Below are 55,173 nucleotides of genomic sequence, written 5' to 3'. Positions count from 1 at the left end.
AGCGCACGGTGCTGGAGAACATGCGCTCCGCCGCCCCGGACCTCGATCTGGTCGAGGTCCGCAAGACGCTCGGTTCGTTCCTGTTCTCCGGCGACGACGTCGACAAGCCCGCCGGGGTCCTCTCCGGCGGCGAGAAGACCCGTCTCGCGCTCGCGACCCTGGTGGTCTCCGCCGCGAACGTCCTCCTCCTCGACGAGCCGACGAACAACCTCGACCCGGCCAGCCGCGAGGAGATCCTCGGCGCGCTGCGCACCTACAAGGGCGCCGTCGTCCTCGTCACCCACGACGAGGGTGCCGTCGAGGCGCTCCAGCCGGAGCGGATCATCCTGCTGCCGGACGGCGTCGAGGACCTGTGGGGCGCCGACTACGCGGACCTCGTCGCCCTCGCCTGAGCCCTCGTACAGCCCCCGGGGACCTGATGGGCAGCCCCGGGACGGCCGTCAGCACGACGTGATCGAATGCCTGATCCACTGCGTATGGATCATTCGGCCGATCCGTGATCCATCATCTGTGTGAGATCTCCTCGTACCGAGGTGTGTCGTACATCGATTTCTCGGCCGAGTCCCTTGTTCTCAAGGGCTCGGCCGTTGTGCGTCGCTGACCTGGCACTTTGCCGAAGAACCCGTTCGGCCGCACGAAGGGCCAGGGGCGGAACCTGTGATTCCACTCGTGGGGACGGGCTCCTGTCGTCAAAACCTTGTCTCACGGACCTTGCCGAATGGCTGGCCATGAAGCCCTTGAGGGGTGATCATGAGAAGTCCAGAGCGCACTTCCCATGAGGAGGCACGGGTGGCCGAGACTCTGAAGAAGGGCAGCCGGGTGACCGGCGCCGCGCGCGACAAGCTCGCGGCAGACCTGAAGAAGAAGTACGACTCCGGTGCGAGCATTCGAGCGCTGGCCGAAGAGACCGGCCGTTCGTATGGCTTCGTGCACCGGATGCTCAGCGAGTCGGGCGTCACGCTTCGTGGGCGTGGCGGAGCGACGAGGGGCAAGAAGGCCGCCTCGGCCTGAGGCCGGGCGTCCCCATCGGCTTCGGTGGTGGCCACCCGGTCGGTCGGGTGATCGACCGGGTGGTTACTGTGCAGTCACTTAGGTGTGTCCCCCCTGTACGGGTGCGCGCCTGATCCGACCGCACCCATCGGAGGCAGCCCATGGCTTCGCTCGACAAGGATCTCGACCCCGTACTCGACAAGGACGGCGTACGGCTCACCGTCGACGACGCGATCGCCACGGTGACGCTGACCAACGCGGCCAAGCGCAACGCCCAGAGTCCCGCTCTGTGGCGGGCGTTGACGGAGGCCGGACGGTCACTGCCGGGCACCGTCCGGGTGGTCGTCCTGCGCGCCGAGGGCAAGTCGTTCTCGGCCGGGCTCGACCGGCAGGCGTTCACGCCCGAGGGCTTCGACGGCGAACCGTCGTTCATCGACCTCGCGCGCGGCACGGATGCCGACCTCGACGCGACCATCGCCGAGTACCAGGAGGCGTTCACCTGGTGGCGGCGCAGCGACGTCGTGTCCATCGCCGCCGTGCAGGGGCACGCCATCGGAGCCGGGTTCCAGCTCGCCCTCGCCTGTGACCTGCGCGTCGTCGCCGACGACGTGCAGTTCGCCATGCGCGAGACCAGCCTCGGGCTCGTGCCCGACCTCACGGGGACGCACCCGCTGGTCGGTCTGGTGGGTTACGCCCGCGCGCTCGAGATCTGCGCGACGGGTCGCTTCGTGGCGGCCGAGGAGGCCGAGCGCACCGGTCTCGCCAACCTCGCGGTCGCGGCCGGAGAGCTCGACGACGCGGTACGCGACCTCGCCGCGGCCCTGCTCGCTGCGCCGCGCGACGCCGTCATCGAGACCAAGGCGCTGCTGCGGGGGGCGCGGGAGCGCACGTACGAGGAGCAGCGCCGCGCCGAGCGTGCGGCCCAGGCCCGGCGACTGCGGGACCTCGCCGGCGTGGGGGACTGAGACCGTCCTCCGGCGGCGGGGTATGGGGGACGCCCGCGCGGTCCTCGCGTCCCCGCCCACCACGCGCCGCTAACGCACGGCGGTCACCAGTACGGCCACCGACGGCAGGTCCGGCAGGACCTCGGCGACGCGGGCCCTGACCGCCCGAGCCACGTCGGCCGTCCGTTCGGCGGCCGAGACCGCCAGTTCGACCCGCACATGGCGGCGCGGCAGGGCCGGGTCCGTACCGCGGACCTCGGTGAAGTGGACCGGACGGCCCAGCGCGCCGGTCAGACGGTCCACCCCCGGGACGGACAGAACGGCAGCCACCACGCGCGCCTCCTCGGCCGCAGCCGACTCGCCGACCGGACCGGGCCCGACGACTGGACGTGATCCGTGGACCCGAGCCGTCTCGTCAACCGGGCCCGGCCCGTCGAGCGGAGTCGGTCCAGTGGCCGGGGCTGGGGTGTCCCGGTTCACGGGGGTGGGCGGCGTGTCCGTGTCCAGTAGTCCCGTCACCCGCAGGTCCACCTCCGTCACCATGAGCCCCAGACGTTCCGTCGCCGCCGTGGCCAGGGCCGAGCGCAACCGGGCCGCCGCCGTGGGGAGCGGTTCGCCGCCCGGCGCCGAAGGGTCCGCCGAGGCGGCGAACTCCCCGGTGACGCGGAGCGGACCGGGCGGCAGCGCGCCGGGCGGCGGCGGCACGGCGGGCTCGTACGTCCGCTCCGGGTCCGTGAGGGAGACCCGCAGCGCGCCGAGGCGCACACCGGGGACGGCGGCCGCCGCGCGCCGCAGGACCGTGCCGGCCGCCTCCTCGGTGATCCACGCGCCGTCGCGGGAGTGGCCGAGAGGGAGGAGCCGCCCCAGCCCGAGCCGCTGTCTTACCGCCCGCGTCCATCGGTCCGACGTCATTCCTCCAGCCTGCCGTATCCCTGGCGCGCAATCGCGGGGGCGCACTTAGTGTGGGCGGAGGAGGACGACCGAAAGGGACGTGCGGCGATGACCGACATGACGGAGCGGAACCGGACGGAGAACCCCGAGGGCGAGACGCCCCAGACCCGTAAGCCCACCCGGCGCGGAGGCGGTGATCCCGCCACCCGGGGCCGGACCACGATCGCCGACGGCGTCGTGGAGAAGATCGCCGGACTCGCGGCCAGGGACGTGCTCGGCGTGCACGCGATGGGCAGTGGGCTGAGCCGTACCTTCGGTGCGGTGCGCGACCGGGTGCCGGGCGGCTCGAAGTCCGTCGCCAGGGGCGTCAAGGCCGAGGTCGGCGAGGTGCAGACCGCGCTCGACCTGGAGATCGTCGTCGAGTACGGGGTGTCGATCGCGGACGTGGCCCGCGCGGTCCGGGAGAACGTGATCACGGCCGTGGAGCGCATGACGGGTCTCGAGGTCGTCGAGGTCAACATCGCCGTGAGTGACGTGAAGCTTCCCGATGAAGAGGACGAGGAGCCGGAGTCGCGGCTCCAGTGACCGGACCGGCCACCGAACTGCTGAGGAGCGCACATGAGCTTGGCCGTGATCGGCATGATCGCCGGAATGGCGCTGGGCTTCGCCGGATACTTCGGGGGATTCGGGGCCTTCCTGCTCGTGGCCGCCCTGGGAGCCGTCGGCTTCGTCGTCGGACGGTTCCTCGAGGGGGACCTGGACCTCGGTGCCCTCTTCCGCCCGCGTGACGACCGGCGGCGGTGACACCCGTGACCGGCGCGCCCGGTGACACCCGGCGGCCGTCGGCGGTCGTCGTGGCCGCCGAGCGCGGCGCGACCCGGATCGCCGACCGCGTCGTGGCCAAGACCGCCGCACAGGCGGCCCGCGAGGTCCTCGGGCCGCTGCCCCCGGACGCCGCGCCGCCGCACGCGACGGTCCTCGTGCGCCACGACACCGCCCGCGTCCACGTCCACCTCGAACTCGCCTACCCCACCGACATCGGCGCCCGTTGCAAAGCGGTGCGTTGTCATGTCGTAGAGCGGGTAAGCGCGTTGACGGGGATGGAAGTGCCGGAGGTGACCGTCCAGGTGGAACGGCTGCACCTGGTACCGGTACCCGGCGTGGCACAGGGGAGGACGCAATGAGCGAGCCCCAGGGCTCCGACAGCACGACCCGACGCTTGCCCGTGATGGAGAAGCCGCCCGAGGACGAGTTCGACCGGTCCGCGTCGGCGGACGCCCACGACCCCGCGCGCACCGCCGGCGAGCAGGACGGTGCCCAGGGACGGTTCTGGTCGATGCGCCGCGTCCCCGCGGGGATCGTCGCACTGCTCCTCCTGCTCGGCGCGGGCGTCTTCCTGTACGACGTCACGGCGGTCCGCGCGCACCGGCCCGCGTTGCACTGGCGCAGGTCTCTCGCCCGGCAACTGGCCGAACGCCCCCTCGACGACACCTGGGTGCTCGTCGGCGCCGGGATCGCCGCGGCCCTCGGGCTCTGGCTGATCGTCCTCGCGGTGACCCCCGGACTGCGCGACGTCCTGCCGATGCGGCGCACCCACCACGACGTACGGGCCGGGCTGCACCGGGACGCCGCCGCCATGGCCCTGCGTGACCGGGCCATGGAGGTCTCCGGGGTGCAGTCGGCCAGGGTCCGTACGGGGCGGCGCACCGTGGACGTCCACGCGGTCTCGCACTTCCGTGAACTCGACGACGTACGTGCCGACCTGGACGCCACACTCGCCGACGGCATCAGGGGGCTGGGGCTCTCCCGGCCCCCCGCGCTCTCGGTGCACGTGAGGCGTCCCGGACGGAAGGGGTGAGTACGGTGCTCAGGATCGTCAACCGGGTGCTGCTGGGAGTCGTCGGGCTCGCCCTGGTCGTCCTCGGCGGCTCCGTGCTCGCCATCGGACTGGGTGTGCGGCCGCCCTCGTGGTGGATCCACGACGGGCCGCACGACGTGCTGCTGAGCGACGCCGAACGGACCCGCTGGCGGGACCAGGGCTGGTGGTGGCCGGCCGTCATCGCCGGGCTCGCGGTGCTCGTCCTGCTCGCCCTGTGGTGGCTGGCGGCCGTGCTGCGCCGGCGCCGGCTCGCCGAGGTGCTGGTCGACGTCGGTGACGGCGAGGGCGCGCTGCTGCGCGGCCGGGCCCTGGAGGGCGTACTCGCCGAGGACGCCGGGCGTCTGGACGGTGTCACGCACGCCCAGGCGCAGTTGACCGGGAGGCGGGGCGCTCCGGGCGCACGGGTGCAGCTCCTGCTGGAACCGCATGTGGACCCCGGACACACGCTGCATCTGCTCACGACGGAGGCGCTCGCGCACGCGCGTGACTCGGCGGGCCTCGCCGCGCTCCCCGCGGAGGTGCGCCTCCGCGCGGTCAAGCACCGTGCGGAACGCGTGAGCTGAGCCGCACGGCGGCGGACCGGGGCTCCCCCGGCCCGCCTGCCGCCGGAGGGGATGGACAAGCCCTCGCCGGCAGACCCGGCCGCGGGAGCCGACGGGAGTCGCTGGGTGCGGCGGAAGTCACCGGCACGCGTACAGCCAGAAACCCGGGCCGCGCCACCGCCAGAACCGGACCGGCCGACGCCCGTACCGCCGACGCCCGTACCGCCGACGCCCGTACCGCCGGAACCCGTGCGGCCGGAACCTGTGCCGCCGGAACCCCGGTGTCGCCGGCGCCCGTGCCGCCGGCCGGAACCGGTACCGCCGGCACCCCCGTGCCCGCGGTACCGGCGACCGCTGCCGCTAGAACCCGTGTCGCATACCGCCGTCCACCGGCAGCATGATGCCGGTCAGATAGGACGCCGCGGGGGAGAGCAGGAAGGCCGCGGTGCGGCCGAACTCCTCCGGGGCGCCGTACCGGCGCAGCGGGATGCGGGACTCGTTGGCCGCCCGGGTGGCCTCCGGGTCGGCGGAGAGACCGTCGAGCTCGCGGACGCGGTCCGTGTCGATGCGGGCCGGGAGCAGACCGACCACGCGGATGCCCCGCGGGCCCAGCTCGTCGGCGAGGGACTTGGCGAAGCCGGCGAGCCCCGGGCGCAGACCGTTGGAGATGGTCAGGCCCGGGATCGGCTCGTGCACCGAACCCGACAGGACGAAGCCGACGACACCGCCGTCGCCCAGCTCGGCGACGGCCGCGCGGGCCAGCCGGACCGCGCCCAGGAAGACGGACTCGTACGCGGCCGTCCACTGCTCGTCCGTGGTGTCCGCGACGAACCCGGGCGGCGGCCCGCCGACGCTGATGAGGATGCCGTCGAACCCGCCGAAGTGCTCGCGCGCCGCCGCGATCAGCCGGGCCGGGGTCCGCGGGTCGGCGTTGTCGGCGGCCACCCCGACCGCGTTCGGGCCGAGCGCGGACGCGGCGTCGGCGGCGCTCTTCTCGTCGCGTCCCGAGACGATCACCTTCGCGCCGTCGGCGGTGAGCTCGCGCGCGGCGGCGTTGCCCAGACCACGGGTGGCTCCCGTGACGACGTACACACGGTCCTTCAGTCCAAGATCCATGGCACCCATCCTCCCTCACCCCGTCATTCCGACTGTTCGGCCCCTCCCATCGTCTTCGGGCTCTCGTCCCCGAACAGGTTGAACGCGGTGCCCACCAGGCCGAGATGGCTGAAGGCCTGCGGGAAGTTGCCGAGCTGACGGCGCCCCACGGGGTCGTACTCCTCGGCGAGCAGCCCCACGTCGTTGGCGAGCCCGATCAGCCGCTCGAACAGGTCGCGGGCCTCCTGCGTACGGCCCGTCATCTGCAGCGCGTCGGCGAGCCAGAACGAACAGACGAGGAAGGCGCCCTCGCCGCCCGGCAGGCCGTCGACGTCCGTGCCCTCCTCGCTGTAGCGGCGCAGCAGGAAGTTGTCGCGTTCGAGTTCCGCGCGGACCGCGTCGATGGTGCCGACGACCCTCGGATCGTCCGGCGGCAGGAAACCGGCGCGCGGGATGAGCAGCAACGACGCGTCCAGCTCACGTGAACCGTAGGACTGCGTGAAGGTGTTCCGCTCGGCGTCGAACCCGCGCTCGCACACCTCCTTGTGCACCTCGTCGCGCATCTCGCGCCAGCCTTCCAGGTCGCCGGTGAGCCCCGGTTCCGCCTCCAGGGTGCGCACGGCGCGGTCGGCGGCCACCCACGCCATCACCTTCGAGTACACGAAGTGCCGACGGGGACCGCGCACTTCCCAGATCCCCTCGTCGGGCTGCCGCCAGGCGGTCCGCAGGAAGTCCATCAGCGAGCACTGCAGCCGCCACATGTGCGGCTCGGACGGCAGGCCGGAACGCCGGGCCAGTTCGAGCGAGTCGATGACCTCGCCGTACACGTCCAGCTGCAGCTGCTTCACCGCCTCGTTGCCGATCCGGACCGGGTACGAACCGGCGAAGCCGCGCAGCCACGGCAGCTCGAACTCGGGCAGCCGGCGCTCACCGGAGAGCCCGTACATGATCTGCAGGTCGGCCGGGTCGCCCGCGACCGCGCGCAGCAGCCAGTCGCGCCAGGCCTCGGCCTCCTCGTGGTACCCGGCCGCGAGGAGCGCGCCGAGGGTGAGCGTGGAGTCGCGCAGCCAGCAGTAGCGGTAGTCCCAGTTGCGGACGCCGCCCAGCTCCTCCGGGAGCGAGGTGGTGGGGGCCGCCACGATGCCGCCCGTCGGCGCGTAGGTGAGGGCCTTGAGGGTGATCAGGGAGCGGACCACGATGTCCCGGTAGGGGCCCTGGTAGCGGCAGCGCGCCGCCCACGCCTGCCAGTCGGCGACGCTGCACCGCAGCGCCTCGAACGGGTCGATCAGCGGTGGGCGCGACCAGTGGGAGGGATGCCAGGTCAGTACGAAGGCGACCTTCTCGCCCGCCTCCACGGTGAACTCCGAGAGCGTACGGAAGTCCTTGCCCCAGGTCCGTACCTCGGGCTCGCTGCGCAGCCACACCGAGTCCGGGCCCGCGACCGCCACCCGGTGACCGTCCGACTTGCGCATCCACGGCACGACCGAGCCGTAGTCGAAGCGCAGCCGCAGGGTGCTCTGCACCGTGACGCGGCCGCTGAGGCCTTCCACGATGCGGATGAGATCGGGCGCCTTGTCGCGCTGTGGCATGAAGTCGGTCACCCGGACCGCGCCGTCGTCCGTCTCCCATTCCGAGTCGAGCACCAGGGTGTCCGGCCGGTACGCGCGCCGGGTGCAGGGGCCCGCTCCCTTGGGCGCGATCCGCCAGTGGCCGTTGTTCTCGTCGCCGAGCATCGCGGCGAAACAGGCGGCCGAGTCGAACCGTGGCACGCATAGCCAGTCGATCGACCCGTCCCGGCCCACCAGTGCGGCCGTCTGTTCGTCCCCGATGAGCGCGTAGTCCTCGATACGTGGGTGCACGTGGGGCGGGTTCCCGGCGGGGGCCGGGGCCAATCGGGTCGGGGGCCGACCGGGTGACGCGAGGGTACGTTCGAGCGTGGACCGCGCACGGCGCCGGTCGGGGAGAATCGCTTCCGCGGGCGGTGGCGCACGGACCGGGGCGGTTCCCGCGTGGTCCGCGTGGGTGACGGCCGGGACAGGTCCCGGGTGGTCTACACGGCGGCCGGGGCCGGTTCCGGGGCCGTCTCGGCGGTGGCGGCCGTCGCGCGGTCCCGACGCTCGCGGCGGACCAGGACCACCCAGCCCACGGGAACGCCCGCCGAGAAGAGCCACCACTGGATCGCGTACGCCATGTGCGGGCCGATGTCGTTGTGCTCGGGGTCGGGGAGCAGCTCGGGCGAGTCGCCCCTGGGAGCGGGCGCGGTCTGCTCGATGTAGCCGCCCAGGACCTGCTTGCCGAGACTCTTCGCCTGCTGCCCGCTGCTGATCAGCATGACCTGGCGGTCGGGCAGCCCCGCGACGTTCTTGATACCGCTGGCGCCGGTCGTCTCGTCCGGCATCAGCCGCCCGGTGACGGTGACCTCGCCCTTCGCGGGCGCCGGGATCCTCGGGAACGCGGTCTGCACGCCGTTCGCCGGGATCCAGCCCCGGTTGACCATCAGCACCCGGCCGTCGTCCAGGTCGAAGGGGGTCAGGACGTGGAAGCCGACCTCGCCGTCCGCGTTGGTGCGGCGCCGTACGACGACCTCGTGCGCGGTGTCGTAGGTCCCCTTGGCGGTCACCCGGCGGTACAGGTCGTCGTGCGGGACGCGCTGCCCCGGCGCGGTGAGCGACTCGGCGGGCACCGGCTTCGCCGACAGCGAGGCGGAGATCACCGCGTTCAGCGCGACCTTGTGCTCATGCCGGTGCAGCTGCCAGAAGCCCAGCTTGATCATCGTCGGGATGAGGGCGAGGGCCACGAGGGTGAGAATCACCCACTGCCGGGACAACAGGAAGCGGTACACCCCATTGACGGTACTCGGCACGATTCGGCCCTCGACGGGAGGGTCCCGCCGAGGGCCGCGCCCCGGCTCACACCTTGTCGACGATCCCCACCCTCCCCTCGGCGCGGGCGCAGTGGGCTCCGCAGAACCAGTGGCCCTCGACCTCGACCCCCTGGCCGATGATCTGGACACGGCAGTGCTCGCAGATCGGGGCCATCCGGTGGATCGCGCAGGAGAAGCAGTCGAAGACGTGCACCGCGCCCTGCGCGTGCACCTCGAACGTCATGCCGTAGTCATTGCCGCATACTTCGCAATTCGCCATGCGCCACAGGGTGCGGGGCCGACGCGGCACCGGCGAGCGGGCGCCGGGCGAGTCGCGCGCCAATCACCCGTACGTCGGTCAATCACCCGTACGCCGGTCGGTCGGCCGTGTGTCCGTCAGTCACCCGTACGCCGGTCGGTCACCGGCGCACCGGGCACCCGAGGGCGCGCCGGCCGTGCCCGCTCACTTCCCCGGCGCCGGTTCCACGTCCCGCAGCAACTGGCCGAACGCCGCCTCGTCGATCACCGGCGTGCCGAACTGTCGGGCCTTGACCACCTTGGACGTGCTGGAGTCCGGATCGTTCGTGACGAGCAGACTGGTCAGCCGGGACAGGCTCGTCGCGACATGCAGGCCGGCCTCGACGGCACGGTCCTCCAACAGCTCGCGGTCGACGGACGTGTCCCCGGAGAACGCCACCCGCATGCCCTGCTTGAGTGGTTCACCCGGTTCGTAACGTCCTGGGTTGGGATAGGGGCATGCGGGGCGTTTGCGCGAGGGGCGCCAACTCCCCGACGGATAGCCGCCCCCGGACCCGTACCCGCCCCCGTAACCGCCTCCGGAAGGCCCGCCGGACTGCCGCCCGATGCGCGGCGCCGCCGGGCTCTCCGACCACTCCTTGAGCGGCCGGCACTCCAGCAACGGCAGCCGGATCCCCTCGCGCGCGGCCGCCCGCAGGCTCGGCCGGAACGCCTCCGCCAGCACCCGCGCGTCGTCCAGCGCGTGGTGCGCGCGCTGCTGCACGACGCCGAAGTGCGCGGCCAGCGACTCCAGCTTGTGGTTGGGCAGCGGAAGGCCCAGCTCCTTGGAGAGCGCGATGGTGCACAGCCGCTGACGCACCGGCGCCTCGCGCTCGGCGCGCGCGTACTCCCGCGCGATCATCGACCAGTCGAAGACGGCGTTGTGCGCGACGAGGACGCGGCCGTCGAGCCGGGCGGCGAACTCCTCGGCGACGTCCTGGAAGAGCGGGGCGCCTTCGAGCACGTCGCTCGTCAGACCGTGGATCCACACCGGGCCCGGGTCCCGCTCCGGGTTCACCGTCGTGTACCAGTGGTCCTCGACCTCGCCGCGCGCGTCCAGCCGGTAGACGGCGGCCGAGATGATCCGGTCGTCCCGGGCCAGGCCGGTGGTCTCCACGTCGACGACCGCGTACCCCTGCGGATACGCGGCCGGCCAGGGGGCTGGGGACGCTGCGGTCGTCAGGTCTTCGAGCATGGTCAATGAGGATACGGGCCACGACCGACAGCCCTGTCCCCGGACTCCGCGCGCCCGCCGGGGCCGGGCCGCCCCCTACGGCGTCAACAACCCGGCCACCAGCGCCTTGACGGACGCCGTGAACAGCCGCTCGGTGTCGACCGGTCCCGCCAGCGCCCGCGCGAGCGCCGGGTCGCGCTCGGCGGTGCGCGCCCCCCACAGCTCCTCCTCGCCGGGACGCTGCGCCGGAGCGCGCTCGCGGTTGCGCTCGACCAGGACGTGCCCGACGACCTGGAACTGCACGGCCCGGACGACCCGGGCGGCGCGCGCGCCCCGCAGCCCCGCCGCGTGCACCTCGCGCACCAGCGCCCGCTGCGCGGGCATGAACATCCGTTCCGTCAGCCCGCGTTCGTGCACCATCGCGATGAGGTGCGGATGCTCACGCAGCTGCCGGCGCAGGACGCGGGCCACCGACACGACACGCGCCGCCGGGGTGCGCCCGGTGGGCCGGATCTCGCCGAGGTCGGCGACGGTCCGCTCGACCAGCGCGTCGAGCAGGGACTCGCGGTTGCCGACGTGCCAGTAGATCGAGGTGACCGCCGTGCCCAGCTCGGCGGCGAGCCTGCGCATCGTCAGCGCGTCCGGGCCGTGCTGCCTCACCAGGGCCCCGGCGGCGTCGAGGACCGTCTCGCGGCTGACCGGTCTCGTCATGACGCCCCCAAGTCCGTTGCGTGCACGTGTATTTACCCTTCGCGAGGTCTGCTGTAACTGTGTTACAGCTGACGGCCCATCAGAGAAGGGCGGTACGACATGGCACGAGTGAGGTACGGCGCGCGCAGCGAGGCGGAGATCGCCGCCGCGCGTACCGCGAGCGCCAGGCTCCCCGACATCTGGTCCACCGGTGTGGTGGCCGTCTGGGAGAGCGATCCGGACGCGGTCGCGGCGGTCCTGCCACCCCCGCTCAAACCCACCGCGCGGCCCTTGGTACGGGTGAACATCAGCAAGGTCGACCTGCCCGGATACCCGCTGGGTGCCGGCTCGTTCGCCGTCGCCGCGGCGCACGACGGGGTCGAGGGCTGGTATCCGCTCGTGATGCCCATGACCCACGAACGCGCCCTGACCGGCGGCCGGGAGGTCTTCGGTGAGCCCAAGAAGCTCGGCGAGGTGACCGTCGAGCGGGACGGTCTCGTGGTGCGGGCCGCGCTCGCCCGGCACGGCATCGCGTTCGTCGAGGTGCGCGGCGCGGTCAGCGGGGACCTGCCGCTGCCCGAGCCCGCCCGGAAGACCGACTTCTACTTCAAGTTCCTTCCCGCGGTGGACGGTTCGGGCTTCGACGCCGACCCCGTCCTGGTGCACTGCGTGCGCGAGGAGAGGGTGCGCCGGCTGGAGCGCGTCACCGGGGACGTCGTCCTGCGCGAGTCGATGTACGACCCGGTGGCCGACCTCCCCGTCCGTGAGCTCGTCGGGATCACCCTCGCCGAGAAGACCACCGACCAGCGGGGCAGGGTCGTCGAGCGCGTCGACGCGCGGGCCCTGCTTCCCTACGTCCACCAACGCTACGACGATCCGCGGCAGCTCCTCGACGGTCCGCCCGAGGGGAGCGTCTGATGCGCCTGCGGGCGGGACAGGTCGCCGTCGTCACCGGCGCCGCGAGCGGCATCGGACTGGCCATGGCGCGGCGGTTCGCGGCCGACGGTCTGAAGGTGGTCCTCGCGGACGTCGAGGAGGGTGCCCTGGGGAAGGCGGCGAGCGGGCTGCGCCAGGACGGGGCCGACGTGCACGCGCGCGTGGTCGACGTCGGGGAGCGCGCGGACGTCGTCGCACTCGCCGAGGACGTCTACGGGAGGTACGGCGCCGTACACGTCCTGTGCAACAACGCCGGGGTCGGCTCCGGCGCCGAGGGCCGTATGTGGGAGCACGACCCGAACGACTGGAAGTGGGCCTTCGCCGTCAACGTCTGGGGTGTCTTCCACGGCATCCAGGCGTTCGTGCCGAGGATGATCGCCGGCGGAGAGCCGGGTCACGTCGTCAACACCTCGTCCGGCGACGGCGGGATCGCCCCGCTGCCCACGGCCTCCGTCTACGCCGTCACCAAGGCCGCCGTCGTGACGATGACCGAGTCCCTCTACGCGCACCTGAAGGCGGAGCACGCGCGGGTGGGGGCGTCCGTGCTCTTCCCCGGGCCGCACATGCTCCGCACCGGGCTGTGGGAGTCGCACCGCAACCGGCCGTCGCGATACGCGAAGCAGCGGCCGCGCAGGACCCCGTACCGCGGGCTCGACCAGTGGGAGGCCGCGATGCGGGAGGCGGGGCGGGAGGTGCGGTTCACGCCGGTCGAGGAGGTCGCCGACCTGGTGGCGGAAGGCATCGGCGCGGACCGATTCTGGCTGCTTCCGGAGAGCGAGCACAGCGACCGCCAGATCCGAGCACGCGCGCGGTCGATGCTCGACCGCGCGGACCCCTCGTACCTCGAACACTTCATCCTGGACTGAGGAGGCGGCCGATGACCGACCTGGATCCCTACCTGATCATCTCCTCCGACTGCCATGCCGGGCTCCCCACCGAGGAGTACCGGCCCTACCTCGACTCCCGTTTCCACCGGGACTTCGACGAGTTCCTTGCAGGGCGGGACCGGCGCCGTGAGGAGATGACACGGCTCGGCGTCCGCAACGAGGCGTTCGCGGACCAGTGGTTCCGGGACAACGAGGAGGGTCTGCGCGGCGGTTGGGACACCGGGCAGCGCCTGAAGGAGCTGGACGGCGACGGAGTGGCCGGGGAGGTGGTCTTCCCGGACGCCGACGCCGTGGACAGCCGGACGGCCGCCCCCTTCGGTGTGGGCCTGGGCCTCTCCGGCGACCAGGACCCGGCGCTCGGCATGGCGGGCGCGCGGGCGCACAACCGCTGGCTCGCGGAATTCGTGGGCGAGAACCCCGAACGGCACCGCGGGGTCGCGCTGCTGCCCGTCACGGCGGAGAGCGACCTGGTCGTCGCGGAGGTGTACCGCGCCAAGGAGTCGGGGCTCGGCGCCCTGATGATCCCCGCCATGTGGGTGGACAAGGAGCCCTACCACGACCGCCGTTACGACCCCGTGTGGGCGGCGGCCGCCGAGTGCGGGCTCCCGGTGGTCACCCATTCCGGGGCGGCGCCGCGCCACGAGTACGGCGACCACCTCGGCATCTACGTGAGCGAGGTGACGTGGTGGCCGGCGCGTCCGCTGTGGTTCCTGCTCTGGTCGGGAGTCTTCGAGCGCCACCCGGGCCTCAGGTTCGGCGTCGCGGAGTCGGGCTGCTGGTGGCTGCCGAACCTCCTCTGGTTCATGGACCGCCTCTACCTCGGCGCGCACGGCGGCAAGAAGCTGTCGCCCTTCGCGGAGCTGAAGCGGCCCCCGCACGAGTACCTGGACCGCCAGGTGTTCGTCTGCGCCACCAACACCAAGCGGCGCGAACTCGCCCAGCGCTACGAGATCGGCGTCGACAACATCCTGTGGGGCAGCGACTTCCCGCATCCCGAGGGCACCTGGCCCGACACGCGCGCGTGGCTGTCGAGGACGTTCCACGACATCCCGGTGGCGGAGACCCGCCGCATGCTCGGTCTGGCGGCCGCCGAGGTCTTCGGCTTCGACACCGGGAAACTGGCCCCGCTCGCCCGGCGCATCGGCCCGACCCCGGCCGACCTCGGCCAGTCCGAGGACCAGGCGGCCGTGACAGCGTCCTGGGCACGCTCGCGCGAGGTGGGCCGCCACTGGCTCACGGACCACGACTTCCCGGTACTGGGGGCCACACCATGACTCCGTCGCCCCCGTCGCCCCCGTCGACCCCGGACGACGACCGGTACACGGTGATCTCGGCCGACTGCCACGCGGGCGCCGATCTCCTCGACTACAGGCCCTACTTGGCGAAGGAGCACCACGACGAGTTCGACGCGTGGGCGGCCACGTACGTCAACCCGTACCAGGACCTGCTCGCCGACACGGCGGACAGGAACTGGAACTCCGAGCGGCGCCTCGCGGAACTGGAGCGGGACGGGATCGTCGCCGAGGTCGTCTTCCCGAACACCATCCCGCCCTTCTTCCCGTCGGCGTCCCTGACGGCACCGGCGCCGACGGCACGGGAGTTCGCCCGGCGGTGGGCCGGGCTGCGCGCCCACAACCGCTGGCTGGCGGACTTCTGCGCGGCCGCGCCGGGCCGCCGGGCGGGCGTGTTCCAGATCCTCCTGAACGACGTCGACGAAGCGGTGCGGGAGATCCACCGGGCGGTCGGCGCGGGGCTCGGAGGCGGTCTCCTGCTGCCCGGCACGCCCCCGGGGTCGGGCCTGCCCGAGCTGTACTCGACGGCGTACGACCCGATCTGGGCGGCCTGCGCCGAACTGGGCGTGCCCGTGAACCACCACGCGGGTTCCGCGTCCCCACCGCTGGGCGACGAGCCGGCCGCACGGGCGGTCTTCATGGTGGAGACGACATGGTTCTCGCACCGGGCGCTGTGGCACCTGGTGTTCGGCGGCGCGTTCCGCAGGCATCCCGGACTGAGACTGGTGCTGACCGAGCAGGGTTCGGGCTGGATCCCCGGGGTGCTCGACATGCTGGACTACTACCACGGACGACTGGTCGCCGCCGGGACGAAGGCGTCCACCGCCGAAGCCAAGTTCGGCGCGGGGCTCGGGGCCTCGATGGGCAAGCGGCCCTCCCAGGTCTGGCACGAGAACTGCTGGGTCGGCGCGAGCTTCATGCGCCCGCACGAGGTGCCACTGCGCGACCGCATCGGCCTCGACAAGATCATGTGGGGCAGCGACTACCCGCACGACGAGGGCACCCACCCCTACTCGCGCGAGGGGCTGCGGATCGCCTACGCGGGTCTGCCGCGGGAGGAGGTCGCGGCCATGGTCGGCGGCAACGCGGCCCGGGTGTACGGCTTCGACCTGGAGCGTCTCGCCCCGCTCGCGGCCAAGGTGGGACCGACGGTGGCGGAACTCGCCGAACCGCTCGGCGAACCGCCCGCCGACGCGACGAGCCCGGCGTTCGCGAAGGGAGGGTCGGTGCGCGTGTGGTGACGCACCGGGTGCGATCCTCGCCGTGTGACCGAAGCGACGCACGACGAGGCCCACGAAGGAACCCTCGGATCGCGGCTGAACTGGCTGCGGGCCGGGGTCCTGGGCGCCAACGACGGGATCGTCTCCACCGCGGGTCTCGTCGTCGGGGTCGCGGGGGCCACGGACGACCGCGGCGCACTGCTGACGGCGGGCCTCGCGGGCCTGCTGGCCGGCTCGATGTCCATGGCGGCGGGGGAGTACGTCTCGGTCTCCACCCAACTGGACTCCGAGAAGGCCGCGCTGGCGACGGAACGACGCGAACTCAGTGAGCAGCCCGAGGCCGAACTCGAGGAGCTGACCGAACTCCTGGAGCAGCGCGGCCTGTCGCGTGAGGTGGCCCGGGAGGCGGCACAGCAGCTCACCGAACGGGACGCGCTCAGGGCCCACGCGCGCGTGGAGCTCGGTATCGACCCCGACGATCTCACCAACCCGTGGCACGCGGCCGGGGCGAGTTTCGTGTCCTTCACGGTGGGCGCCCTGCTGCCGTTGCTGGCGATCGTCCTCCCGCCGGGCGGCTGGCGCCTGCCCGTCACCGTGGTCTCCGTCCTCGCCTCCCTGCTCGTCACCGGCTGGGTGAGCGCCCGCCTGGGCGCGGCGGACCCGCGCCACGCGGTCCTGCGGAACGTGGCGGGCGGGGCGCTGGCGATGGGGGTGACGTACCTGGCGGGGGTGCTGCTGGGAGCGGCCGGGACATGAGGGGCCGCGGCGGTGGACGACCGGTGAAGGTGCCCTGCGTGTCCCGCCCACATCCGCGGGCGCCGGCCGCCCATTGGCGGAGATCACCAAGAAGCAAGCGCGTACCGCCGGTAATACTTGTCGGTAACAACGTCTAGCCGCGGCCGGTCCGCCGTCCTACGGTGCATCCATGCCGAACCTGCCCGATGTCGTGCTGTGGTCGATACCCGCCTTCGTGCTGCTCACCGTGATCGAGATCGTGAGTGTCAGGATCCATCCGGACGAGGAGGACGAGGGGTACGAGGCGAAGGACGCCGCCACCAGTGTCGGCATGGGCCTGGGCAGTCTCGTCTTCGACTTCCTGTGGAAGATCCCGATCGTCGCGCTCTACACCGCGATCTACGAACTGACACCGCTGCGGGTGCCGGTGCTGTGGTGGACCGTCCCGCTCATGCTGCTGGGGCAGGACTTCTTCTACTACTGGTCGCACCGCGGACACCACGTCATCCGCATCCTGTGGGCCTGCCACGTCGTCCACCACTCCAGCCGGAAGTTCAACCTCACCACCGCGCTGCGCCAGCCCTGGACCACCTGGACCGTGTGGCCCTTCTACGTGCCGCTGATCGCCCTCGGCGTGCACCCGGCGGCGCTCGCGTTCTGCTCGTCCGCGAACCTCGTCTACCAGTTCTGGATCCACACCGAGCGGATCGACCGGATGCCCCGCTGGTTCGAGTTCGTCTTCAACACGCCGTCGCACCACCGGGTGCACCACGCCTCCCAGGGCGGCTACCTGGACCGCAACTTCGGCGGGATCCTCATCGTGTGGGACCGGCTCTTCGGGTCCTTCGTCCCGGAGACCGAGCGGCCCGTCTACGGGCTCACCAAGAACATCGCCACATACAACCCACTGCGCGTCGCCACCCATGAGTACGCCGCCATCGCCCGGGACCTGAAGGCGGCGGCGAGCTGGCGCGAGCGCGCGGGACGGGTCTTCCGCGGCCCCGGCTGGCAGCCGGCCCCGGGTCGCGCCGAGCGCGCGCCGGTCACGGAGTCCGCCGCGTGAGCACACGGCACGCGCGCGTGCTGCTCGTCTCCTTCGGCGCGGCGGCCCTCGTGGACCTCGTCTCGCTGGCCGCCGGGTTCACACCGGGGCACCTCGTCGCCAAGCCCCTCCTGATGCCGCTGCTCGCCGCCCACACGGTCACCCGCGGCGGACCGCGCCTCCTGGTCGCCGCGCTGCTCTGCGGCTGGGGCGGCGACCTCCTGCTGCTGTCCGACGCCGACCCGGCCTTCCTGGTGGGGATGGCCTCCTTCGCGGCCGGACACGTCTGCTATCTCGTCCTTTTCCGGAGAGCCGCCGCGCTCCGGCCGGCCACCCGCGCGCGGGGAGCACTGCTCACCGGCTACGCCCTCGCCGTGACCGCCACGGTCATCCTGCTCTGGCCCGGCCTGCCCGCGGGTCTGCGGATCCCCGTGGCGGGCTACAGCCTGCTGCTGACCGCGATGGCGTACGGCGCCACCGGACTCGGACGCCTCGCGGCCGCCGGCGGGGCGCTGTTCATGCTCTCGGACACGCTCATCGCCACCGGGGTCGCCGACTGGCCGCAGCTCCCGAGACCGGACTTCTGGATCATGTCGACCTATGCCGCCGCCCAGTTCTTGCTGGTCAGCGGAGTACTGAGCACCCTCGGCGCGCGGCCCGCGCCGCGGGCGGCGTACGGTGAGATGCGCTCAACCACCCCCTGAGCGCATCTCACCCCAGCCGATCAGCCGAGAAGGATCCTCGTCATGCGCGCCACCACCATCCACGCCCCTTACGACATGCGCGTGGAGGACGTGCCCGAGCCCGTGGTGCAGTTGCCGACCGACGCGGTCGTCCGGGTGCTGCGGTCCTGCATCTGCGGGAGCGACCTGTGGGCCTACCGGGGTGAGGCGGCGCGCAAGGCGGGGCAGCGGATCGGGCACGAGTTCCTCGGCATCGTCGAGGAGGCCGGCTCCGACGTGACCGGGGTGCGGCGCGGGGACCTCGTCGTCGCGCCGTTCATGTGGTCCGACGGCGTCTGCGACTACTGCCGCGAGGGGCTCACCACCTCGTGCGAGCACGGCGGCTTCTGGGGCGCCGTGGGCTACGACGGCGGGCAGGGCGAGGCCGTGCGGGTCCCCTTCGCCGACGGCACCCTCGTCCAACTGCCCAAGGAGGCGGCCTCGGACGACCGTCTGCTGTCGGCCCTCCTGACGCTGTCCGACGTCATGGGCACCGGCCACCACGCGGCCCTCGGCGCGGGGGCCCGCAAGGGCGCCACCGTCGCGGTCGTCGGGGACGGCGCCGTGGGCCTGTGCGCCGTCCTGGCCGCCAAGCGGCTCGGCGCCGAGCGGATCATCGCACTCGGACGCCATGAGGTGCGTACGGACATCGCGCGCCGTTTCGGCGCCACGGACGTCGTCGCCGAGCGCGGCGAGGCGGCCGTCGAGGCCGTGCGCGAGCTGACCCGGGGACAGGGCGCGCACGCCGTCGTGGAGGCGGTCGGCACCGAGCAGTCCATGCGGACGGCCGTGAACATCACCCGCGACGGCGGCGCCATCGGCTTCGTCGGGGTGCCGCACGGCAGTGGCACGGGCCTGGACCTGGGCGTCATGTTCGACCGGAACATCGCGCTGCGCGGCGGGGTCGCACCGGTGCGCGCGTACATCCCGGAGCTGCTGCCCGACGTCCTCGACGGCACCATCGACCCGTCGCCCGTCTTCGACCGGACCGTCGACCTGGAGGGCGTGCCCGAGGGCTACAAGGCGATGGACGAGCGCACCGCCCTCAAGGTGCTCGTCACCAACGGCTGCTGACGGTCCGAAGACTGCCGGCGACCTGCGTGGGGACACCGGCGCCGAGCCGGTCCGCGGGCCGGCGCAGCCGCAGCCGCGCGAGCAGGGCCAGGACGGCGACGGCGGCCACCAGGAGCAGCTTGGCCGGCAGGGCGCGCCCGTACGACGTCGACGTCAGCTGGTCCAGGACCGTGCCGGACGGCATCCGGCGCAGCGTGCTCCCCGCGGCCGTCGCGGTGATCACCGCGAACAGGACGGCGGCCACGCGCGCGTAGCGGCCGAGCAGTGCCGCACCGGCCTCGGCGGCGCCCCACGCGCGCAGCATCCGCAGGACGTGCGGCAGGCCGCCCGCCCACAGGGCCGCGCAGGTCACGTGCACGAGGGTCGGACCGGATCCGATCAGTGGGTGCTGCTCGGCCGGCGGGTGGGAGCGCAGCGCCTCCGCGACCGTTGCCAGCGGCCGGACCTGGGCGGCCGGCCGTCGCGAGAGGGCGCACAGCCCCGCCACGGCGAACGCGTTGACCGCCAGGAGCGCGAGCTTGCCGTCCCGGGTCCGGTAGAGGCCGCCGACGTCCATGTCGGAGAGGTGGTGCGGCAGCAGATTGCCGGTGGCCACCACCGAGGCGAGCCCCGGCGCGGCGACGAAGCCCGCGGCGGCGGCGTACGGTGCCCAACTGCGCGGCGTCACCCGCGAAGGCGCGCCCGGCACCCGGCGGGCCGGCCGGGCCGCGAACAACTCGCCCGCGGGGACGCACAGTGCCGCGAACAGGACCGTACGCAGCAGGGCGATGCCGCCGACTCCGGGGGCGGCGGCCTCGCCGGTGCCGTCCAGCGCGGGGCGCGGGCCGAGCAGCGGGATCAGGGCGGCCAGGGCCACCAGGACGAGCAGGGCGACGGCCGGTCCGGCCGCGGGGCGCCGCGCGGGACCACTCGTGCCCGCCGCCTCGGCCGTCGGTCGTGGCGAGGTCACCCCGAGATCTTCGCCAGTCGGCACAGACCCGGGCAAGTGCGGGGAAAGAAGCGGTGGTTGTGCATTCCGCCCGCAGGTACGTGTCCGGCCGGGGCATCGCTCACGCCCGCCGGGCGCACCGGGTGCTCGGCGCTGCCCGGGGGCTCAGGCCCACCGGGCCGCGTCCGTCCCCCAGCGCCCGGGTGGGCGCGCCCAGTCGGCCGGCCCGCCGGTGAAGGAGACGGGTGTCCTGGCGTACTTGAGCCGGCCCAGGTCACTGTCGGTCTCGGCGAGCCAGGGTTCCGGGTCGTACGAGGCCTCCGAGCGCTCCTCGTCCGGGCGCCCGAGCCCGTCGACCAGCCACCCGGCCGTCCGGGCGAGCGCCAGCCGGACGAGCCGTGTCCCGCCCTCCCGGGACCGTTCGGTGAGCGACCGGAGCACCGCGGCGGCCAGCAGATACCCCGTGCCGTGGTCGAGGGCCTGCGCGGGCAGCGCACCCGGCCGCTCGGCGGACCCCTCGATCGCCGCGATCCCGGTGGCGACCTGCACCAGACTGTCGAAGCCCCGCCGCCCGGACCACGGCCCGTACCGGCCCCACGCCGACAACTGCGCGACCACCAGGCCGGGCCGCCGCGCGGCCAGTGCCTCCGGTGTGAGCGCGAAGCGGTCGAGGGCGCCGGGCCGGTACCCGGTGACCACGACGTCGGCCCCGGCGAGCAGGTCCTCGAAGGTACGGCGGTCCGCGCGCCCGCCCAGGTCGAGCTTGGTGGAACGTTTCCCGAAGCCGGTGTCGGCGTGCGCGTCGGGGTCCTCGGGCAGCCATGGCGTGTCCACGCGCAGGACGTCGGCGCCCAGCAGGGCGAGGGTGCGGGTGGCGACCGGGCCGGCGATGACCCGGGTGAGGTCCAGCACCCGCACGCCGGCCGCGGGCCGCAGCGGATCACCGGAGAGCCGCGCCGGTGCGCTCGGCGCCGACCGGTCCGTCTCGGCGACGGACTCCCGGCTCAGCAGGGGGTGGCGCGCGACGGCCGCCCCCTGTTCGTGCGCCGCCCACTCCGCGGGCGTACGCAGGGCGACGGCCAGGCCCCCGGCCGCGTACACGGTGTCCTCCACCTCCGCGGCGGATCGCTCGCCGAGGCAGGCGGCGACCGTCTCCACGGACGCGTCCGCGTCCAGCCTCAGCGACTCCAGCAGCCGCGTCCGGTGGTGGGGATAGTTGGCGTGCGTGCGCACCCAGCCGTCGGCGGTCCGCCAGAACCGGGACAGCGGCGCGAAGTTCACGGGAGCCCGTCCGTCGACGAGCAGATGCCGTTCGCTGACGAACGCGGTGGCGACGGCCCCGTCGTCGACCAGCACCCCGGGAACGTTCCCTCCGGTGCGGACGGCGGTCAGCTCGGCGCCCGCGAGCGCGCACGCCCCCACGCACGCCCGCGCCAACTCCCGTACGGGCAGGCGGGCGTCGAGGGCTCCCGGCCGGACGACCGTCGACAGCCGGGACAGCAGCGCCGGGTCTCCGCCCAGCGCCGCCCACACGAACTCCGTACCAGCAGCCGATCGCGTCATACGGGCACTATGCCAGGTGGGTTCCGCGCGCCCGGGGGCGCGGAACCCACCGCCGCGGACAGACTCCGGAGCGGACCTTTTCGCCGGCCGCCTCCGCTCCGGCGCCATGGCCGTCCTCGGCGGACGGCCATGGCACCGGCGGCGCGGGTGAGGCACCGTCACCACACCGGTGTCACCGCTGCGTCGGCCGCGTCGGCAGGCGCGCCGGAGACCTCGGGTCCCGGGTTACCTGACCGCTCGCAGCGCGTTGACGATCCCGGCTCCGTAGAACCCGTTCAGGTGCTTGTTGCCGACGCAGGTGGCGTCGACGACGCCGTCGCCGTTCCCGTCGTACGGGCCGGCCGGGCAACCGGGGTTGTCCGCCTCGGCCTTCAGGAGCCTCTGGAGCGTGGCCGGTCCGGCCCAGGGGTACTTGGACTTCAGCAGCGCCGCCACGCCCGCGACGTGCGGTGTCGCCATCGAGGTGCCCTGCAGCCAGCCGTACTGGTTGTTCGGCAGCGTGGACAGGATGCGGCCGTCCTTCGACGGTGTGTCCGGGATCTGGAACCGGTCACCGCCGGGCGCCGCGACGTCGATGACACCCTTGCCGTAGCTGGAGAAGTACGACTTGGCTCCGGTGACACCGGTCGAACTCACCGTGACGACGCCCGGCAACTGGGTCGGCACGTCGAAGCACTTGTGGGGGTCGACGGTGCGGGGGACGGGCGTCGAGTCGTCGGGGCTGGACGCGTCCGAGAGCGCGTCCGCGTCGAGGTCGTCGTTGGAGTTGCCCGCCGCGGCGACGTTGAGCGTGCCCTTCCGCTGGGCGTACAGCTGGGCCCGGTCGACCGCGTCGACGATCGCCCGCTGGTCGGGGTCGTCCATGCAGTTGTAGAGCCACGGGTCCACGTAGTAGCTGTTGTTGGTGATCTCCACGCCGTGGTCGGCGGCGAACACGAAGGCGCAGACGACGCTCTCCGGGTAGAACAGCTGGGTGGAGTCCGGCTCGGCCACCGTGATGCCCGAGACCTTCACACCCGGCGCCACGCCCGCGACACCGACGCCGTTGCGGGCGGCGGCGATCTCACCCGCGACATGCGTGCCGTGGTAGTGGTCGGCGTCCACCGGGCGCCAGGCGCCGTACGTGGTGTCCGGCTTGCCGCCCACACAGTTCGCGGACTGAGAGGCGGAGAAGTTCGGGGCGATGTCCGGGTGGGTGTCGTCGACACCCACGTCGATCACGGCCACCGTCACCTTCTTGCTGCCCGGGTCCTTCTTCGCCGCCCTGTCGGCGCCTATCGCGCGCAGGTCCCACTGGTCGGCCTCCAGGGGCTCCTGGCCCGCCGCGGCGCTCCGGGAGACCTTGGCCGCCTCCGCGGCCGACAGCACCTTCGCCGCGCCCTCGTCCGTGGTCCCCGCGGCCGCCAGCGGCGCCGTCCGTGTCGCACCGGCCGACTGCACCCCGCGCACGGCGCGGATCCGGCTGCCGAAGTCGGGGTCGGCGGAGTGGACGACGATCACGCCGATCTGCTCGTAGGCGATGACGACACTGCCGCCGGCCGCGGCGATCGCCCTCTTCACCGACGCGATCGTGTGGTGGTCCGTCCTGGTGTTGACCACGTACGCCAGAGCGGGGCCGTCCGCGCGGGTGGCGGTGGACGCGGTGAGTGGTGCGGCCGACGCGGCGCCCGGCAGGAAGCCGAGCGAGGCGGTGAGCGACAGGACGACCGGGACCGCGAGGGCGAGCCGGCGTCTGGATCGCAGATGAGCCATGGGATCTCCACATCATCCGGAACGAAAGCCGCCCGAACACCCAGGGGCGCTCGGGCAGGTACATGACGAGTGGTGCAGGCCGAAGCTATCCCTCGTCCGAGCTGGCCAGCAACGATTTCCGGAGATGACTTCCGAAACGAGCGGGAGCCGACTTCCGAAAGAACCCGGGGGAGTTGAACCGGTCCACGCGCGGCGCCGTGACCTTGAACGGGAGCGCGAGCCCGCTCGGGCCCCCGGCGGATCACACCCCCTGCACACCGTCACCACCCGGTCAACGTGATCCGTGCCACTGTGAGGTTCGCACAACGTCCGTGCCCGACCCGTCCCGGTCCGCGAGCCCCAACTCGCCCCGCCCACCGCCATATCCGCACCCGCAACGCGAGGAGACTCCGTGGCTACCGACGCACCGCCCCCCTCGAAGGCCGATCCAGGACTGCCCTCGACCGAGGAGTTCACGGAGGTGCAGCAGAGCGCCGAGTTCGCCGAACTGCGCCGCTCGCACCGCTCCTTCGCCTTCCCCGTGACCGTCGGCTTCATCGCCTGGTACCTGCTGTACGTCCTGCTCTCGAACTACGCGGGCGACTTCATGGGCACCAAGGTGGCCGGCAACGTCAACGTCGCCCTGGTCCTCGGGCTCGCCCAGTTCCTCACCACGTTCCTCATCGCCTGGTGGTACTCGCGGCACGCCGCCGCGCAGCTCGACCCCAAGGCCGAGGCGATCAAGTCCCGGATGGAGGGCGGCGCATGAGCTCCGTACCGACCCTGATCGCAGCCGGTGAAGCAAGTCAGCACCGGCCGCTGATCATCACCCTGTTCTCGGTGTTCGTCGCCGCGACCCTCGTCATCACCGTCTGGGCGGGCCGCCAGACCAAGGACGCCGCCGACTTCTACGCGGGCGGCCGCCAGTTCACCGGATTCCAGAACGGACTGGCCGTCTCCGGCGACTACATGTCCGCGGCCTCGTTCCTCGGCATCGCCGGCGCCATCGCCCTCTTCGGCTACGACGGCTTCCTGTACTCCATCGGCTTCCTCGTCGCCTGGCTGGTGGCCCTGCTCCTGGTCGCCGAACCGCTGCGCAACTCCGGCCGCTACACCATGGGCGACGTCCTGGCGTACCGCATGCGCCAGCGCCCGGTACGCACCGCCGCCGGCACCTCCACGATCGTCGTGTCGATCTTCTACCTGCTGGCCCAGATGGCCGGCGCGGGCGTCCTGGTCTCGCTGCTCCTCGGCATCACCAGCGACGGCGGCAAGGTCGCCATCGTCGCCCTCGTCGGCGTCCTGATGATCGTGTACGTGACCATCGGCGGCATGAAGGGCACCACCTGGGTGCAGATGATCAAGGCCGTCCTGCTGATCATCGGCGCGCTGCTGCTCACCTTCCTGGTCCTGCTGAAGTTCAACTTCAACATCTCCGACCTGCTCGGCAAGGCGGCGGACAACAGCGGCAAGGGCGCGCCCTTCCTGGAGCCCGGCCTGAAGTACGGGGCCACCTCCACGACCAAGCTGGACTTCCTCTCCCTCGGCATGGCCCTGGTCCTGGGCACCGCCGGACTTCCGCACATCCTGATCCGCTTCTACACCGTGCCCACGGCGAAGACCGCGCGGAAGTCCGTGAACTGGGCGATCGGCCTCATCGGTGCCTTCTACCTGATGACCCTCGCCCTCGGCTTCGGCGCCGCCGCGCTGATCAAACCCGACGAGATCATCGCCTCCAACAAGGCGGGCAACACGGCCGCGCCCCTGCTGGCTCTGCACCTGGGAGGCGTCGACTCCGACTGGGGCGCCATCCTGCTCGCCTCCATCTCCGCCGTCGCCTTCGCAACGATCCTCGCGGTCGTCGCGGGCCTGACGCTGGCCTCCTCCTCGTCGTTCGCGCACGACATCTACGCGAACGTCATCAAGAAGGGGAAGGCCGACGAGAAGGACGAGATCAGGGCGGCCCGGTACGCGACGGTCGGCATCGGCGCCGTGTCCATCCTCCTGGGCGCCCTCGCCCGTGACCTCAACGTCGCCGGCCTGGTCGCCCTCGCCTTCGCGGTCGCCGCGTCCGCCAACCTGCCGACGATCCTCTTCAGCCTCTTCTGGAAGCGGTTCACCACCCCGGGCGCCCTCTGGTCGATCTACGGCGGTCTGGTCACCGCGGTCGGCCTGGTGCTGTTCTCGCCCGTCGTCTCCGGCAAACCCACCTCGATGTTCCCGGACGTCGACTTCCACTGGTTCCCGCTGGAGAACCCCGGCATCATCTCGATCCCGGTCGGCTTCCTGCTGGGCTGGCTGGGCACCCTGCTGTCCAAGGAGGAGCCCGACGCCGGCAAGTACGCCGAGCTGGAGGTCCGCTCCCTGACGGGCACCGGAGCGCACTGACGCCCCTCGCCGACGGCCGCGTCGTAGATCCCTACGACGCGGCCGCGCCGTACCTCGTGGGATCCGGCCACGCTGGATGTCCGTCCTGTCACGTAGGCTCGATCGTGCCTGGTAAGGATGATCCGCATCGAGGGAGGGGGCCCACATGCTCATCGACACCTACGGCCGAGTAGCCACCGACCTGCGCGTCTCCCTGACGGACAAGTGCAATCTGAGGTGCACGTACTGCATGCCCGAAGAGGGACTGCAGTGGCTGTCCAAGCCCGATCTGCTGACGGACGACGAGATCGTCCGCCTCATCGGGATCGCCGTCACCCGTCTCGGTATCACCGAGGTCCGCTTCACCGGCGGTGAGCCCCTGCTGCGCCCCGGTCTGGTGGGCATAGTGGAGCGGGCCGCCGCCCTCGCACCCCGCCCGCGGATGTCCCTGACCACCAACGGCATCGGCCTCCGGCGCACCGCCGCCGCCCTGAAGGCGGCGGGACTGGACCGGGTGAACGTGTCACTGGACACGCTGCGCCCGGAGGTCTTCAAGACCCTCACCCGCCGGGACCGTCACCACGACGTCGTCGCGGGCCTCGAAGCCGCCCACGACGCGGGCCTGACCCCGGTCAAGGTCAACACGGTCCTGATGCCGGGCCTGAACGAGGACGAGGCCCCGGACCTGCTCGCCTGGGCCGTCGCGCACGACTACGAACTGCGTTTCATCGAGCAGATGCCCCTCGACGCCCAGCACGGCTGGAAGCGCGAGGGCATGGTCACCGCCGGCGACATCCTCGACTCGCTGCGTACGCGCTTCACGCTCACCGAGGAGGGCGCCGGCGAGCGCGGTTCGGCCCCGGCCGAGCGCTGGCTCGTCGACGGCGGCCCGCACCGTGTGGGTGTGATCGCCTCCGTCACCCGCCCGTTCTGCGCGGCCTGCGACCGTACGCGTCTCACGGCCGACGGCCAGATACGCACGTGTCTGTTCGCCACCGAGGAGACCGACCTGCGCGCCGCGCTGCGCTCGGAGGCTCCCGACGAGGAGATCGCCCGCATCTGGCGCCTGGCGATGTGGGGCAAGAAGGCGGGCTCGGGGCTGGACGATCCGTCATTCCTTCAGCCGGAGCGTCCGATGTCGGCGATCGGCGGCTGAGGCGGCCCCGCCGAGGGCCCGCGGCGCGCGCTCAGGCGCCGGGGGCCACCCAGTCCGCCAGCGGGACCACGTCCTTCAGGAACCCGCGCACGCCGAGGAACTGGGACAGGTGCTCGCGGTGCTCGTCGCACGCGAGCCATGTCTTGCGGCGCTCCGGTGTGTGCAGCTTCGGGTTGTTCCAGGCGAGCACCCACACCGCGTCGGCGCGGCAGGCCTTGGCGGAGCACTGCGGAGTGGCGGGAGCGGGCGACGGGTCGAAGAGCGGGAGGTTCACGACTCAACCCTAGGCGGCTGCGGGACCCGCTCCGAACGCACCCCGAACGAACCTCGTACGACCCCGTGGACGGCCGTGGACCGGTTTCCGGTCGATCTTCGACGGGGACTCCCGCGCAGGCTCTCGCGCGGTGTTCGAACGGGCCCCGAACCGCTCTTCCCGTTCGTCGAACCGACCCTGATCCGGTCCCGGAAACGGCTCCCAAAAGGCGACGCCGAGCAGCCACGGGGGGAGCTGCCCGGCGTCGGTCTGTCGCTCCGACGGGGGATGCGGAGCGCGTACGAAGTATGTCACGGGTAACCCGCTGCCCGGCACCGGAACAACATGATTGATCTGAGCTTTTCTTGAGCTTGGCGCGCGGCCGGATTCCGTTTTCTGCGGATCGTCCGTGGTCAGGCGAGTGGCGATTCGGAGTCCTGCGCGCTCGCGCGGGCGGCCCCCGGTCCCGTCCCGGCGTCGGCGGCCACATCCTCCGGGACCGGCTTCGCGAAGGCGTCCGGCCGGGGCGGGGAGATCATCGCGGGGCCGGGAAGGGTGACGAAGGTGGAGGGCAGCGACGGCGCGTTCTCGCGGCCGGCGTTGGCGATCACCACCGCGACATAGGGGAGCAGGATCCCGAGCACCAGCGCCACGAGCGCGACGTGCCGCTCGACGTTCCAGAGGGTGGCGGCGAGGATCACGGAGAGCGTGCGGACGGACATCGAGATGATGTAACGGCGCTGTCTGCCACGGACGTCCTCGTCGAGTCCCTGCCTGGCCCCGGTGATCCGGAAGACCTGACCGCCGCTCTGCTTCCGCAGCATGTGCCACCACCTGCCTGTGTCGGACTCTCCCCGGCCCGTACCCGCACGGACCCGGTCAGGGACGCGGGCCCGAACAGGTTCCACGTTACGCCGCGCCTGCGTCGCCTTCGAGACCGGGGCGGGTCCGGTCCGAGGGGACCTGATGCGCCGTCCCGCGTATGGCCGAGCCCGACATGCGCCGTACGACGGCCGGACCGAGACTGGGCGTACTGCTCACGCGGAGCCGTACTAGGAGGCATACATGGGCTGGTTGTGGGCGATCATCGTGGGCTTCGTGCTCGGCCTGCTGGCCAAGGCGATCCTGCCGGGCAAACAGCACAGCCCGCTCTGGCTGACCACCATCTTCGGCATCATCGGCGCGATCGTCGGCAACGCCATCGCGGGCTGGCTCGGCATCGCCGAGACCAGGGGCATCGACTGGGGCCGGCACGCGCTGCAACTGGTGGCCGCCATCGTCATCGTCTTCCTGGGCGACATGGTCTACATGTCGCTGCGCGGCAACAGGCAGCGGGCCTGAGGGTACGGCGGCCTGACGGTGCGCCTGACGGTACGAAGGAGGGGGCGGCCCATGACGGGGCCGCCCCCTCAGCCGTGCGTACGCACGCGCGCGCTCAGGCGCCCGTGACCTCCACCGCGGCCAGGTTCTTCTTGCCGCGGCGCAGTACCAGCCAGCGCCCGTGCAGCAGGTCCTCCTGGGCGGGGACCGCGTCCTCGGCGGTGACCTTCGTGTTGTTCACGTAGGCACCGCCCTCCTTGACCGTGCGGCGCGCCGCGGACTTGCTGGCGACCAGGCCGACCTCCGCGAAGAGGTCCACCGCGGGGCCGAGCTCGGCGACCTGGATGTGCGGCACCTCGGAGAGGGCCGCGGCCAGCGTCTTCGCGTCGAGCTCCGCCAGCTCGCCCTGGCCGAACAGGGCCCTGGACGCGGCGATCACGGCGGCCGTCTGGCCGGCGCCGTGCACCAGCGTGGTCAGCTCCTCGGCGAGCGCGCGCTGTGCCGCGCGGGCCTGCGGACGCTCCTCGGTCTGCCGCTCCAGGTCCTCGATCTCCTCGTGGGACCGGAAGCTGAAGATGCGCAGGAACTTGGAGACGTCCCGGTCGTCCGCGTTCAGCCAGAACTGGTAGAACGCGTACGGCGTGGTCATCTCGGGATCCAGCCAGACCGTGCCGGACTCCGTCTTGCCGAACTTGGTGCCGTCCGCCTTGGTGATCAGCGGAGTGCCGAGCGCGTGCACCACGGCCTCCGGCTCGACCCGGTGGATCAGGTCCGTGCCCGAGGTGAGGTTGCCCCACTGGTCGCTGCCGCCGGTCTGCAGCGTGCAGCCGAACCTCCGGTACAGCTCCAGGAAGTCCATGCCCTGCAGGATCTGGTAGCTGAACTCCGTGTAGCTGATGCCCGCGTCGGAGTTGAGCCGCCGCGAGACGGCCTCCTTGGCGATCATCTTGTTGACCCGGAAGTGCTTGCCCATGTCGCGCAGGAACTCGATGGCCGACATGCCCTGGGTCCAGTCCAGGTTGTTGACCATCACCGCGGCGTTCGGGCCCTCGAAGTCCAGCAGCGGGGCGATCTGCGCGCGCAGCCGCTCCACCCACTCGGCGACGACCTCGGGCGAGTTCAGCGTGCGCTCGGAGTTCGGCTTCGGGTCACCGATCAGACCCGTGGCACCGCCCACCAGGCCCAGCGGGCGGTGGCCCGCCCGCTGGATCCGGCGCATCGTGAGGATCTGCACGAGGTTGCCGAGATGCAGACTGGGCGCGGTCGGGTCGAAGCCGCAATAGAACGTGACGGGACCGTCCGCGAACGCCTTGCGCAATGCGTCCTCGTCAGTGGAGAGGGCGATCAGCCCCCGCCACTTCAGTTCGTCGACGATGTCCGTCACGGTTCTCGTATCTCCTTGAGTGGTCTCGTGAATCAGGTACGAGGTTATACGCCCTGGCTGACAGAGCTCATGTTGAAGTCGGGCACCCTCAGCGCGGGCATCGCAGCACGAGTGAACCAATCGCTCCATTCGCGCGGCAATGTCTTTTCCGTGCGCCCCGCCTCCGTCGCCCGCGACAGCAGGTCCACCGGCGACTCGTTGAACCGGAAGTTGTTCACCTCGCCGACGACCTGCCCGTTCTCGACGAGGTAGACGCCGTCCCGGGTCAGTCCCGTGAGCAGCAGCGTCGCCGGGTCGACCTCGCGGATGTACCAGAGGCAGGTCAGCAGCAGCCCGCGCTCGGTGGCGGCGACCATCTCCTCCAGGGAGCGGTCCTCGCCGCCGTCCAGGATCAGGTTCCCGATCGTCGGCGCGACGGGCAGCCCGGTCAGGCCGGCGCTGTGCCGGGTGGTGGAGAGACGGGCCAGCGTGCCCTGGCTCACCCAGTCCGTCGCGGACAACGGGAGCCCGTTGTCGAACACGGACGCGTCGTCGCCGGAGGAGTGCGTGAGCACGAAGGGCGCGGACTCCAGCCCCGGCTCGTTCGGGTCGCTGCGCAGCGTCAGCGGCAGCTCGGTGAGCCTCTCGCCGACGCGGGTGCCGCCGCCGGGCTTGCTGAAGACTGTCCTGCCCTCGGCCGCGTCCCGGGCCGCCGCCGACCACATCTGGTAGATCAGCAGGTCCGCGACGGCGGTCGGCGGCAGCAGCGTCTCGTAGCGCCCCGCCGGCAGGTCGACGCGCCGCTCGGCCCAGCCCAGCCGGACGGCCAGCTCGGCGTCGAGCGCCGCCGGATCGACGTCCTTGAAGTCACGGGTGGAGCGCCCCGCCCACGCCGAGCGCGTACGGTCCGGCGACTTGGCGTTGAGCTCCAGTGTCCCGTTGGGCTGGTCGTGCCGCAGACGCAGCCCCGTCGACGTACCGAGATAGCTGGAGACCAGCTCGTGGTTGGCGAAGCCGTACAGCTCACGGCCGCCCGCCCGCGCGCGGGCGAACGACTCGCCGAGCGCGGGGGCGAAGTCCGCGAAGACGGTGGAGGAGGTCTCGGCGGGCGCGTCCGTGAAGTCCGGGGACTCCGGTACCCCCGTGACCAGCGGCTGGGCGTCCTCGGCGGGGCCCGCGCCGCGTGCCGCCGCCTCCGCGGCCCGCACCAGCGGCTCCAGCTCGTCCGAGGTCACCGCCGCGCGCGAGACGACCCCGGACGCCGTGCCCTCACGGCCGTCGACGGTCGCGACGACGGTGAGCGTGCGCCCCCGCGTCACCCCGTTCGTGGTCAGCGCGTTGCCCGCCCAGCGCAGGTTCGCGGTCGAGTGCTCGTCGGCGATCACCACACAGCCGTCGGCGCGGGAGAGTTCGAGGGCGCGCTCGACGACCTCGTGCGGCTTGTTCGGCTTGTTGGTGCGCTCGCTCATCGACCGGCCTCCTGCGTCGTGTTCAGAATGTTGACGCCCTTGAAGAGGGCGGACGGGCAGCCGTGCGAGACCGCCGCGACCTGGCCCGGCTGGGCCTTGCCGCAGTTGAAGGCACCGCCCAGGACGTACGTCTGCGGACCGCCCACCGCGGCCATGGACCCCCAGAAGTCCGTCGTCGTCGCCTGGTACGCGACATCGCGCAGCTGACCGGTGATCCGGCCGTTCTCGATCCTGAAGAACCGCTGCCCGGTGAACTGGAAGTTGTAGCGCTGCATGTCGATCGACCAGGACCGGTCGCCGACGACGTAGATGCCGCGGTCCACACCCCCGATCAGGTCCTCGGTGGAGAGCCCCGCGGGGTCCGGTTGCAGGGACACGTTGGCCATCCGCTGCACGGGCACGTGCCCGGGGGAGTCGGCGTAGGCGCATCCGTTCGAACGCTCGAAGCCGGTCAGCCGGGCGATACGGCGGTCGAGCTGGTACCCGACGAGCGTGCCGTCCTTCACCAGGTCCCAGGACTGGCCCTCGACGCCCTCGTCGTCGTACCCGATGGTCGCGAGGCCGTGCTCGGCGGTGCGGTCACCGGTGACGTTCATCCGCTCGGAGCCGTACCTCAACTTGCCGAGCTGGTCGAAGGTGGCGAAGGAGGTGCCCGCGTACGCCGCCTCGTAGCCCAGCGCGCGGTCCAGCTCGGTGGCGTGGCCGATGGACTCGTGGATGGTCAGCCACAGGTTGGAGGGGTCGACCACGAGGTCGTACAGCCCCGACTGGACGCTCGGTGCCCGCATCTTCTCGGCGAGCAGCTCGGGGATCCGCTCCAGCTCGGAGTCCCAGTCCCAGCCGGTGCCCGTCAGGTACTCCCAGCCGCGCCCGGCCGGGGGCGCGATGGTGCGCATCGAGTCGAACTCGCCGCTCGACTCGTCGACGGCGACGGCGGTCAGCTGCGGGTGCAGCCGGACGCGCTGCTGCGTGGTGACGGTCCCCGCGGTGTCGGCGTAGAACTTGTTCTCGTGCACGGTCAGCAGCGAGGCGTCGACGTGGTTGACGCCATCGGCCGCCAGCAGCCGGGCACTCCAGTCCGAGAGCAGCCCGGCCTTCTCCTCGGCCGGCACGGAGAAGGGGTCGATGTCGTACGACGAGACCCAGGTCTTCTCGGCGTGCACCGGTTCGCCGGCCAGCTCCACCCGCTCGTCGGAACCCGCCGCCTTGATCACCTGGGCCGAGAGCTTCGCCATCGCGACGGCCTGCGAGGCGACCTTCGCGGCCGCGTCCATCGTCAGATCCACGCCCGACGCGAACCCCCAGGTCCCGCCGTGCACCACCCGCACCGCGTACCCCAGGTCGGTGGTGTCCGACGATCCGGCGGGTTTGGCGTCGCGCAGCCGCCAGGACGCGCTGCGCACCCGTTCGCACCGGAAGTCCGCGTGCTCGGCGCCCAGGGCACGGGCGCGCGCCAGCGCGGCGTCGGCGAGGGCGCGCAGCGGCAGTGCCGTGAAGGCTTCGTCGATGGAATGAGGCACGGAGGTCTCCCTGCTGTCGTGGCCTGTCGGGTCCGATCATGTCGCGCGGGCGGGTCCGGCGGCCACGGCTTTGCCTCGGCCGAGGCCGGATCTTTCCGTCGGCGGAAGCCGGCTTTCTGTAGGGATCCGACAGCGAGCCCCCCGCGCCACTGTCGGGGACCGATTCTCCGGGAGACGGACCGGACCGATAGGTTTTCGGGGAAGGCGCCTGTCCTGCAGGGGTTTCAGACTGCTATCGAAAGGGTGATCCGTTGAGCCGCTCGGTTCTCGTCACCGGAGGCAACCGGGGCATCGGCCTCGCCATCGCCCGCGCGTTCGCCGATGCCGGCGACAAAGTCGCGATCACATACCGCTCGGGTGAGCCGCCGGCCGCCCTCACCGCCCTGGGCTGCCTCGCCGTCAAGTGCGACATCACCGACACCGAGCAGGTGGAGCAGGCCTACAAGGAGATCGAGGCCGAGCACGGTCCCGTCGAGATCCTGGTCGCCAACGCCGGTGTCACCAAGGACCAGCTCCTGATGCGCATGTCCGAGGAGGACTTCACCTCCGTCCTCGACACGAACCTCACCGGCACCTTCCGGGTCGTCAAGCGCGCCAACCGCGGCATGCTCCGCGCCAAGAAGGGGCGCGTCGTCCTCATCTCCTCGGTCGTGGGGCTGCTGGGCTCCGCGGGACAGTCGAACTACGCCGCCTCCAAGGCCGCTCTGGTCGGCTTCGCGCGGTCGCTCGCGCGGGAGCTCGGCTCGCGGAACATCACCTTCAACGTCGTCGCGCCCGGTTTCGTCGACACCGACATGACCAAGGTGCTCACCGACGAGCAGCGTGCGGGCATCGTCGCCCAGGTGCCGCTCGGCCGGTACGCGCAGCCCGAGGAGATCGCCGCCGCGGTGCGGTTCCTCGCCTCGGACGACGCCTCGTACATCACTGGAGCCGTCATTCCGGTTGACGGCGGACTGGGAATGGGTCACTGATCACCATGAGTGGAATCCTCGAGGGCAAGCGCGTCCTGATCACCGGTGTGCTGATGGAGTCCTCCATCGCGTTCCACACCGCCAAGCTGGCCCAGGAGCAGGGCGCCGAGATCATCCTGACCGCGTTCCCGCGGCCCACGCTGACCGAGCGCATCGCCAAGAAGCTCCCCAAGCCGACCAAGGTCATCGAGCTCGACGTCACCAACGACGAGCACCTCGGGCGGCTGGCCGACATCGTCGGCGAGGAGCTGGGCAGCCTCGACGGCGTCGTGCACTCCATCGGCTTCGCGCCGCAGGACGCACTCGGCGGCAACTTCCTCAACACGCCGTTCGAGTCGGTGGCCACCGCCATGCACGTCTCGGCGTTCTCCCTGAAGTCGCTGACCATGGCCTGCCTTCCGCTGATGCAGAACGGCGGCTCGGTCGTCGGCCTCACCTTCGACGCGCAGTACGCCTGGCCGCAGTACGACTGGATGGGCCCGGCCAAGGCCGCCCTGGAGGCCACCAGCCGCTACATGGCGCGCGACCTGGGCAAGCAGAACATCCGCTGCAACCTCATCTCGGCGGGCCCCATCGGTTCCATGGCCGCCAAGTCCATCCCGGGCTTCAGCGACCTGGCCGCCGTGTGGGACACCCGCTCCCCGCTGGAGTGGGACCTGAAGGACCCGGAGCCGGCCGGCAAGGGCGTCGTCGCCCTGCTGAGCGACTGGTTCCCGAAGACCACCGGTGAGATCATCCACGTCGACGGCGGTCTGCACGCGATCGGCGCGTAGGCGCTCGCACAGGCGTTCCCGTACGGAGCGGACCGCCGCGTAGCCTCGAACGGAGGCGACCCTCCCGTACCGAGGCGACCGTCCCGTACGGAGGCGACCCTCCCGTACCTCGTGCGAAGAGCACCGTCCCGTACGGCCGTGACGCCCCGTTTCCCGCCTCGCGCGGGGAGCGGGGCGTCGCCCGTTCGGCCCAGTCGGCCGGGCGGCAGGGGCACCCCACCACGCACGATTGGAGTACGCACCGCCCCGCAGCCGTACGGCCGAGGAGGTCCCCCTTGTGCGCCTGTCCCGCCGTTTTGCCCCGGTGTTCGCCGCCGTCACGCTGATGGTCGCGCTGCCGTACGACGCGATGCCCAACGCGCGTGGACGCCACGAGAGCACCGCCGTGCCCCAGCCGTTCGGCGCGGCGTGCCGCACCACGGTCACCGGCTCCCACGCGGTCGCGTACTGCCACAACCCCTATCCGGGGACGGACCTGGTCAGTCTGCACATCGAGTGCGACCGCTGGTGGGACATCGACACCGACGCCACCGCTGTCGAGGCGGGACCCGCGATGACGGTGCGGATGGAGGGCCGGTGCTGGAAGGAGATCCGCTCGGTGTGGGTCAGTCACCGGAAGCGGGACGCCTGAGCCACGGGCGGCACTGGAACGGGTAGCCCGCGGCCTCCGCGGCCGCCGCCTCCGTGTCACCCCCGCGGATCGCGTCGACGAGCCGCGCGTGGTCCATGTACGTCTCCGGCGTCAGCCCCTCGCCGACGTCGTCGCGCAGCCAGTCGCGCAGCACCTCGCCCAGGTCCGCGTACATCGCCGTCATGACGTCGTTGTGGGACGCGGCCACCACCGCCAGATGGAAGGTCGCGTCGGCGGTCACGAAGGCCTCCGTGTCGCCAGACTCCCAGGCGTCCTCGCGCCGGAGCAGCAGCGCGTCGAGCTGCTTGAGATCGCGGTCGGTGCGCCGTTCGGCGGCCAGCTTCGCGGCGCTCGACTCCAGGGTGGAACGCAGCTCGGCGATGTGCCGGGGTTCGGCGTCGGCGAAGCGGCGGTGCATCACGCCCGCGAGTTCGCTGGTCGCGACGACGTAGGTGCCCGAACCCTGGCGGATGTCGAGCAGGCCGTTGTGGGCGAGCGCCCGGACGGCCTCCCGGACCGTGTTGCGGGCGACGCCCAGTTGTTCGACGAGCTCCGGTTCGGTCGGGATGCGGGAGCCGACCGGCCACTCGCCGGAGGTGATCTGGTTCCGCAGCTCGGCGATGACCTGCTCGGACAGCGCCGAACGGCGGGGGTGGCTCAGCGGCATGGCGGTCCTTCGTACGGGCCCGGTGCGGTCGTTCGCGCGGGGCCGGAGGTTAACGCAGCGAGAGTGGACAGCCAATCATCCCATGATTCTATGATGACGCCATGGCCATCGAGGAAACCCGGACCACCACGTCCCCACCGATACGCGGCTGCGCGGATCAGGAGCCCAGGAGCGAGACGGCGTCCCTGCAAGCTCCCCCGCGCGCGTGGGCGACGCGGCTGGTGATCGTGGGCATCGTCCTCGCGGCCCTCAACCTGCGTCCCGCCATCACCAGCTTCGGCGCCCTCCTCGAAGAGGTGCGCGACGGACTCGGCATGAGCGGCAGCGTCGCCGGACTGCTCACCTCCGTGCCACCGTTCTGCTTCGCCGTCTTCGGCGTCATGGCGCCACGGCTCGCCCGCCGCTTCGGGCCCGGCGTGGTCGTCTGCGCCGGGATGGTCGCCATCACGGCGGGGCTCGCGATCCGCCCGTACACCGGGAGCGCGGCCGGCTTCCTGGCCGCCAGTGCCCTCGCGCTCATGGGCATCGCCGTCAGCAACGTGCTCATGCCGGTGATCGTCAAGCGCTGGTTCCCGGACCGGGTCGGCTCCATGACCGGCCTCTACTCGATGGCGCTCGCCCTGGGCACCTCGGCCGCGGCAGCCCTGACCGTGCCCATGACCGACGCCCTGGGCGGCAGTTGGCGCTCGGGGCTGGCTGTGTGGGCGGGGCTCGCCGGGGTCGCCGTACTGCCGTGGATCGCGCTCGTCCGCACCCGGGGCGCCGCTTCCCCGGGCGGTGAGCGCCCGCCCGCCGCGGCCTCCGCCCCGCCCGAGCCCGACGGGCTGCGCATCACCCGCAGCCGGACCGCCTGGGCCCTCGCCGTCTTCTTCGGACTCCAGGCCACCGCCGCCTACATCACGATGGGCTGGATGCCGCAGATCTTCCGCGACGCGGGCGTCTCCGCGGGCACCGCGGGACTGCTTCTCGCCGTCACGATGGTGATGGGCGTGCCGCTGGCCTTCGTCATCCCGCGCCTGGCCACCCGGCTGCCCCACCAGGGGCCCATCGTGGTCGCGCTCGGCGCCTGCGGACTCGCCGGGTACGCGGGTCTCTACGCCGCCCCGGCCGGCGGCGCCTGGGCCTGGGCCCTGCTGCTCGGCGTCTCCAACTGCGCCTTCCCGCTCGCCCTCACCATGGTCGGCATGCGCGCCCGGACCGGGGTGGGTGTCGCCCAGCTCTCGGCCTTCGCGCAGAGCACCGGCTATCTGCTCTCGATCCCGGGACCCCTGCTCGTCGGCGTGCTCTACCAGCACAGCGGCGGCTGGGGCCTGCCGATCGCGCTCATGGCCGCGCTGATGGTCCCGCAGATCGCGGTGGGCGTCCTGGCGGGCCGCGACCGCACGGTCGAGGACGAGGCCACCCCCGTACCCCGCCCCTGAGGACGCGGGCCCGGGGTGCAGGCGGACAGGGACCCGGCCGGACCGCGAGCCGCCCCCGACCCGCCCGCGAGCGCGGCCGACCGGACCCCGGGCGACCGGGCGGGACGGGGCGTGGCAGCCGGGCGACACGCGGCGGGACGGCCGACCCCACCCACCGGAGACCGGGCGAAGGGTGCGAGACTGGGCGTATGCCAGTGCTCGATCCGAACCCCCAGAACGGCCAGAAGAAGATGCTGCTCGTCTTCGGCACGTTCCTCGCCATCACCGTGATCATCGCCGTCATCGCGACCATCGCCTCTCCGTGACCTCGCCCGCGCCCCCCGGGGACGGCGATGGTGGGGCTAGCCCCCGTGTCCCCTAGGGGGTGAGTGTCAGGGTCAAGTGGGTGGATCACCGGATGGGTTGACGTACCCGGATTCCGTAACTTCGAGATGTGGCCGCGAGGACGCGGAACACGGACCACGCGAAGACCCACGGAGGCGGCATGTCGGCCCGTACGCACCCCCGGCCCCACCCGGTGACCCCGGGCCGCGTCGAGATCCGTCTGCCCTGGTGGGCCGTCGCCCTGCCGGCCCTCGCCTTCGCCACCCTGCTGCTCCTGCTGCTGAACCCGGCGGACGCGCATGCCGCGGCCGGCGACCCCGCGCTCACCCACCTCTTCGAGCGCCTCCAGCAGACCGTGCAGCACCAGGCCTCCTGAGCCGCCTTCACGCAGGGTGCCGCACCCCTCGCGCACCGTGCCGAACGGCAGCTGTCCCGTGGTGAAGGAGCCCGTCAACTCCTTGAGCCACATGGCGTGTTTCGTGCGAAGCTGGGACTCATGAGCGTCGCAGAACCCCGCAGGATTGTCCTCTTCCGGCATGCGAAAGCCGACTGGCCACAGGTGTCCGACCATGAGCGGCCGCTCGCTGACCGGGGCCGTACGGACGCCGCTATCGCCGGACGCAGGCTGGCCGACACCGGCATCCCCTTCGATCTGGCCCTCTGCTCCACCGCGGCCCGGACCCGTGAGACCTGGAAGCTCGCCGTCCATGAGTTCCCGCACCGGCCGAAAACGGTCTATGAGGAGCGGCTCTACGAGGCCTCGCCGGGCGAGCTGATCGCCGTACTCAACGAAACCCCGGACGATGCCCAGGACGTGCTCCTGATCGGGCACAATCCCGGCATCCAGGGCCTCGCCGAGGTACTGGCCGGCCAGGCCGAGGGCGAGGCCCGCGCCCGGATGACCGAGCGCGGCTTCCCCACCGCGGCCTTCGCCGTGCTGTCCTTCGACGGTTCCTGGAAATCACTGGAGCCGGGCGTGACCACGCTGATCGACTACTGGGCACCCACCGAGTAACCCACCCGTGCGGACGGCACGGGGGCCCGGCACCGTCTCGACGGTGCCGGGCCCCCGTCGTACCGGCCAGGACCCCGGCGTGCGCCGGGCGGGCGTCAGGAACGCGCGGTCAGTGGTCGTCCAGATGCATGTCCGCCGCCTCGACCTCTTCGCGGGTGACCCCCAGCAGATACAGCACGGTGTCCAGGAAGGGGAAGTTCACCGCGGTGTGCGCGGCCTCCCGTACGACGGGCTTGGCGTTGAACGCGACACCGAGACCCGCCGCGTTGAGCATGTCGAGGTCGTTGGCGCCGTCACCGATCGCCACGGTCTGGACGAGCGGTACCCCCGCCTCCGCCGCGAACCGGCGCAGCAGCCGTGCCTTGCCCGCCCGGTCCACGATCTCGCCGGTGACCCGGCCGGTCAGTTTCCCGTCGGCGATCTCCAGCGTGTTGGCCTGCGCGAAGTCGAGCCCGAGCCGCTCCTTCAGGTCGTCCGTGATCTGGGTGAACCCGCCCGACACGACACCGACTTGGAAGCCGAGGCGCTTCAGCGTACGGATCAGGGTGCGCGCGCCGGGCGTCAGCCGTACCTCCTCGCGCACCTTGTTCACCACCGAGGCGTCCAGCCCCTTCAGCAGCGCCACGCGCGCGTGCAGCGACTCCTCGAAGTCCATTTCCCCGCGCATCGCGGCGGCCGTCACCTCGGCGACCTCGGCCTCGCACCCGGCGTGCGCGGCGAAGAGCTCGATCACCTCGTCCTGGATCAGCGTCGAGTCCACGTCCATGACGACCAGCCGCTGGGCCCGCCGGTGCAGCCCCGACGCGACCACGGCGATGTCCACCCCGAGCGCCGCGGCCTCCGTCACCAGCGCGGTGCGCAGCGCCTCGGTCTCCGCACCGGACACGGCGAACTCCACCGCCGTCACCGGGTACTTGGCGAGCCGGAAGATACGGTCGATGTTCCCGCCGGTCTTGGTGATCCGCGCGGCGATCGAGGCCGTCGACTCGGCGGTGAGCGGATGTCCGAGCACGGTGACGTGCGAACGCCCCATGCCGCGCGGCCGGTTGTCGCCGAGGCCGGAGATGATCTCCGCCTGCATCTTCATCGAGTCCGCCCAGCTGTGCACGGTGGCCCGCAGATCGCCCTCCAGACCGGAGGGCGGCTCGGTCACGAGCGCGCACAGCACGATCCGGCCACGGGTGACGACCTGCTCGATGTCGACCACGTCGACGGAGAAGGCGGCGAGGGTGTCGAAGAGTCCGGCCGTGATGCCCGGCCGGTCCTTGCCGAAGATCTTGACAAGGAGGGTGGGGGTATCGGGGGTCTGCGTAGCGCTCATGGTGCTTCCACCGTATCCGGCACCCAGTGCCTTCCGCCCCCGCGGTCCGTCCAGCGGACAGGGAACTCTGGGTGTCGGAGTAGTGTCGCGCGCGTTTCCCCGAGTCGACGCCCAGCTCCGCCACGCGGTGGGCGGCGGGGCTCAGTCACGCCGCCGGGGGCCGGGCGGCGGAGGCTGGCCCTGGTCGGGCGGGGGCTGCGGGGGAGGGGGCACGCTCTGCCCGGGTGGCCGCCTGCGCGGTCCCGGCGGCTGTGGCAGCGGCCGGACGACCGTCGGCGCGCCGTACACGTCGTCGGGCGCCCGTTTCCGCTCGGGCGGCTGCCCGCCGCGCGGCTCCCGCAGCTCGTCGGGCAGCCGCAGATACGGATTGGTGTCGGGGTTCGCGGGCCGGTACGGCGCGCTCGGCGCGTACGGCCCCGACCGCGGCGGGGGACCGGCGTGGGGCGGCGGGCCGGGGGCGTCGGCGTCACCCAGTGCCAGGGGCGCCGCCCGCCGTCCCGCGGCGCCGCCCGCGTACGCCAGCAGCGCGCCGGCCGCCCCCGCGCCCGCGCCCCACACGGCGCCGAACAGCAGTGCGATGCCCAGATGGCCGTGCAGCCGGATCCCGGCGCCGAACGCGTCGATGCCGAACACCGACAGCGAGGCGTCCACGGACACGTCCGTCAGCCACGCCAGCAGCGGCAGTGCCAGCGCCGTCGCGATGCCCAGCCGAAGAGCGCAGCGACCGGCGAACCCGAGGGCGCCCACGCCTCGTACATCGGGGGCACCCGGGATCCCCCCGGAAGCGGCAGCCCGCCGCCGTACAAAAGGCGTACGCGTGGCAGCGAGGACGCCCGCGAAGAGCATCATGAGCGCTGCCGCGACCCCCAACAGCCAGACACGACCGTCGAGTTCCGCGAGACGGCCCAGGGTCACGGGCCGGCCGGAGTCGGCACTCAGCAGCCTGTCCAGGGGGTCGGGGAGCAGTGTGGCGAGTTCGCCGGTGGCCCTGCCGTCCCAGGGGACGAGGAGACCGATCGGCACACCGAGCCACACCCCGTTGGGCGCGCCGAGCAGCGCCGCGCCCGCGATCAGCTTGGGGTGGGGGTCGCCGATCGCCGCGTACGCCGCCGCCGCGAGCCCCGCGACGACCGCCACCAGTGCCACCGTGACCAGCGCGGACGCGGCCGGCCGCACCATCCGGTGCACACCCTCCCAGCCGCGCGGCAGGGGGGTGCGCCGGGAGGCCAGCAGGGAGATCACCAGGACTCCGGCGGCCCAGGCGGCACCGCCGAGCAGTGTGGGCACCGTGTCCACGGTGAATCCCACCGCCGCCTTCGCGTCCACGAGGTCGTCGATCCTGCCCGGCAGCAGTCCACCGAGGTCGCCGAGCCCGCCCGGCAGCTTGTCGGTGATCTTCCCGAGCCCGCCGCCCGTCACCCTGTCGAGTCCGAGCTTGTTCCCGTCGATGGTGATGACGTCGTGACCGGCCCAGGCGAGTCCGCCCAGGGTCGCCACGAACAGGACGACCACCGCGCCCGCGCGCGCCAGGAGTTCGGACGGCGCGATCACAACTCCCGCTCCCCGCAAGGAGCGCAGGAAGAAGTAGGAGAGCAGCAGCGCGCCGACCAGTCCCACACCCAGTGGCGTGATCTGGATGGCCGTGTGCGCCTCGGCGCCCTTCAGCCCGAAGGCCGACACGTTGCCGGACGGTTCGACCGCGCCGTTCGCGCCCAGTGCCACCACGGCCGCGGTCATCGGCCCGAGCGAGCCGGCCTCGTCCGCGCCCACCAGATGGAGGCCGAGCGCGGCCGTGCCCGCCATCGCGATCAACGCCCAGCTCACCGAGGCGATCGCGGACAGCAGCACATCCCCCCACGGCACGCGCCTGCCGCGCCCCACGGTGTCGATGCTCATCGTCAGACCCCCCGATCCACGCCGCGGTACCACCACCATGGATGTCCCCCTCGCGTGGGATTACCACTCTCCGGTCCGGTATCAACCCCGTCAACGGAAACGGGCAACCCACCCGTACCCGGTCTTCGCGGGGCCCGGCTTTCGGTCAGGGGCCTGCTCCTGAAATAGTTCCCCCCGATGTTCGACATCCCTAGACTCCCTTTGATGGGGGTAACTCGGGGGACAACTCAGTGGGGCATGGAGTGCCAGAACTCGTACTGGAATTGAACGGACGGACCTGGACGCTCGATGCGGCCAGGCCATACACCCTCGGACGTGATCCGCAGGGGGACGTCGTGCTCGACGACGCCAGGGTGTCCTGGCGTCACGCCACGATCAGCTGGAGCGGCCGCAGTTGGGTCATCGAGGATCACGGCAGCACCAACGGCACGTTCGTGCAGGGGCAGCGGATCCATCAGCTGGAGATCGGGCCCGGTTCGGCCGTGCACCTCGGCAACGCGACCGACGGTCCGCGGCTGAAGCTGTCGGGCGCCGCGGCCCCGGCCGTACAGCCCCAGCAACAGCCGTACGCCGCGCAGGGCGCGGGCCCCGGCTGGGCCCAGCAGGCACCGCAGCAGCAGGCGCCCGAGCAGGGTCACCAGCCGCCGCAGCCCGCGGGGCAGGTGCCGAGGCAGCAGGGACCCGGTGGCGCCGCGGGGGCGCCACCGGTCTACGGAGACCGCAGCCCGACCACCTTCCACCAGCTGGACCTCGGCCGGGTGATGCGCATCGGCCGTGCGCTGGAGAACGAACTGGTCGTCTCCGACCTCCAGGTCTCGCGCCACCACGCCGAGTTCCACGCGACGCCCGACGGCCGCTTCGAGATCCGCGACCTGGGCTCGCACAACGGCACGTATGTCAACGGCATGCCGATCGCCAAGGGCGGCTCGGCACTGCTCGGCCCGAACGACATCGTGGGCGTCGGCCACTCGACGTTCCGTCTCGTCGGCGACCGTCTCGAGGAGTTCGTCGACACCGGCGAGGTGTCCTTCTCCGCCCGTCACCTGACCGTGACGGTCGACGGCGGCAAGCAGATCCTCAAGGACGTCTCCTTCGGCGTGCCCGAGAAGTCGCTGATCGCGGTCATCGGCCCGTCCGGCTCCGGCAAGTCGACACTCCTGAAGGCGCTCACGGGCTACCGCCCGGCCAACCAGGGTGACGTCCTCTACGACAACCGCAACCTGTACAAGCAGTTCGCCGAGCTGCGCCAGCGCATCGGTCTGGTCCCGCAGGACGACATCCTGCACAAGGAGCTGACCGTCAAGAAGGCCCTCAAGTACGCGGCCAAGCTGCGCTTCCCCGCCGACACCACGGGCGAGGAGCGCGAGGCGCGGATAAACGAGGTGCTGCGCGAGCTGAAGCTGGACATCCACAAGGAGAAGAAGGTCACCTCCCTCTCCGGTGGCCAGCGCAAGCGCGTCTCCGTGGCCCTGGAACTGCTGACCAAGCCGTCGCTGATCTTCCTGGACGAGCCGACCTCCGGCCTCGACCCGGGCATGGACCGCGACGTCATGCAGTTGCTGCGCGGCCTCGCCGACGACGGCCGTACGGTCCTGGTGGTCACGCACTCCGTGGCGGAACTGGCCATCTGCGACAAGCTGCTCGTGATGGCCCCCGGCGGCTCGGTGGCGTACTTCGGGCCGCCCGAGGAGGCGCTGAACTTCTTCGGCTACGAGACCTGGGCCGACGTCTTCTCCGCCTTCGAGAACTACCGCGACTACGACTGGGCGGGCCGCTGGAAGGGCTCGCAGCACTACCAGATGTACGCCGCGGACATCGACGCGGTCGCCCCGCAGTCGGTGAACGTGTCGCCGCAGCAGGCGATGAAGCCGCCGAAGCCGCAGAGCTGGGGCTCCCAGCTGACGACCCTGGTCCGCCGGTACGTCTCGGTGATCGCGTCCGACAAGGGCTTCCTGGCGCTGACGGTGATCCTGCCGGCGGTGCTGGGCTCGGTGAGCCTGCTCATCGACTCGGACAAGACCCTGCTGGTCAACCCGATCGTCACCAAGTCCGGCGTGCACGTCGCGAACGGCACGGCGACGACGGTGCTCCTGATCCTCGCGGTCGGCGCGTGCTTCGCGGGCGCGGCCAACTCCGTCCGTGAGCTGATCAAGGAACGGGTGATCTACGAGCGGGAGCGCGCGACGGGTCTGTCGCGTTCCGCGTACCTGATGTCCAAGGTGATCGTCCTCGGCGTGGTGACGCTGTTGCAGGGTGCCCTGGTCGGTGCCATCGGCTTCGGCAGCCGCACGGTCCCGGACAAGGGTCTGATCCTCACCAGCCTGCCCAAGGTCGAGCTCACCCTGCCGATCATGGCGCTGGGCTTCGCGTCGATGATGTTCGGGCTGGTCATCTCCTCGCTGGTGAAGACCGCCGAGAAGACGATGCCGCTGCTGGTCATGTTCGCGATCGTCCAGGTCGTGTTCACCGGGTGCCTCTTCATCCTGAACGGCACGATCGGCGTCAACCAGTTCTCGTACCTGATGCCGGCCCGCTGGGCCGTCGCCGCGTCCGGTGCCACGCTGGACTTCAACAACATCTTCCCGAACCAGGACGATCCGACGAGCACGGACCCGCTGTGGAACCACACGGCCGGCGTCTGGGCCATGGACATGGTCGCCCTGATCGTCCTCGGTGTGCTCTGCGGGTTCTTCGTGGCCCGCTTCCTGCGCCGCCACGAGCCCGAGGTCATGCGCAAGTAGTCGCGCGGATGTGCGCGAAGGGCGGCACCCCGGTCGGGGTGCCGCCCTTCGGCGTACGGCGGAGAGGTCCGCGCCCTGCCTCAGTACGCGCTGTTCACGTTGTCCATCGAGCCGTACTTGTCGGCCGCGTAGTTGCAGGCGGCGGTGATGTTGGCGACCGGGTCGTAGATGTTCCACGAGGTACCGGGCACGTGGTAGGCCTTGAAGGTCGGCGGGATGACCTGGAGCAGGCCCTTCGACGGTATTCCGTTGATGGCGTTGATGTCCCAGCCGTTGATGGCCTGGGGGTTGCCGGACGACTCCCGCATGATGTTCTTGTACAGCCCGTGGTACGAGCCGGGGATCTTGTGCTTCTTCATGATGTCGAGCGACTGGTGGATCCAGCCGTCGAGGTTGTTCGTGTACGTCTTCGCTGCGACGGTCTCGACGTGGATGCGCTGCACGGAGCGGCTCGCGGCCTGCTCCTTCGTGCGCGCGTCCTGGGCGGCCTTCGCGGCGGCGGTCTTCTTGGCGAGCTCGGCGTTCTTCTTGGTGACGGCCGCGTCGGCCGCCTTCTTCGCCGCGATGCTCTGGGCCTTCAGGCTGGCGCCGGCCATCTGGTCGGTGATGCTGGCCTTGACGTCCTTGATGGGCTGCTGACCGAAGGCGACCGGAGCCTGCGAGACGGCGGCGTCGTTCGTGGTGCTGGTCTGTGCGCCGCTGGGCGCCGCGGTGAACGCCAGGGCCGCTGCACCGAGGGTGGCGATACCGGCGATCGAAAGCTTGTGGACCTTGGTCAGCTTCGGACTATGACCAGGAGTGATGATGTTCTTGGGCATAACTGATGGACCTCTTCGAATAGCGCGGATGCCGCTCCCGGTCCGGTGGGGACACTTCGTTTCCGGATCAAACGCTGCGGGTAAGAACCTGCGGCGTTGAGCGACTGGAGCCATTGTTAGCGGCCGCAAAATCGTGTGGCAAAGGTGTGACGTACGACGCCGAGTAGTAGGTCCAGGAGGGGCAAAACGGGACATAGTGGCACGTCTGCCCCGCTCATCAAGGCCCCGTTTATCTCCTATGTCCGTTCGTACGTGATGTGCGCCCTATGTGCGGGCTCACACGGCGCTTAGATCGTTCTCACCGCTAGTTGCTGAAGCAACGCCCAGGGTGAGCGTTCTCCGCCGGGAGGATGAGGTGGGCATCCCCGAACTCGTGCCACAGGTAGAGCCCCCTCACCGCCGCGGCGTAGGCGCGCTCGACCGCGGCCCTTCCCGCGACGGCCTCCAGCATCAGCAGATGGGAGGCCTCCGGCTCGTGCAGCCCGGTCAGCAGCCCGTCGACCACCCGCACACCCCGCCGCGGCGTCACCACGAGATCCGTCCACCCCCGGCCGGCGCGGACCACCCCGTCGGGGCCCGCCGCCGACTCGACCGCGCGCACGGCCGTCGTACCGACCGCCACGATCCGCCCGTCTCCCGCCCTCGCCGCGTTGATCAGCCGCGCCGACGCCTCCGGCACCTCGTACCACTCCATGGAGGGCGGCTCATGGGCCTCGGCCGAGGAGACGCCCGTGTGCAGCCTGATCGGAGCGACCTGCGTTCCCCGGCTCACCAGCTCCGTCACCAGACGCGCGGTGAAGGGCCGGGCCGCGCTCGGCATCTCCGCGCTGCCCGCGCCGTCGGCGGACGGCAGCGCGAACACCGTCTGATAGACGGAGAGCGGCTGGTCCCGCTCCGTATAGGAGTACCGAATGGCACGCCCGTGCCGCCGCAGCAGCCCGGGCACGTCCGTACCAGGCACCCGCGCCCACCACAGCCGGGCGCCGCCCGCCGTCAGCGGCTCCTCCATTACGAGCCGCACATCGCCCGCGAGGCACACCTCCGTCCCCGCGGGCCCGCCCCGGCGCGGACCCGTGGTGCCCCTCCCATCGGGATCCCGCAGCTCGACGGCCCACCGCCCGTCATCGCCCCGGGTGGAGAAATGGACCACCACGCGCGCGTGCCCGATCCGTCCGTCGACGGCGGCGGCCAACGTGGGGGAGGTGTTCACGACGAGCAGGTCCCCGGCCCGCAGCTGCCGCGGCAGCTCCGCGAACGTGTGATGCGACACCTCCCCACCCCGGGAGACCAGCAGGCGCACGGAATCCCGGTCCCGCCCGGGTCCGCGCTGCTCGGCCGGCACCCGCGCCGACAACTCCTCCGGAACCCGCACCACGGTCGTCACCGCTCCTCCAGGAGTGCGGGCGCCGCGTAGCGGCCACTGGCCGGCCGCTCGTCGAGCAGCCTCAGGAAGGCCGGCACCACGCTGTCCGGCGCCGGCCGCGGCCCCCCGTCGCCCGGTACGGCCGCCGCGTACAGGTCCGTGGCCATGTCCCCGGGGTCCACGGACCAGACCCGCAGGCCGGGCTCCTCCTCGGCGAGCACGGCCGAGAGGTGGTCGAGGGCGGCCTTCGACGCCCCGTAACCGCCCCACGTCGGGTACGCCTCGGCCGCCGCGTCCGAGCTGACCGCGACGACCGCGCCCGCCCCCGCGGCCCGCAGCAGCGGCAGCGCCTCCTGGACCAGGCCGAGCGCCGCGACCACATTGACCTCCAGAGCCCGCCGCAGCCCGCCCGGTGTCAGATCCTCCAGCCGGACCAGCGGCTCGGCGCCGAGCGCGCTCGCGTTGTTCACCAGCAGATCGACGCCCCCGAACCCACGGGCCGCCGCCACCAGCGCCGCCCGGTGCCCGGCGTCCGTGACGTCCCCGGGCAGCGCCGCCACCCGGGTCCCGTACCCGGACAGCGCCTCCGCCGCCTCCTCCAGAACCCCGGCGGTCCTGGCATCGAGCACCAGATCCCAGCCGCGCCGCGCCAGGGCCGCGCCGAGCGCCCGCCCCAGCCCCTTCGAAGCCCCCGTGATGACCGCTACCGGCATGACGTCCGTCCCCTCGTCCCGGCCCGCCGCCGACGGCGGGCGTCCTCAACGTAGGAACCGGACCGCTCCCGCCGCCTCGTACGCGAGTCCCGGCGACCGGGGGCCCTTCGTCCTAGGCCCAGCGGCCCAGACGCGGCCACCACAGGTCGGATACGCACGGTCACACCCCACGGGTACGTTGGGGTCATGAGCCAAGGTCCCCGGTCCGGTCTGTACGCGGTGAGCTCCGCGCTGCTGGCCATGAGCCGGCACCTGGAGGTGCGCGACGTCCTCAAGACGATCGTCGCCTCGGCCCGCGAGCTTCTCGACGCCCAGTACGCGGCGCTCGGCGTCCCCGACGACCACGGCGGCTTCGCCCAGTTCGTGGTCGACGGCGTCAGCGACGCCCAATGGAAGGCCATCGGCCCGCTTCCGCGCCAGCACGGCATCCTCGCCGCGATGCTGCACGAGGCCCGCCCCGAGCGACTCGCCGATGTGCGCAGGGACCCCCGCTTCGAGGGCTGGCCCGCCGCCCACCCCGACATGTCCGACTTCCTCGGCCTGCCCGTCCGCGACGGCGACGAGACCATCGCGGCCCTGTTCCTCGCCAACAAGAACGGCACCAGGCCCGACGGCGGCTGCGGCTTCACCGAGGACGACGAGGAACTCCTCACGATCCTCGCCCAGCACGCGGCGATCGCCCTGACCAACGCCCGCCTGTACGAGCGCAGCCGCGAACTCACCATCGCCGAGGAGCGCTCCCGTCTCGCACACGAACTGCACGACGCCGTCAGCCAGAAGCTGTTCTCCCTGCGCCTGACGGCGCAGGCCGCCGCCGCCCTCGTCGACCGCGACCCCGCACGCGCCAAGGGCGAACTGCACCAGGTGGCCGCGCTCGCCGCCGAGGCCACCGAGGAACTGCGCGCCGCCGTCATCGAGTTGCGCCCCGCCGCCCTCGACGAGGACGGCCTCGTGGCCACACTGCGCACCCAGATCCAGGTGCTCGACCGCGCCCACTCCGCACACGTGACCTTCACCGGCCGGGGCGTGCGCGCCCTGCCCGCCGCTCAGGAGGAGGCCATGCTGCGCGTCGCCCAGGAGGCCCTCCACAACGCGCTGCGCCACTCCGGGGCGGCCCGCGTCGATGTCCTCCTGGAGAAGCGCGGACCGGGCGCCGTGCTCCGCGTCACCGACGACGGCGACGGCTTCGACCCGACGGCGATACGCACCGCGGGACGCCACCTCGGCCTGGTCTCCATGCGCGACCGGTCGAGCGGGGTCGGCGGCACGCTGACCGTGGAATCGGCGCCCGGAAAGGGCACCACGATCGAGATGGAGGTCCCTGGTGGCTGAAGCAATCAAGGTGCTGCTCGTCGACGACCACCAGGTGGTCCGCCGGGGCCTGCGCACCTTCCTCGAGGTGCAGGACGACATCGAGGTCGTGGGAGAGGCGTCCGACGGCGCCGAAGGGGTCGCCCGCGCCGAGGAGTTGAAGCCCGACGTCGTCCTCATGGACGTCAAGATGCCGGGCATGGACGGCATCGACGCGCTGCGCAGACTCCGTGAACTCGCCAACCCCGCGCGTGTGCTGATCGTCACCAGCTTCACCGAGCAGCGCACGGTGATCCCGGCCCTGCGCGCGGGTGCGGCGGGCTACGTCTACAAGGACGTGGATCCCGACGCCCTCGCCGGGGCCATCCGCTCCGTGCACGCCGGGCACATCCTGCTGCAACCCGAGGTGGCGGGCGTTCTGCTGTCCCAGGAGGAGGCCAACTCGGGCCAGGGAAGGGGCGGTTCGCTCACCGAGCGGGAACGCGAGGTGCTCGGCCTGATCGCCGACGGCCGGTCCAACCGGGAGATCGCACGCGCGCTCGTCCTCTCCGAGAAGACCGTCAAGACGCATGTCTCGAACATCCTGATGAAGCTCGACCTCGCCGACCGGACGCAGGCCGCGCTGTGGGCCGTACGGCATGGAGCGGCGGGCTGACCGCGGCAATGCGGAGGGTTCCGCTCCGGGCTGAGATTCATACCGTCGGGTGTATGTCACCCGGATGGCGCATCCTCCGCGGACCCGGGCCGTTCTCCAGTGCGTGCCGCGGTGATCTGCCGCGGTGATCGCTAGGGAGGGCTCAGAAGTGAAGAACCTGAAGAAGGCCACGGCTGTCGCGATGGTGGCGGGCGGCCTGGTCGCCGCCGGTGCCGGTATGGCTTCCGCGACGGACGGCTCGTGGGCGGGCGGCCAGGCCGCGGGCTCCCCGGGTGTCGTCTCGGGCAATGTCATCCAGGCGCCGATCCACATCCCCGTGAACGCGGTCGGCAACAGCGTGAACGTGATCGGGGTTCTGAACCCGGCCTTCGGCAACCTCGGCCTCAACCACTGAGGTCCGTGCCGCACTCGTCATGACCACCGGCCCCTCAGGCGCTTCTGAGGGGCCGGTCGGGTGTTGTCGGCCCATCGGTACATCGTTCGAATGGCCCGAATGGTCACTTCTGCCGGTGTTTCCGTACCGTGAGGCGGCTTTCCGCGTTGCTCAACGTACGACCCGCGGCCGGGTCGGAACCGCAATCGCAGGAGGAACGTTTCTGATGAACATCGCCAAGAAGGCCGCCATGGCCCTCACCGTCGCCGGTATCGCCGCGGGAGCCTCGGCCGGCGCGGCCGTGGCCGACGCGGGCGCCCAGGGCGGGGCCGCCCAGTCGCCGGGTGTCGTCTCGGGCAACGTCATCCAGGCGCCGATCCACATCCCCGTCAACGTCGTGGGCGACAGCGTGAACGTGGTCGGCCTCCTGAACCCGGCGTTCGGCGACAGGGGCGCGAACGGCTGACGCACCCCGCCGCACAGGGCCCCGCGGACATCCGCGGGGCCCTGTGCCGTCCGGACGGTTCGCACCGAACAGTCCGCTCCCAGCGCAGGCACGCCTATCCAGCCCGTCCGACGTTTGAGGACGGGCCCATCAGGCGAAGCCGTGCCGCGCCGAGCAAATCCGCACGGGCCCACTCCCCGCGCCCGCTCCCCGCACGGGCCCGCTCCCCGCGCTGAGCACGCGCCCCGCTCAGCGCACCCCCGCTCGCGCTCCTCCACGAACGCGTTGTACGCCGCCACCTGCGCCCGCCGGGCCGTCCGCTCCACCGGCCGCAGCGCCTCGGTCCGAGCCGCCATCTCCGAGGCGCTCACCGCCCCGCCGTGCCCGTTCTCGTACGCGACGGAGACCAGCAGACCCACCCGCTGGGCGAGCTCCAACACCCGCACCGCACGCGGCGGATACCCGGGCGCCAGCACCTCGCGCCCCCGCTCGGCCCGTGCCCGGTACGCGTCCACCGCCGCCTCCGCGACCGGCCCCGACCCGGCCACGTCCAGCCGCGACAACACCTCCGTCGCCTCGCGCAGCGCCTCCGCCAGCTCCCGCTCGGCCTCGCCGAGGGACGGCACGTCGGCGGGCGGCGCCTCCCGCACCGGGAGGCAGTGCCAGACGACCTCGACGTGGACGTCACCGGCAGGCCCGGCCTCGTACACCTCCGGCACGAGCCCCAGCGCGGCGCCGTGGCAGACGACCGCCTCCTCGGCGTCGAGGGCGCGCGCGTTGAAGTCCGGCGGCCCGCTCAGCCCGAGCGGGTGTCCCGGCGCGGGCAGCGCGACCCGCAGCCCGGCGACCCCGAGCGCCCGCAGTCGGCCGAGGGCGAGCGTGAGCCCGACGGGCCCCGCCTCGCCCGGCAGCCCCTCGACCCGGTGCACCGCGTCCTCGCCGACGATGGCGAGTACCGCGTCATCCGGAGATACAAAACCGGCCAAAAGGGCATTTCCCCATGAGGCCAAGCGTCCTGAGCGTGGTTCCGAGAGCATGCCTCCACCCTAAGGACCGGCCGATGGACAGGAGCGCCCGACCGGTGGCGTAGGTTTTCCCTGGGGGCTGCGTCCACAGACGTAAGCGACGGCCGAGACTGCAATGGGAGACAACGCGCTCATGAGCGATGTACTGGAGCTGGAGGACGTGTCCGTGGTCCGAGAGGGCCGGGCTCTGGTGGACCAGGTCTCCTGGTCGGTCAAGGAGGGGGAGCGCTGGGTCATCCTCGGCCCGAACGGCGCCGGCAAGACGACCCTCCTGAACCTCGCCTCCAGCTACCTCTTCCCCAGCCAGGGCACCGCCACCATCCTCGGCGAGACCCTCGGCAAGGTCGACGTCTTCGAGCTGCGCCCGCGCATCGGCGTGGCCGGCATCGCCATGGCCGAGAAGCTCCCCAAGCGCCAGACCGTCCTGCAGACCGTGCTCACCGCCGCCTACGGCATGACCGCGGGCTGGCACGAGGACTACGAGGACATCGACGAGCAGCGCGCCCGCGCCTTCCTCGACCGCCTCGGCATGAGCGACTACCTCGACCGCAGGTTCGGCACCCTCTCCGAGGGCGAGCGCAAGCGCACCCTGATCGCCCGCGCCCTGATGACCGACCCCGAGCTGCTCCTGCTCGACGAGCCCGCCGCCGGCCTCGACCTCGGCGGCCGCGAGGACCTCGTACGCCGTCTCGGCCGCCTCGCCCGCGACCCGATCGCCCCGTCCATGATCATGGTCACGCACCATGTCGAGGAGATCGCCCCGGGCTTCACCCACGTCCTGATGATCCGCCAGGGCAAGGTGCTCGCCGCGGGCCCCCTGGAGCTCGAGCTCACCTCCCGCAACCTCTCCCGCTGCTTCGGTCTCCCCCTCGTCGTCGAACAGGTCGGCGAGCGCTGGACCGCGCAGGGACTCCCGATGGCCTGACCCGTACGAGCACGAACCAGCCGTCACGAACCGCCCCGTGGGGGACAACCGCACCGCGGGACCCGGTACGAGCCCCCTCTCCACCCGATCCGCGCCCTGTCGCCGAACGGACCCGCGGACCTACCATGACCACGTGAACGACATCAACGCATGGGTGTGGTGGCTGGTCGGCGCGGCCGCGCTGGGCATCCCGCTCGTGGTGACCGCGATGCCGGAGTTCGGCATGCTCGCCGCGGGCGCCGCGGCTGCCGCGGTCACGGCCGGCCTCGGCGGCGGTGTCGTCCTCCAGGTGCTCGTCTTCTCCGCCGTCTCCGTCGCGCTCATCGCGGTCGTACGCCCCATCGCGACCCGGCACCGTTCCCAACGGCCCCAACTCGTCTCGGGCGTCGAGGCGTTGAAGGGCAGACAGGCCGTCGTCCTGGAGCGGGTGGACGGTTCGGGCGACGGCCGCATCAAGCTCGCCGGAGAGATCTGGTCGGCACGCGCCCTGGACACCGGACAGGCCTACGAGGTGGGCCAGGAGGTGGACGTCGTGGACATCGAAGGAGCCACGGCGATCGTCATGTGACCTCGGGCGACGCCAACTGAACCGAACGCCCCACGCGGCAGACGACGGTCTGTCAGACTCGTCCAGCAAGATCTTCAACAACCATAAGATCTTTCGGAAACACCGAGGCGGAGAAGGGTACGGGGAGTAATCGATGGCACCCATCATCATCGTCCTGATCATTCTGGTGGTGCTGGTTTTCATCGCCCTGATCAAGACCATCCAGGTCATCCCACAGGCCAGCGCCGCCATCGTCGAACGCTTCGGCCGGTACACGCGGACCCTCAACGCCGGCCTGAACATCGTGGTCCCGTTCATCGACTCGATCCGCAACCGCATCGACCTGCGTGAACAGGTCGTACCCTTCCCGCCGCAGCCGGTGATCACCCAGGACAACCTGGTCGTCAACATCGACACGGTCATCTATTACCAGGTCACCGACGCCCGCGCCGCGACCTACGAGGTCGCCAGCTACATCCAGGCGATCGAACAGCTCACCGTCACCACGCTCCGCAACATCATCGGCGGCATGGACCTGGAGCGGACCCTCACCTCCCGCGAGGAGATCAACGCGGCCCTGCGCGGTGTCCTCGACGAGGCGACCGGCAAGTGGGGCATCCGCGTCAACCGCGTGGAACTGAAGGCGATCGAGCCGCCCACCTCCATCCAGGACTCGATGGAGAAGCAGATGCGCGCCGACCGTGACAAGCGCGCCGCGATCCTCACCGCCGAGGGCATCCGCCAGTCGCAGATCCTCACCGCCGAGGGTGAGAAGCAGTCCGCGATCCTGCGCGCCGAAGGTGAGGCCAAGGCCGCCGCGCTGCGCGCCGAGGGCGAGGCCCAGGCGATCCGCACGGTCTTCGAGTCCATCCACGCCGGCGACGCGGACCAGAAACTCCTCGCCTACCAGTACCTCCAGATGCTCCCCAAGATCGCCGAGGGCGACGCCAACAAGCTCTGGATCGTGCCCAGCGAGATCGGCGACGCCCTCAAGGGACTGAGCGGTGCCATGGGCAACTTCGGCCCCATGGGCGGTGGTTCGGGCAGCGGCGGCTCTGAGCGCCGCGAGAAGCCGTCCGTCACCGACTGATGACGACGTACGGCGAGGGGGCCCGTCTCCGACCGGAGACGGGCCCCCTCGCCGTACGTCCTGCCGCCACGCGACAGGACCCCTAGGCCTCCCTAGGCCGCGGGCTGCACCAGCCATTGCGGCAGCGCGTCGAGGTCGTCGCGGTCCAGCGTGAGTAGCATCGCGTCGGCGGGCGTCGGCTCGAACGGCTGCCTGAGCAGCGGCATCCCCGCCTGCTCCGGCGTACGGGCCGCCTTGCGGTGGTTGTCCTCGGCGCAGGACGCGACCGTGTTCAGCCAGGAGTCCTGGCCGCCCTGCGCGCGGGGTACCACGTGGTCGACCGTCGTGGCCCGCCTGCCGCAGTACGCGCAGCGGTGGCGGTCGCGCACGAGGACTCCGCGCCTCGACCACGGGGCTTGTCTTCGGAAAGGCACCCTGACGTATCTGCACAGCCTGATCACCCGCGGCACGGGTATGTCGAGGGCGGCGCCACGCATACGCAGTTCGGGGTGGGCCTGCTCGACGACGGCCTTGTCCTGGAGCACCAGAACGACGGCTCGGTTCAACGTCACCGTCGACAGCGGCTCAAAGCTCGCGTTCAGAACCAGCGTGTCCCGCATCCTGCCCACCTCCCGTACGCACCGGCCCACCCCCTGGCGGGCTTGGATCAACTCTGGCCGGGCACGCCGAGATGGACAACGCAATAAAAATGCCCGCCTCTGATCACTTCCAAGACCAGAGGCGGGCAAACGTTCGGTGAACGTCCGTCTGCGACGCTTTACGCGGGAGCCGCGTACTCGCCCATGAGATGGGCGCGGGCCAGCGTGTGGAACCGCAGGTTGAATCCGACATAGGCCGGCGACGCGTCCGCGTCCGGGCCGAGCTTCTCCTGATCCACGGCGTACACCGTGAAGAGGTAGCGGTGCGCGGGGTCCCCGGCCGGCGGGGCGGCGCCACCGAAGTCCTTGGTCCCGTAGTCGTTGCGCACCTGGACCGCACCTTCCGGCAGGCCCTCGAACTTGCCGCTGCCCGCTCCCGTCGTGAGCTCGGTGACGGAGGCCGGGATGTCGAACACCACCCAGTGCCAGAACCCGCTGCCCGTCGGGGCGTCCGGGTCGAAGCACGTCACGGCGAAGCTCTTGGTCCCGGCGGGGAAGCCCTCCCAGCTCAGCTGCGGCGAAGTGTTCCCGGCCGCGTAGACCTGGGCGTCCTTCAGCACCGCGCCC

Annotated in this window: 58 protein-coding genes and 1 pseudogene (2 of these 59 only partly in view); 35 read left to right on the top strand and 24 right to left on the bottom strand. The window is 71.7% G+C overall.

All coding sequences use genetic code 11. The annotated features are described in order from the left end of the window. The 3 genes from HEP85_RS10015 to HEP85_RS10005 all read left to right on the top strand — a co-directional run. A protein-coding gene (locus HEP85_RS10015) for an ABC-F family ATP-binding cassette domain-containing protein (RefSeq protein WP_168527463.1) crosses the window boundary here: on the top strand, window positions 1-392 show its 3' portion. Its footprint begins 1,207 nt before the window's first position; only the last 392 of its 1,599 coding nucleotides appear in the window; its start codon lies off the left edge, out of view; the stop codon is at window positions 390-392. A gap of 397 nt (window positions 393-789) precedes the next feature. Next, complete coding sequence (locus tag HEP85_RS10010) at window positions 790-1,011, top strand: helix-turn-helix domain-containing protein (RefSeq protein WP_006123601.1); 222 nt, start codon at window positions 790-792, stop codon at window positions 1,009-1,011. Window positions 1,012-1,151: 140 nt separating this feature from the next. Next, window positions 1,152-1,955 carry an enoyl-CoA hydratase/isomerase family protein gene (locus tag HEP85_RS10005; RefSeq protein ID WP_329286882.1) on the top strand — a complete coding sequence of 268 codons (804 nt, stop codon included), beginning with the start codon at window positions 1,152-1,154 and terminating at the stop codon, window positions 1,953-1,955. A gap of 69 nt (window positions 1,956-2,024) precedes the next feature. Here the strand turns inward: HEP85_RS10005 and HEP85_RS10000 are convergent, their stop codons facing one another. Continuing rightward, entirely contained in the window at window positions 2,025-2,846 is an 822-nt protein-coding gene (locus tag HEP85_RS10000) for a nucleopolyhedrovirus P10 family protein (protein ID WP_168527461.1), read from the bottom strand. Window positions 2,847-2,933: 87 nt separating this feature from the next. On the opposite strand from HEP85_RS10000, the gene HEP85_RS09995 reads away from it, so the two are divergent. From HEP85_RS09995 to amaP, 5 genes are read left to right on the top strand one after another with little or no spacing between them, the layout of a single operon-like run. Continuing rightward, the gene (locus HEP85_RS09995) at window positions 2,934-3,410 is read left to right on the top strand and encodes an Asp23/Gls24 family envelope stress response protein (protein WP_168527460.1); all 477 of its coding nucleotides are present in this window, start codon (window positions 2,934-2,936) and stop codon (window positions 3,408-3,410) included. A 33-nt stretch (window positions 3,411-3,443) separates the two neighbouring features. After that, the gene (locus HEP85_RS09990; protein WP_168527459.1) at window positions 3,444-3,629 is read left to right on the top strand and encodes a hypothetical protein; all 186 of its coding nucleotides are present in this window, start codon (window positions 3,444-3,446) and stop codon (window positions 3,627-3,629) included. Window positions 3,630-3,634: 5 nt separating this feature from the next. Continuing rightward, window positions 3,635-4,009, top strand: coding sequence for an Asp23/Gls24 family envelope stress response protein (locus tag HEP85_RS09985; protein WP_248001883.1), 375 nt, complete (start codon window positions 3,635-3,637; stop codon window positions 4,007-4,009). Continuing rightward, a complete protein-coding gene (locus HEP85_RS09980) occupies window positions 4,006-4,683 on the top strand; it encodes a DUF6286 domain-containing protein (protein ID WP_168527457.1) in 678 nt (225 codons plus the stop codon). Before HEP85_RS09985 ends, HEP85_RS09980 begins: the two co-directional genes overlap by 4 nt. A gap of 5 nt (window positions 4,684-4,688) precedes the next feature. After that, complete coding sequence (gene amaP, locus HEP85_RS09975) at window positions 4,689-5,267, top strand: alkaline shock response membrane anchor protein AmaP (protein ID WP_329286874.1); 579 nt, start codon at window positions 4,689-4,691, stop codon at window positions 5,265-5,267. Window positions 5,268-5,606: 339 nt separating this feature from the next. Here the strand turns inward: amaP and HEP85_RS09970 are convergent, their stop codons facing one another. The 6 genes from HEP85_RS09970 to HEP85_RS09945 all read right to left on the bottom strand — a co-directional run bounded on the left by HEP85_RS09970 (window position 5,607) and on the right by HEP85_RS09945 (window position 11,386). After that, window positions 5,607-6,362, bottom strand: coding sequence for an SDR family oxidoreductase (locus tag HEP85_RS09970; RefSeq protein ID WP_168527456.1), 756 nt, complete (start codon window positions 6,360-6,362; stop codon window positions 5,607-5,609). 23 nt (window positions 6,363-6,385) lie between these two features. Next, window positions 6,386-8,200, bottom strand: coding sequence for a glycoside hydrolase family 15 protein (locus HEP85_RS09965; RefSeq protein ID WP_168527455.1), 1,815 nt, complete (start codon window positions 8,198-8,200; stop codon window positions 6,386-6,388). 191 nt (window positions 8,201-8,391) lie between these two features. After that, window positions 8,392-9,183, bottom strand: coding sequence for an SURF1 family protein (locus tag HEP85_RS09960; protein WP_168533491.1), 792 nt, complete (start codon window positions 9,181-9,183; stop codon window positions 8,392-8,394). Window positions 9,184-9,250: 67 nt separating this feature from the next. Beyond that, window positions 9,251-9,484, bottom strand: coding sequence for a hypothetical protein (locus HEP85_RS09955; protein WP_168527454.1), 234 nt, complete (start codon window positions 9,482-9,484; stop codon window positions 9,251-9,253). Window positions 9,485-9,667: 183 nt separating this feature from the next. After that, window positions 9,668-10,696, bottom strand: coding sequence for a DEDDh family exonuclease (locus HEP85_RS09950; protein WP_168527453.1), 1,029 nt, complete (start codon window positions 10,694-10,696; stop codon window positions 9,668-9,670). Window positions 10,697-10,771: 75 nt separating this feature from the next. Continuing rightward, window positions 10,772-11,386: a TetR family transcriptional regulator gene (locus HEP85_RS09945; RefSeq protein ID WP_365223189.1), complete on the bottom strand. Its 615-nt coding sequence runs from the start codon at window positions 11,384-11,386 to the stop codon at window positions 10,772-10,774. 99 nt (window positions 11,387-11,485) lie between these two features. Here HEP85_RS09945 and HEP85_RS09940 point away from each other — a divergent pair, with 99 nt between their 5' ends. From HEP85_RS09940 to HEP85_RS09905, 8 genes are all read left to right on the top strand, one after another. Next, window positions 11,486-12,283 (top strand): acetoacetate decarboxylase family protein, encoded by a 798-nt coding sequence (locus HEP85_RS09940; protein ID WP_168527452.1) that lies wholly within the window; start codon window positions 11,486-11,488, stop codon window positions 12,281-12,283. Continuing rightward, on the top strand, window positions 12,283-13,167 hold the full coding sequence (locus HEP85_RS09935; protein ID WP_168527451.1) for an SDR family NAD(P)-dependent oxidoreductase: 885 nt from the start codon (window positions 12,283-12,285) through the stop codon (window positions 13,165-13,167). Before HEP85_RS09940 ends, HEP85_RS09935 begins: the two co-directional genes overlap by 1 nt. 11 nt (window positions 13,168-13,178) lie before the next feature. After that, on the top strand, window positions 13,179-14,462 hold the full coding sequence (locus HEP85_RS09930) for an amidohydrolase family protein (protein WP_168527450.1): 1,284 nt from the start codon (window positions 13,179-13,181) through the stop codon (window positions 14,460-14,462). After that, complete coding sequence (locus HEP85_RS09925) at window positions 14,459-15,721, top strand: amidohydrolase family protein (RefSeq protein ID WP_168527449.1); 1,263 nt, start codon at window positions 14,459-14,461, stop codon at window positions 15,719-15,721. Before HEP85_RS09930 ends, HEP85_RS09925 begins: the two co-directional genes overlap by 4 nt. 24 nt (window positions 15,722-15,745) lie before the next feature. Next, window positions 15,746-16,456, top strand: a complete 711-nt coding sequence (locus HEP85_RS09920; RefSeq protein ID WP_168527448.1) for a VIT family protein — start codon at window positions 15,746-15,748, stop codon at window positions 16,454-16,456. Window positions 16,457-16,625: 169 nt separating this feature from the next. Then, window positions 16,626-17,498 carry a sterol desaturase family protein gene (locus tag HEP85_RS09915; protein ID WP_369657668.1) on the top strand — a complete coding sequence of 291 codons (873 nt, stop codon included), beginning with the start codon at window positions 16,626-16,628 and terminating at the stop codon, window positions 17,496-17,498. Continuing rightward, entirely contained in the window at window positions 17,495-18,181 is a 687-nt protein-coding gene (locus tag HEP85_RS09910) for a lysoplasmalogenase (RefSeq protein ID WP_168533490.1), read from the top strand. Before HEP85_RS09915 ends, HEP85_RS09910 begins: the two co-directional genes overlap by 4 nt. Before the next feature lie 42 nt (window positions 18,182-18,223). Further along, on the top strand, window positions 18,224-19,273 hold the full coding sequence (locus HEP85_RS09905; RefSeq protein ID WP_168527447.1) for a zinc-dependent alcohol dehydrogenase family protein: 1,050 nt from the start codon (window positions 18,224-18,226) through the stop codon (window positions 19,271-19,273). Here HEP85_RS09905 and HEP85_RS09900 read toward each other — a convergent pair. From HEP85_RS09900 to HEP85_RS09890, 3 genes are all read right to left on the bottom strand, one after another. Next, window positions 19,257-20,222 carry a CopD family protein gene (locus HEP85_RS09900; protein ID WP_369657667.1) on the bottom strand — a complete coding sequence of 322 codons (966 nt, stop codon included), beginning with the start codon at window positions 20,220-20,222 and terminating at the stop codon, window positions 19,257-19,259. The two genes, HEP85_RS09905 and HEP85_RS09900, sit on opposite strands and share 17 nt — an antisense overlap. Before the next feature lie 144 nt (window positions 20,223-20,366). Next, on the bottom strand, window positions 20,367-21,764 hold the full coding sequence (locus tag HEP85_RS09895) for a CoA transferase (protein WP_369657666.1): 1,398 nt from the start codon (window positions 21,762-21,764) through the stop codon (window positions 20,367-20,369). 225 nt (window positions 21,765-21,989) lie between these two features. Next, window positions 21,990-23,516 (bottom strand): S8 family serine peptidase, encoded by a 1,527-nt coding sequence (locus tag HEP85_RS09890; protein ID WP_168527445.1) that lies wholly within the window; start codon window positions 23,514-23,516, stop codon window positions 21,990-21,992. 391 nt (window positions 23,517-23,907) lie between these two features. Here HEP85_RS09890 and HEP85_RS09885 point away from each other — a divergent pair, with 391 nt between their 5' ends. From HEP85_RS09885 to moaA, 3 genes are all read left to right on the top strand, one after another. Continuing rightward, complete coding sequence (locus tag HEP85_RS09885; RefSeq protein ID WP_168527444.1) at window positions 23,908-24,264, top strand: DUF485 domain-containing protein; 357 nt, start codon at window positions 23,908-23,910, stop codon at window positions 24,262-24,264. After that, on the top strand, window positions 24,261-25,883 hold the full coding sequence (locus HEP85_RS09880) for a cation acetate symporter (protein WP_168527443.1): 1,623 nt from the start codon (window positions 24,261-24,263) through the stop codon (window positions 25,881-25,883). The genes HEP85_RS09885 and HEP85_RS09880 overlap by 4 nt, the downstream gene beginning before the upstream one ends. 145 nt (window positions 25,884-26,028) lie before the next feature. Then, window positions 26,029-27,018, top strand: a complete 990-nt coding sequence (gene moaA, locus HEP85_RS09875) for a GTP 3',8-cyclase MoaA (protein ID WP_168527442.1) — start codon at window positions 26,029-26,031, stop codon at window positions 27,016-27,018. Between the two features lie 31 nt (window positions 27,019-27,049). On the opposite strand, the gene HEP85_RS09870 is transcribed toward moaA, so the two are convergent. Then, window positions 27,050-27,292, bottom strand: a complete 243-nt coding sequence (locus HEP85_RS09870; RefSeq protein WP_168527441.1) for a hypothetical protein — start codon at window positions 27,290-27,292, stop codon at window positions 27,050-27,052. A 392-nt stretch (window positions 27,293-27,684) separates the two neighbouring features. Further along, window positions 27,685-28,095 (bottom strand): DUF3099 domain-containing protein, encoded by a 411-nt coding sequence (locus HEP85_RS09865; RefSeq protein ID WP_211117895.1) that lies wholly within the window; start codon window positions 28,093-28,095, stop codon window positions 27,685-27,687. 241 nt (window positions 28,096-28,336) lie between these two features. Here HEP85_RS09865 and HEP85_RS09860 point away from each other — a divergent pair, with 241 nt between their 5' ends. Further along, window positions 28,337-28,612 (top strand): GlsB/YeaQ/YmgE family stress response membrane protein, encoded by a 276-nt coding sequence (locus tag HEP85_RS09860; protein ID WP_168527439.1) that lies wholly within the window; start codon window positions 28,337-28,339, stop codon window positions 28,610-28,612. Between the two features lie 94 nt (window positions 28,613-28,706). Here HEP85_RS09860 and tyrS read toward each other — a convergent pair whose 3' ends face one another. Genes tyrS through HEP85_RS09845 form a run of 3 tightly spaced genes read right to left on the bottom strand, consistent with a single transcriptional unit; the run spans window position 28,707 to window position 32,943 of the window. Beyond that, entirely contained in the window at window positions 28,707-29,975 is a 1,269-nt protein-coding gene (gene tyrS / locus HEP85_RS09855; RefSeq protein ID WP_168527438.1) for a tyrosine--tRNA ligase, read from the bottom strand. A 44-nt stretch (window positions 29,976-30,019) separates the two neighbouring features. Further along, complete coding sequence (locus HEP85_RS09850) at window positions 30,020-31,423, bottom strand: metallopeptidase TldD-related protein (RefSeq protein ID WP_168527437.1); 1,404 nt, start codon at window positions 31,421-31,423, stop codon at window positions 30,020-30,022. Then, window positions 31,420-32,943 (bottom strand): TldD/PmbA family protein, encoded by a 1,524-nt coding sequence (locus HEP85_RS09845; protein ID WP_168527436.1) that lies wholly within the window; start codon window positions 32,941-32,943, stop codon window positions 31,420-31,422. Before HEP85_RS09845 ends, HEP85_RS09850 begins: the two co-directional genes overlap by 4 nt. A 251-nt stretch (window positions 32,944-33,194) precedes the next feature. Between HEP85_RS09845 and fabG the strand changes: the two genes are divergently transcribed. The 3 genes from fabG to HEP85_RS09830 all read left to right on the top strand — a co-directional run bounded on the left by fabG (window position 33,195) and on the right by HEP85_RS09830 (window position 35,318). Next, a complete protein-coding gene (gene fabG / locus HEP85_RS09840; protein WP_148007539.1) occupies window positions 33,195-33,914 on the top strand; it encodes a 3-oxoacyl-[acyl-carrier-protein] reductase in 720 nt (239 codons plus the stop codon). A 5-nt stretch (window positions 33,915-33,919) separates the two neighbouring features. Next, window positions 33,920-34,687: an enoyl-ACP reductase FabI gene (gene fabI / locus HEP85_RS09835; RefSeq protein WP_168527435.1), complete on the top strand. Its 768-nt coding sequence runs from the start codon at window positions 33,920-33,922 to the stop codon at window positions 34,685-34,687. Window positions 34,688-34,964: 277 nt separating this feature from the next. Beyond that, window positions 34,965-35,318, top strand: a complete 354-nt coding sequence (locus HEP85_RS09830) for a hypothetical protein (protein WP_168533488.1) — start codon at window positions 34,965-34,967, stop codon at window positions 35,316-35,318. Here HEP85_RS09830 and HEP85_RS09825 read toward each other — a convergent pair. Continuing rightward, complete coding sequence (locus HEP85_RS09825) at window positions 35,293-35,985, bottom strand: FadR/GntR family transcriptional regulator (RefSeq protein ID WP_168527434.1); 693 nt, start codon at window positions 35,983-35,985, stop codon at window positions 35,293-35,295. The genes HEP85_RS09830 and HEP85_RS09825 overlap by 26 nt on opposite strands. A gap of 101 nt (window positions 35,986-36,086) precedes the next feature. On the opposite strand from HEP85_RS09825, the gene HEP85_RS09820 reads away from it, so the two are divergent. The 4 genes from HEP85_RS09820 to HEP85_RS09805 all read left to right on the top strand — a co-directional run bounded on the left by HEP85_RS09820 (window position 36,087) and on the right by HEP85_RS09805 (window position 38,745). Beyond that, window positions 36,087-37,406, top strand: a complete 1,320-nt coding sequence (locus tag HEP85_RS09820) for a CynX/NimT family MFS transporter (RefSeq protein WP_168527433.1) — start codon at window positions 36,087-36,089, stop codon at window positions 37,404-37,406. Between the two features lie 188 nt (window positions 37,407-37,594). Next, entirely contained in the window at window positions 37,595-37,711 is a 117-nt protein-coding gene (locus HEP85_RS09815) for an SGM_5486 family transporter-associated protein (RefSeq protein ID WP_148007544.1), read from the top strand. A gap of 179 nt (window positions 37,712-37,890) precedes the next feature. Further along, on the top strand, window positions 37,891-38,106 hold the full coding sequence (locus HEP85_RS09810) for a hypothetical protein (RefSeq protein WP_329286829.1): 216 nt from the start codon (window positions 37,891-37,893) through the stop codon (window positions 38,104-38,106). Window positions 38,107-38,226: 120 nt separating this feature from the next. Continuing rightward, window positions 38,227-38,745: a histidine phosphatase family protein gene (locus HEP85_RS09805; protein ID WP_168527432.1), complete on the top strand. Its 519-nt coding sequence runs from the start codon at window positions 38,227-38,229 to the stop codon at window positions 38,743-38,745. 109 nt (window positions 38,746-38,854) lie between these two features. Here the strand turns inward: HEP85_RS09805 and serB are convergent, their stop codons facing one another. Both serB and HEP85_RS09795 read right to left on the bottom strand, forming a co-directional pair. Then, on the bottom strand, window positions 38,855-40,066 hold the full coding sequence (gene serB / locus HEP85_RS09800) for a phosphoserine phosphatase SerB (RefSeq protein WP_168527431.1): 1,212 nt from the start codon (window positions 40,064-40,066) through the stop codon (window positions 38,855-38,857). A 141-nt stretch (window positions 40,067-40,207) separates the two neighbouring features. Continuing rightward, on the bottom strand, window positions 40,208-41,962 hold the full coding sequence (locus HEP85_RS09795) for a streptophobe family protein (RefSeq protein ID WP_369657665.1): 1,755 nt from the start codon (window positions 41,960-41,962) through the stop codon (window positions 40,208-40,210). 242 nt (window positions 41,963-42,204) lie between these two features. Here HEP85_RS09795 and HEP85_RS09790 point away from each other — a divergent pair, with 242 nt between their 5' ends. Continuing rightward, window positions 42,205-44,703 carry an FHA domain-containing protein gene (locus HEP85_RS09790; RefSeq protein ID WP_168527430.1) on the top strand — a complete coding sequence of 833 codons (2,499 nt, stop codon included), beginning with the start codon at window positions 42,205-42,207 and terminating at the stop codon, window positions 44,701-44,703. An 80-nt stretch (window positions 44,704-44,783) separates the two neighbouring features. Here HEP85_RS09790 and HEP85_RS09785 read toward each other — a convergent pair whose 3' ends face one another. The 3 genes from HEP85_RS09785 to HEP85_RS09775 all read right to left on the bottom strand — a co-directional run bounded on the left by HEP85_RS09785 (window position 44,784) and on the right by HEP85_RS09775 (window position 47,597). Next, on the bottom strand, window positions 44,784-45,521 hold the full coding sequence (locus HEP85_RS09785; protein WP_168527429.1) for a transglycosylase SLT domain-containing protein: 738 nt from the start codon (window positions 45,519-45,521) through the stop codon (window positions 44,784-44,786). Between the two features lie 304 nt (window positions 45,522-45,825). Continuing rightward, window positions 45,826-46,905 carry an S-adenosylmethionine:tRNA ribosyltransferase-isomerase gene (locus HEP85_RS09780; RefSeq protein WP_168527428.1) on the bottom strand — a complete coding sequence of 360 codons (1,080 nt, stop codon included), beginning with the start codon at window positions 46,903-46,905 and terminating at the stop codon, window positions 45,826-45,828. Further along, window positions 46,902-47,597 (bottom strand): SDR family NAD(P)-dependent oxidoreductase, encoded by a 696-nt coding sequence (locus tag HEP85_RS09775; RefSeq protein WP_369657664.1) that lies wholly within the window; start codon window positions 47,595-47,597, stop codon window positions 46,902-46,904. The genes HEP85_RS09780 and HEP85_RS09775 overlap by 4 nt, the downstream gene beginning before the upstream one ends. Before the next feature lie 186 nt (window positions 47,598-47,783). Between HEP85_RS09775 and HEP85_RS09770 the strand changes: the two genes are divergently transcribed. The 4 genes from HEP85_RS09770 to HEP85_RS09755 all read left to right on the top strand — a co-directional run bounded on the left by HEP85_RS09770 (window position 47,784) and on the right by HEP85_RS09755 (window position 50,402). After that, window positions 47,784-48,929, top strand: coding sequence for a GAF domain-containing sensor histidine kinase (locus tag HEP85_RS09770; protein WP_168527427.1), 1,146 nt, complete (start codon window positions 47,784-47,786; stop codon window positions 48,927-48,929). After that, window positions 48,922-49,563 (top strand): response regulator transcription factor, encoded by a 642-nt coding sequence (locus tag HEP85_RS09765; protein ID WP_168527426.1) that lies wholly within the window; start codon window positions 48,922-48,924, stop codon window positions 49,561-49,563. Before HEP85_RS09770 ends, HEP85_RS09765 begins: the two co-directional genes overlap by 8 nt. Before the next feature lie 148 nt (window positions 49,564-49,711). Then, window positions 49,712-49,957 carry a chaplin gene (locus HEP85_RS09760; RefSeq protein ID WP_168527425.1) on the top strand — a complete coding sequence of 82 codons (246 nt, stop codon included), beginning with the start codon at window positions 49,712-49,714 and terminating at the stop codon, window positions 49,955-49,957. Between the two features lie 205 nt (window positions 49,958-50,162). Then, window positions 50,163-50,402, top strand: coding sequence for a chaplin (locus HEP85_RS09755; protein ID WP_168527424.1), 240 nt, complete (start codon window positions 50,163-50,165; stop codon window positions 50,400-50,402). A 236-nt stretch (window positions 50,403-50,638) separates the two neighbouring features. On the opposite strand, the pseudogene HEP85_RS09750 reads toward HEP85_RS09755, so the two are convergent. Beyond that, window positions 50,639-51,418, bottom strand: a pseudogene (locus tag HEP85_RS09750) (hypothetical protein); the annotation flags it as partial. 121 nt (window positions 51,419-51,539) lie between these two features. Between HEP85_RS09750 and HEP85_RS09745 the strand changes: the two are divergent. The 3 genes from HEP85_RS09745 (at window position 51,540) to HEP85_RS09735 (ending at window position 53,968) form a co-directional block, all read left to right on the top strand. Next, window positions 51,540-52,331: an ABC transporter ATP-binding protein gene (locus HEP85_RS09745; protein WP_168527423.1), complete on the top strand. Its 792-nt coding sequence runs from the start codon at window positions 51,540-51,542 to the stop codon at window positions 52,329-52,331. Between the two features lie 133 nt (window positions 52,332-52,464). After that, window positions 52,465-52,899, top strand: a complete 435-nt coding sequence (locus HEP85_RS09740; RefSeq protein ID WP_329286812.1) for an NfeD family protein — start codon at window positions 52,465-52,467, stop codon at window positions 52,897-52,899. 133 nt (window positions 52,900-53,032) lie between these two features. Next, the gene (locus HEP85_RS09735; RefSeq protein ID WP_168527422.1) at window positions 53,033-53,968 is read left to right on the top strand and encodes an SPFH domain-containing protein; all 936 of its coding nucleotides are present in this window, start codon (window positions 53,033-53,035) and stop codon (window positions 53,966-53,968) included. A gap of 92 nt (window positions 53,969-54,060) precedes the next feature. On the opposite strand, the gene HEP85_RS09730 is transcribed toward HEP85_RS09735, so the two are convergent. Continuing rightward, complete coding sequence (locus HEP85_RS09730) at window positions 54,061-54,567, bottom strand: HNH endonuclease (RefSeq protein ID WP_168527421.1); 507 nt, start codon at window positions 54,565-54,567, stop codon at window positions 54,061-54,063. A 158-nt stretch (window positions 54,568-54,725) separates the two neighbouring features. Then, window positions 54,726-55,173, bottom strand: the 3' portion of a protein-coding gene (locus HEP85_RS09725; RefSeq protein WP_168527420.1) for a YbhB/YbcL family Raf kinase inhibitor-like protein. Its footprint extends 86 nt past the window's final position; the window shows 448 of its 534 coding nt (coding positions 87-534); its start codon lies beyond the right edge, outside the window; its stop codon occupies window positions 54,726-54,728.

The organism is Streptomyces sp. RPA4-2 (genome assembly GCF_012273515.2).
Classification (GTDB): domain Bacteria; phylum Actinomycetota; class Actinomycetes; order Streptomycetales; family Streptomycetaceae; genus Streptomyces; species Streptomyces kaempferi.
The sequence above is the reverse complement of the archived record's forward strand: the minus strand, read 5'-3'. Positions and strand labels throughout refer to the sequence as shown.

Bases quoted from the DNA above. Each gene is read 5' to 3' on its own strand.
- HEP85_RS10005 (WP_329286882.1), top strand. From the start codon at position 1,152: ATGGCTTCGCTCGACAAGGATCTCGACCCCGTACTCGACAAGGACGGC.
- HEP85_RS10000 (WP_168527461.1), bottom strand. From the start codon at position 2,846: ATGACGTCGGACCGATGGACGCGGGCGGTAAGACAGCGGCTCGGGCTG.
- HEP85_RS09995 (WP_168527460.1), top strand. From the start codon at position 2,934: ATGACCGACATGACGGAGCGGAACCGGACGGAGAACCCCGAGGGCGAG.
- HEP85_RS09990 (WP_168527459.1), top strand. From the start codon at position 3,444: ATGAGCTTGGCCGTGATCGGCATGATCGCCGGAATGGCGCTGGGCTTC.
- HEP85_RS09980 (WP_168527457.1), top strand. From the start codon at position 4,006: ATGAGCGAGCCCCAGGGCTCCGACAGCACGACCCGACGCTTGCCCGTG.
- HEP85_RS09970 (WP_168527456.1), bottom strand. From the start codon at position 6,362: ATGGATCTTGGACTGAAGGACCGTGTGTACGTCGTCACGGGAGCCACC.
- HEP85_RS09955 (WP_168527454.1), bottom strand. From the start codon at position 9,484: ATGGCGAATTGCGAAGTATGCGGCAATGACTACGGCATGACGTTCGAG.
- HEP85_RS09950 (WP_168527453.1), bottom strand. From the start codon at position 10,696: ATGCTCGAAGACCTGACGACCGCAGCGTCCCCAGCCCCCTGGCCGGCC.
- HEP85_RS09945 (WP_365223189.1), bottom strand. From the start codon at position 11,386: ATGACGAGACCGGTCAGCCGCGAGACGGTCCTCGACGCCGCCGGGGCC.
- HEP85_RS09940 (WP_168527452.1), top strand. From the start codon at position 11,486: ATGGCACGAGTGAGGTACGGCGCGCGCAGCGAGGCGGAGATCGCCGCC.
- HEP85_RS09935 (WP_168527451.1), top strand. From the start codon at position 12,283: ATGCGCCTGCGGGCGGGACAGGTCGCCGTCGTCACCGGCGCCGCGAGC.
- HEP85_RS09930 (WP_168527450.1), top strand. From the start codon at position 13,179: ATGACCGACCTGGATCCCTACCTGATCATCTCCTCCGACTGCCATGCC.
- HEP85_RS09925 (WP_168527449.1), top strand. From the start codon at position 14,459: ATGACTCCGTCGCCCCCGTCGCCCCCGTCGACCCCGGACGACGACCGG.
- HEP85_RS09915 (WP_369657668.1), top strand. From the start codon at position 16,626: ATGCCGAACCTGCCCGATGTCGTGCTGTGGTCGATACCCGCCTTCGTG.
- HEP85_RS09905 (WP_168527447.1), top strand. From the start codon at position 18,224: ATGCGCGCCACCACCATCCACGCCCCTTACGACATGCGCGTGGAGGAC.
- HEP85_RS09895 (WP_369657666.1), bottom strand. From the start codon at position 21,764: ATGACGCGATCGGCTGCTGGTACGGAGTTCGTGTGGGCGGCGCTGGGC.
- HEP85_RS09890 (WP_168527445.1), bottom strand. From the start codon at position 23,516: ATGGCTCATCTGCGATCCAGACGCCGGCTCGCCCTCGCGGTCCCGGTC.
- HEP85_RS09880 (WP_168527443.1), top strand. From the start codon at position 24,261: ATGAGCTCCGTACCGACCCTGATCGCAGCCGGTGAAGCAAGTCAGCAC.
- moaA (WP_168527442.1), top strand. From the start codon at position 26,029: ATGCTCATCGACACCTACGGCCGAGTAGCCACCGACCTGCGCGTCTCC.
- HEP85_RS09865 (WP_211117895.1), bottom strand. From the start codon at position 28,095: ATGCTGCGGAAGCAGAGCGGCGGTCAGGTCTTCCGGATCACCGGGGCC.
- HEP85_RS09860 (WP_168527439.1), top strand. From the start codon at position 28,337: ATGGGCTGGTTGTGGGCGATCATCGTGGGCTTCGTGCTCGGCCTGCTG.
- HEP85_RS09850 (WP_168527437.1), bottom strand. From the start codon at position 31,423: ATGAGCGAGCGCACCAACAAGCCGAACAAGCCGCACGAGGTCGTCGAG.
- fabI (WP_168527435.1), top strand. From the start codon at position 33,920: ATGAGTGGAATCCTCGAGGGCAAGCGCGTCCTGATCACCGGTGTGCTG.
- HEP85_RS09825 (WP_168527434.1), bottom strand. From the start codon at position 35,985: ATGCCGCTGAGCCACCCCCGCCGTTCGGCGCTGTCCGAGCAGGTCATC.
- HEP85_RS09820 (WP_168527433.1), top strand. From the start codon at position 36,087: ATGGCCATCGAGGAAACCCGGACCACCACGTCCCCACCGATACGCGGC.
- HEP85_RS09815 (WP_148007544.1), top strand. From the start codon at position 37,595: ATGCCAGTGCTCGATCCGAACCCCCAGAACGGCCAGAAGAAGATGCTG.
- HEP85_RS09810 (WP_329286829.1), top strand. From the start codon at position 37,891: ATGTCGGCCCGTACGCACCCCCGGCCCCACCCGGTGACCCCGGGCCGC.
- HEP85_RS09805 (WP_168527432.1), top strand. From the start codon at position 38,227: ATGAGCGTCGCAGAACCCCGCAGGATTGTCCTCTTCCGGCATGCGAAA.
- serB (WP_168527431.1), bottom strand. From the start codon at position 40,066: ATGAGCGCTACGCAGACCCCCGATACCCCCACCCTCCTTGTCAAGATC.
- HEP85_RS09795 (WP_369657665.1), bottom strand. From the start codon at position 41,962: ATGAGCATCGACACCGTGGGGCGCGGCAGGCGCGTGCCGTGGGGGGAT.
- HEP85_RS09785 (WP_168527429.1), bottom strand. From the start codon at position 45,521: ATGCCCAAGAACATCATCACTCCTGGTCATAGTCCGAAGCTGACCAAG.
- HEP85_RS09775 (WP_369657664.1), bottom strand. From the start codon at position 47,597: ATGCCGGTAGCGGTCATCACGGGGGCTTCGAAGGGGCTGGGGCGGGCG.
- HEP85_RS09770 (WP_168527427.1), top strand. From the start codon at position 47,784: ATGAGCCAAGGTCCCCGGTCCGGTCTGTACGCGGTGAGCTCCGCGCTG.
- HEP85_RS09755 (WP_168527424.1), top strand. From the start codon at position 50,163: ATGAACATCGCCAAGAAGGCCGCCATGGCCCTCACCGTCGCCGGTATC.
- HEP85_RS09745 (WP_168527423.1), top strand. From the start codon at position 51,540: ATGAGCGATGTACTGGAGCTGGAGGACGTGTCCGTGGTCCGAGAGGGC.
- HEP85_RS09735 (WP_168527422.1), top strand. From the start codon at position 53,033: ATGGCACCCATCATCATCGTCCTGATCATTCTGGTGGTGCTGGTTTTC.
- HEP85_RS09730 (WP_168527421.1), bottom strand. From the start codon at position 54,567: ATGCGGGACACGCTGGTTCTGAACGCGAGCTTTGAGCCGCTGTCGACG.